Genomic DNA, 57671 nt, shown 5'->3' on the forward strand with positions numbered 1-57671 from the left:
AAGGCGTAGAAGACCCCGGACAGGGCGTAAATCATCAGCAGGTTCAGAGCCACGTTGACCCCGGACACTTTCGCCGCTTCAGGGTTACCGCCGATAGCAAAGATGTTTTTACCGAAGCGGGTTTTGTTCCACAGGATCCAGACGAACGCCACCGCAATCAGCGCATAGAAGGTGATGTAGGAGAGACGGAAGCTGCCCAACGCAACAAACCCCTGCGTGAAGGTCGAGAAGCCGCTGTCGAAGCCAGAGATTGGAGACGCGCCGACGAAATCGTAGTACAGGGAGTTGATACCATAAACGATGATCATCGTGCCCAGCGTGGTGATGAATGGCGTCACGTTCAGGTAAGCAATGATGATGCCGTTAATCAGGCCAATTACCGCGCCGATGGCGCACACGATCAGGATCACCACGAAAATCGGCATGGTCGCCATCTCCGGGAACACCTTGTTGGCGTTTTCCATCGACTGCAACAGGGTCGCCGCAATGACCGCCGCCAGACCCACCTGGCGCCCTGCCGAAAGGTCAGTCCCCTGGGTAACGATAAGTCCCGCCACGCCAAGCGCGATAATAATACGGACGGAAGACTGGGTCAGAATGTTACTCAAGTTCAGCAGACTTAAGAACGTAGGGTCCTGGAAAATAATAATCGCCAGCAAGACTAAAAGAACAACGTAAATACCGCCTTCTTTCAGATAAGTGAGAAAACTTTTTTTATTTAACGCACTCATGAGGAGCCCCTGATCTTAAAGGTGCAAAGACGCAAGACGCAAAATTTCGTTTTGCGTTGTCGTTTTGGTTTCAACAATACCGGCAACGAGACCATTGCTCATAACCAGAATACGGTCTGTGATCCCTAACAATTCCGGCATTTCGGAAGAAATAATAATGATCCCTTTATCTTTTTTCGCCAGCTCGGCGATCAGCTGGTAGATCTCAAATTTTGCACCCACGTCGATACCGCGCGTAGGTTCATCCAGCATCAAAATTTCAGGCTGGGTTAATAGCCAGCGACCAATAATGACTTTCTGCTGGTTCCCTCCCGAGAGTGAGCCAATTTGCGTGCGGTGGCCCGGCGTTTTCACGCGCATGGAGTCAATCACCCACTGGGTATCGCTCTTCATGCGGGAATTATCCAGCAGCCCGACTTTGTTTTTGTAATTGCGAATATTAGAAATTAACGAGTTAAAGTTAATATCCAGATAAGCGTAAATACCGGTAGAACGACGCTCTTCCGTCACCAGCGCAAAGCCATTATTAATGGCTTCGTTGGCGTTGTGGTTGTTGATCTTCTTACCGTGCAGCGTAATGGTGCCTTCGGCTTTCTCACGGATACCAAACAGGGTTTCCACGATATCGGTGCGCTTGGCGCCCACCAGCCCTGCGATGCCAAGGATCTCCCCCTTGTGCAGATCGAAAGAGACATCGCGGATAGACGGCTGACGCAGCGAGGTCAGGTTACGCACCTCCAGAATCACTTCGCCTGGCTTGTTTTCTTTATCCGGGAAACGCTGGTTCAGAGAACGGCCAACCATCATGGCGATGATCTTGTCCATATCCAGCCCTTCCAGCGGCTGGGTGGCGATCCACTGGCCGTCGCGCAGGATGGTGATTTCATCGCACAGCTGAAAGATCTCTTCCATTTTATGTGAGATATAGACAATGCCGCAGCCGCGATCTTTCAGCTTACGAATAATGGTAAAAAGGTGGTTAACCTCTTTTTCCGTTAATGACGATGTCGGTTCATCCATGATCACGATTTTCGCATCATAGGAGAACGCTTTGGCAATTTCGATCATCTGCATCTGGGAAACGGATAATGTCCCGACGCGGGCGCGCGGGTCGATATCAATATCCAGCTCATCAAAAATGGCTTTGGTGTCGCGATACATTTTATCCTGATCGACAAAGACACCTTTGGTTGGATAACGGCCCAACCACATATTATCCATAACTGAACGTTGCAGAACCAGGTTTAATTCCTGGTGTACCATTGAGATACCGTTCTCCAGCGCTTCTTTCGCTGAATGGAAGTCGATCTCTTTTCCCTGAAAAAGAATGCTGCCAGAATCTTTTTGATAGATCCCAAAAAGGCATTTTAATAATGTTGATTTACCCGCCCCGTTTTCACCCATTAACGCATGAATAGAGTGAGGACGAACTTTTAAATTAACATTATCGAGCGCCTTAACACCGGGGAATGACTTGTTGACACCGGTCATTTCCAACAAATATTCACCGGACGACTGAGTAGTTGTGCTGACCATAATTATACCTTGTTGGCCTCGCATATCGCGTTATAAAAGGGCGCAACGAATTGCGCCCAGTGAAGACAATGCAGATAACTTATTTACCGATAAACTCAGCCAGGTTGGACTGGTCTACGCCCACGTAAGGAACGCGAACGATTTTGTTGTCAATTTTCCAGTTAGTCCCGTCAGCGGCGCCTTTACCGTCGGCCAGGTTTTTCGCCAGATCGAAGGTGGCTTTCGCCTGGTTGTTGGCATCGTTCAGCACGGTACCGGCCATTGCGCCAGATTTCACCAGCGCCAGCGCTTCTGGCAGGGCATCCACACCGAATACAGGAATGGCGGACTTGTTGTGTGCTTTCAGCGCTTCTACCGCACCCATTGCCATTGCATCGTTGTTGGCGATGACCACTTCAATTTTGTTGGCGTTAGGGCCGGACAGCCACGCGTCCATCTTATCTTTCGCCTGAGCGGTGTCCCACATTGCGGTGTCTAACGCCAGCTGCTGGGTTTTCAGGCCCTTGTCGTTCAGCTCTTTAATAACGTAGGTGGTACGTGCTTCAGCATCCGGATGGCCCGGTTCGCCTTTCAGCAGAACGAACTGAATCTGACCATCTTTGTTCAGATCCCAGTTCGGGTTCGCCGCCCAGTGTTTCGCAATCAGATCGCCCTGGATAATCCCGGACTCTTTGGAGTCGGTACCCACGTAATACGCTTTGTCGTAGCTGTCCAGCGCCTTACGGGAAGGTTCTTTGTTGAAGAAGACAATTGGCACGTTCTGGCCGCGCGCTTTCTCGATCACCGTGCCTGCCGCCGCCGGGTCAACCAGGTTAATAGCCAGCGCTTTCACGCCTTTTGCCAGAAGAACGTCAATCTGATCGTTCTGTTTGGACTGGTCATTCTGGGAGTCATTCATCAGCAGCTGCACGTCTGGCGCTGATTTAGCATCTTTTTCAATTGCTTTACGCACAACGGACATGAAGTTGTCGTCGTATTTATAGATAGTCACGCCAATACGGGTATCCGCTGCGTGCGCTGCTGCGCCAAAAAGCATGCTTGCCATGACAGCAGACAGAGTCAACACCTTCTTATTCATGGTATCTCCGGTTTTTTTTATGCAGGGTAGTTCTTGTGAAAAACGGTCGGCGGGCAGAAGTTAATAAAACGTTACTGATCGCCGAAGTTCACTTATAAAATGTCCAGCTTCCGTGTTCGGTAACGCTCCAGAAATGCGTTTTATTCGTTGTTTGAGGCATGCTGGTAACGGTAAAAGTGAATAATCACCGTTACATTGTGTTTCAGCCCCTAAAACGCTGACATCATAGACAGCGGCTTGTTAAGATACTGTGAATTTACTCACAGATTGAAAACGGTTACATCACGTGATGTTATCAGTTAGTGATCGGAGCCACAGTTTGTCGGATAGCGACCGAATGGCGGCGTACTAAAGTCGGCATAAAACAATGCGTTGCGTCAGGATCTAACAGCCCTGCCGCCCCCTGTAACGCCAGCTCTGTCGCCAGTTTCGCCATCGACGCAATGGGGTAACGCACCGTTGTCAGCTGCGGATCGGTGTAACGGGCAATCGGGATATCGTCAAAGCCGATCAGCGATAAATGCTGTGGCACCGCAATGCCGTTGTCTTTCAGCGCGGTAAGCGCACCTGCCGCCATGCTGTCGTTATAGGCAAACACGGCCGTCAGCTGAAGATTACGCCCCAGCAGTTCCACCATTGCCGCTTCACCGCCCTGCATGTCCGGCGAACCGGTACCTACCCAGCTTTCCAGCGGCGCAATGCCCTGCTCTTTCAGGGCGTTTTGCCAGCCCTCGCGGCGCATCATGTCGTCTTCAATACCGTGGCTGGAGGCCAGATAACCAATGCGCTGATGGCCGTTGCTGATGAGCATCCGCGTCGCCATCATCGCGCCGCTGATGTTATCCAGACCGACGCAGCGGTGCGCGTAGCCGGGGACGATACGGTTGATCAGTACCATGCCGGGGATCTGCTCCATAAACCCGGCCAGCTCTTCATCGCTCAGGGCTTTAGAGTGCACAATCAGGGCGTTACAGCGCTGGCGGATCAGTACCTCAATGGCATAACGCTCTTTTTCAGCCTCGTGATAGCTGTTGCCAATCAGCACATATTTCTGGTGCTGCTGGGCAACGACGTCCACCGCTTTGACCAGCGCGCCGAAGAAGGCGTCAGACACGTCCATCACCACTACGCCAATGGTATCGCTGACCTGCGTCGCCAGCGCCTGGGCATTAGCGTTTGGCCGGTACCCCAGCTGGGTCACGGCTTTCATTACGGTTTCACGCGTTTCAGGGCTGACCAGCGCACTGTTGTTCAGCACGCGGGAGACAGTAGCAACAGAAACACCCGCCTGGCGGGCGACGTCACGAATGGTGATCATATTCACCACCCTTTAAAGGATTGCAGCAACTCACAGACACCCCCTGTGTTTAGCAAGGTGGCTATTCTGGCAGCGAGAGAGAGGAGACTACGTGAAGAAGCTCACACAGATGAAAACGCTTACATCCGTTTTGTTAATGATTGTGATCCAGATCGTTATCTGGATGTATTACGCAATGACACGCCCGAAGCACGGACGGTTAACCGTCGCCATGCCCATTCCAGCGGCCCCTGGCGGAAAAAACGCAGCCAGATAACCGAAAACACCACGTTAACAATCCAGACCGGAATAACAAACGCCAGCAGCGTCAGGCGGTCGAATTTCATAAACAGGCCGAATCGGTAGAAAAGCGTGGTGCATATCAGCGTTTGCAGGATGTAATTGCTTAACGCCATCCGCCCAACGCAGGCCACCGCACTGACGATCCACAGGCGGGAAAGCTGGGGCCAGAAGCCGTAGATCAGCGCCGCATAGCCAATAGTCTGGAACGGCGCGCTCAGTTCGCGCGGCACCTGCAACAGGAATGCACACCAGCGGTAATCCCACTGAAGATGCCACTGCATCATCACCGCCGGGAGGTTGATGATCACGCCGAGCAGCACCAGCCCTGCTCCCGTACGACGATAGTGTCGCAGGCTAAATTCCCCTTTCAGCCAGCCGGTGCGCATCAGGGCTGCGCCCATCAGCATCATCCCCGCCAGTTGCCAGCCGTATTGCGCGCCCAGCGCCAGCAGATTATCGCCGAGCATATCGGCCCGGTTGCCTATCGCTTCCATGCCGCCTTTCAGCTTCCAGAACTGCTCATATTGCAGGTTGGCCGCATCCGGGATCCATGAACGACTGGTGGAAGCATCGGCAATCATGCCAAGCAGCAATAACACGGTCAGTCCCATGACATAGAGCATCACGCCGGTATTAAACAGGCTTTTCACACCGGGCGCGTCGCGGATCAGCCGCCAGCAAATCAGCCCCACCAGACCATACGCGAGCAGAATATCGCCGTCCCAGAACAGCAGCCCGTGAATAAAACCGAGGATAACCAGCAGCGTTAAACGCGACTGGATCCAGCGCGTACCGCGTTTAAGGAGAAGCTGAAGTCCCGCGCCAAACAGAAGCGCAAAGAGGGTCAGGAATTTAACCTGTGCAAAGAGATCGAGGATTGCCCACGTCCAGGCGTCGCTGCGCGTGATGTCGCCATACCACGCAGGATTCAGATAAGCGGCCTTCGGCAGACCGAAGGCGCTGATATTCAGCAGCAGGATACCGAGAATGGCGACGCCGCGAACAAAATCGAGCGTGACGTTTCGCTCCATGGTCCCTGCCCTGTCTGATTAGTTGTGGTGACGCACGGCGCGCAGGAACTCCTGGCGGGTGTTCTGGCTCGATTTGAACAGGCCACCCAGCGAAGTGGTGGTGGTTGCGCTGGTTGCATCACGCACGCCGCGCGCTTTCACGCAGTAGTGCACCGCGTCGATAGACACTGCCACGTTGTTAGTACCCAACAGAGTTTGCAGTGCGGTCAGGATCTGCTGCGTCAGACGCTCCTGCACCTGCGGACGCTGGGCAAAGAACTGCACGATGCGGTTGATCTTGGACAGGCCAATGACCGTATCTTTTGGAATATAGGCCACCGTCGCTTTACCATCGATGGTCACAAAGTGATGCTCGCAGGTGCTGGTCAGCGTGATATCGCGTACCGTCACCATCTCATCGACCTTCATCTTATTTTCAATGACGGTGATTTTCGGGAAGTTCGCGTAATCCAGGCCGGAGAAAATTTCGTCGACGTACATCTTCGCGATGCGGTGCGGCGTCTCCATCAGGCTGTCGTCGCTCAGATCGAGATTCAGCAGTTGCATGATCTCCGTCATATGGCCGGCGATCAGACTCTTGCGGGTATCATTGTCCAGCTCCTGCACGGGCGGGCGCAGTGGCGTTTCAAGACCGCGCGCAACCAGCGCTTCATGGACAAGGGCTGCTTCTTTACTGAGTGATGACATTCTTTTCTCCTGCAGGTGTGGCGTCTTTTGCCCTCGTTGTGGCAAAAGTGTGCGCTCATTGTGCGTGAGGCGACGCACATAATCCAGTATTCACGACGATAATTATTGCAATTGCTGTTGCCTTTCAGCCTGACGGTTCCAGACTAACGCTCCGCCAACGAACAGCGCGATCCCCGCCAGCCCCAGCGCAGGTTCCAGCCGATGCGTGAGCCAGGTCGACAGTGCCGACGTGACCGGACCCACCAGCTGACCAATGGCATACCCGGTGGTGAGCAGTCCCGCCATATAACGCGTGTGGTCTGGCGCCAGCTCGCGACCGTACAAAAGAGAGAGCTGCACGGCGCAGAGGAACCCGCCGCCCACCAGCAGCCCACCCGTCAGCAAGCCGCCTATGCCCGGCAGCAGCCAGGCCGCCAGCACGCCAATCCCCTGTAACCACAGAACAATCGCCAGCCTGCGGTTAGCGCTTGATGTATGCCGCAGGGCAATGCTGAGCGCAATTCCCACCACCGAGGCGGCGCCAAATATCGGCCAGACAAACTGGGCAAACAGGCTGCCGGGAAAACGCACCGCCGCCATTTGCGATAAAAAGGTCGCCGGGAGGATATAGCCGAACCCTGCCAGGCTGTAGCTCCAGACCAGACGCTTGAGATCTGCGGTCAGCAGCAGCGGTTCAGGCGCGGTACCGGGCCGATGGAGCTGCCCGGACCGCGGCAGGTAGCGCGCCACCAGCACAATCAGCACCAGCGCCAGTACGCCGTAGATTTGCCATGCCGCCCCGGCGGACAAGGATTTCGCCTGAATATAGACCGCCAGCAGGCCGCTCAGGGCGATGCCGGCCCCGGGTCCGGCAAAGACGGCCGCACTGAGTCCCGGTTTGCCCAGCTGCCCCAGCCGCTCGTTGGTCCAGGCGGCAATCAGCACCATCGACCAGCCGCTCATGCAGCCGATCACAAAGCGCAGCAGACCGTGAACAACGGCATTATCTGCCGCCGCGGAGAGCAGCGTTAGCGCCACCGCACCGGTGATGCCAAGCCAGAGACGCGTTTCAACGAAGCGATGGGCGCGCATGGCATCCCATGCCCCCACCAGATAGCCCAGATAGTTCATTGCCGCCACCAGCCCCGCGCTGGTAAGCGTGAGTTGCCCGGCGGCTATCATCAGCGGCACCTGAGGCGTGAAGGCGAAGCGCCCTATCCCCATCGCCACGACCAGAACCACAAATCCGCTGAGCGCGATACGCAGCGCCATGATCGCTCCAATTGTTAAAGAAAAGTAAATTTATGATGCAACATCTCGCCGTCCTGCGAAAGTGAAAGTTGCTCACAGGTCAATGAAAACTCTGTATTATGCGTTTTATGAATCGTCTTACCTTTAAGGAGCCCTGCATGGAACTGCTCGAAGAGCATCGTTGTTTTAAAGGTCGACAGCAGCGCTGGCGGCACGACTCCACCACGCTGAATTGTGCTATGACGTTCAGCATTTTCCTGCCCCCTGCGGACAATCCACCGGTGCTGTACTGGCTTTCAGGCCTGACCTGCAACGACGAAAACTTCACCACCAAAGCGGGTGCCCAGCGTATTGCCGCCGAACTGGGCATTGCGCTGGTGATGCCAGATACCAGCCCGCGTGGCGATGACGTGGCCGACGATGCCGGATACGATTTGGGTAAAGGCGCCGGGTTCTATCTCAACGCCACGGAACAACCGTGGGCGAGCCATTACCGCATGTATGACTACATTCGCGATGAACTGCCTGCCCTGGTGCACTCTCAGTTCGCGGTCAGCGAGCGCTGCGCGATAAGCGGACATTCGATGGGGGGCCACGGGGCGCTGATAATGGCGCTGAAAAATCCGGGGAAATACACCAGCGTGTCCGCATTTGCGCCGATTGTGAACCCAACGCAGGTGCCGTGGGGGCAAAAAGCCTTTACGCACTATCTGGGTGAAGATGCAGAAAAATGGCAGGAATGGGACAGCTGCGCGTTGATGCTGGCGAGCGATTCGGTGAATGCGATCCCAATGCTTATCGATCAGGGCGATGCGGATCAGTTCCTCGCCGGACAACTACAGCCTGCGGTGCTGGCGGAAGCCGCGCGCCAGAAGGACTGGCCGCTAACGCTGCGCATTCAGCCGGGATACGACCACAGCTATTACTTCATGGCGTCCTTTATTGAGGATCATCTCCGCTTCCATGCGGAGCATCTGTTCAGATAAGTTCCGCCTTTTGCCCGGTAGCGCCTCCTGCCTACCGGGTCTTCCCCTCCCCCTCTTTACATACTTCTATCCGCTTGAATCCAGCCTGATTTCTGTCGCCGACACCCAAACACAAATGATTTCAATTATCATTTGTGTTTACAATTCTACATTCTTTTGTACAATTCCAGGCTCTTCTCCATCTCAAAGAGTTCTTACAAGACAAAAACATACAGTTCTCAGGGTTATCCCGATGGAGTTTTATTCATTTTTATACGGAATGTACAAATGACAATACCGCGCATTAAGCTCCTGGCCGTCGCCATTGGCGCTGCCACATGTTCCCCCTTCGTTCACGCAGCCGATCAGGACACCGTTGTCGTCACCGCGACGGGTTTTGAACAAAAAATCCAGAATGCCCCCGCCTCCATCTCTGTGATTTCAAAACAGCAGATTGAAGATAAAGCCTACCGTGATGTTACCGATGCCCTGAGAGACGTCCCGGGCGTTGTCGTCACTGGCGGCGGGAGCAGCAGTGATATCAGTATTCGCGGCATGGCCTCTCAGTACACCCTGTTCCTGGTGAACGGCAAACGCGTCAGTACGCGAAGCACCCGCCCCAACAGCGACAACTCGGGTATTGAACAAGGCTGGCTGCCGCCGCTGGAGTCCATTGAGCGCATCGAGGTCATCCGCGGCCCGATGTCCTCGCTTTACGGCTCCGATGCTATGGGTGGCGTAATTAACGTCATTACCAAAAAAGTCTCGAACACTAAAGCCTGGACCGGTTCGTTGCATGGCGATGCGACCTTCCAGGAAAACAATGATTCCGGCGATATCTTCCAGACCAACGCCTACGCTTCTGGTCCCCTGATCGACGGACTGCTGGGCGCAAAAGTGACGGGGCTGTTGTCACGCCGCGCAGAAGATAAAATCGTGAACGGCTATAACGAGCAGAAAATGCGTAACGGTGGCATTACGCTGAACTTCACGCCGGACGAGAAGAACGATTTCGACCTCGACTTTGCTCGCGAGCTTCAGGACAGAAACAGCACCCCGGGGATGTCGAAAGCGGCTGAAACCTGCCGGGGAACAACCTGTACGCCAAATACCAAAAGCGACTCGCGCTATGAGCACACGACCTACTCCTTAACGCACAGCGGGTATTACGACGACTTCAATACCACCAGCTATATCCAGCAGGAAGAGACCAATAATCCAGGTCGCAAAATGCGCTCCTATAACACCACCTTCAACAACCAGAACCAGATTTTCCTCGGCGATCATACGTTGACCCTCGGCGGGCAGTATCGTTATGAGAAACTGCGCGACAAGGGTAATCAGCTGGAAGCTGCTGACGGCCTGAACAAACTGACGCGCTGGAGCTGGGCCCTGTTTGCCGAAGATGAATGGGCAATGACGGAAAGCTTTACGTTGACCGGCGGCCTGCGTATGGACAAAGACCAAAACTACGGTACTAACTGGACGCCGCGCGGTTACGGCGTATGGCACCTGGCCGATCAGTGGACGTTAAAAGGCGGGGTTTCGGCTGGCTATCGTGCGCCGGATCTGCGTCAGTCGTCTGCCAGCTGGGGCCAGGTAACGGGTGGCGGCCGTCTTGACGGTATCATCGTTGGCAACCCGGATCTGAAACCAGAGAAGAGCCTGAGCGAAGAGCTCGCCCTGCTCTGGGATAACAACGATAACCTGAATGCCGGCGTAACGCTGTTTAATACCGACTTCAAGGACAAGATTACGGAAGTTCGCCGCTGTAACAGCAGCGCCGATCCCGCCTGTACGATTGGCGATCACAGCTATGATTTCGTCAGCGATCGCGTCAACGTGGACAAAGCCAACATGCGCGGTGTGGAGTCCTCCTTCGGGTGGAAAATCACGCGCGATGTGAACTGGACTGCAAACTACACCTATACGGAGTCTGAGCAGAAGAGCGGCCAGTTCTCCGGCAAGCCACTGAACAAAATGCCGAAACACATGTTCAACACCACCCTGGACTGGCAGGCGACGCCAGATGTCGGATTCTGGAGCCGTCTGAACCTGCGCGGTAAAACGTCTGAGTACCTGAGCCGCACGTCAATGTCCCAGGGTACGCCGTCCTACACTCAGGTTGATGTCGGTATGCGCTACAACGCCAACAAAAACCTGCTGGTTACTGCCGGTGTGTATAACGTGCTCGATAAGCAGATTGATTACGATACGTATGACACCGTGCTGGATGGCCGTCGCTATACCGTCGGCATGACCTACAGCTTCTGATCTGCCCATAAAAAAGCCCGCTCAACTGAGCGGGCTAAAAGAGAGGAAGTGCGGTTATTGTTTAAATCGTTCCGGGAAATCCATTTCACTGTAGCGAACGAAGCGTGTTCCTTTCGTCAGTTTGTAGCCAAACCAGATGATCAGGAACAGCGGAATGCCAATATAGGTGGCCGTGACGGCGCCCCAGTCAATGGTGTCCGCAAGGAAGGCCTCATAGTTCTGACCCAGGGTAATAATCAGGCACAGAACGAAGGCGAAGATCGGCCCCAGCGGGAAGAACCCTGACCGGTACGGCAGATTATTCAGATCATGACCCTGCTTGACGTACCCGCGACGGAAACGGTAGTGGCTGATGGCAATGCCCAGCCAGGCAATGAAGCCCGTCATACCAGAGGTGTTAAGCAGCCACAGGTAGACCGTCTGATTGCCGAACATGGAGGTCAGGAAACAGAGACCCGCAATCACCGTGGTCGCATACAGCGCGTTGCGCGGCACGCCACCGCGAGACAGTTTCGAGAAAATACGCGGCGCTTTACCGTCGCAGGCCAGGGTGTAGAGCATGCGGGTGGAGGCGTACATCCCGGAGTTACCCGCAGACAGTACCGCCGTCAGGATCACCGCGTTCATCACCGCCGCGGCAGAGAGCAGACCCGCGTGCTGGAAGACTAGCGTGAACGGGCTGACGCTGATGTCTTTCACATCATTACGCAGCAGGCTTGGGTCGGTATACGGAATGATCAGGCTGATAATCAGGATCGCGAACACATAGAACAGCAGGATACGCCAGAACACCTGACGCACCGCGCGCGGAATGTTCTTCTCCGGGTTTTCGGATTCACCGGCCGCGATACCAATCAGCTCGGTACCCTGGAAGGAGAAGCCGACAATCATCGCCACGCCAATCATCGCCGAGAAGCCCCCGGCAAACGGCGCATCGCCTATAGTCCAGTTACTCCAGCCCGCCGGTTCAGCCCCTTTGAAAATACCAACGATCATCGCCACACCGACGACGATAAAGATGATGACGGTTGCCACTTTAATCAAAGAGAACCAGTATTCCGCTTCGCCAAAGCCGCGCACGGAGATGTAGTTCAGCAGGAAGATGACCGCCAGGAACAGGGCGCTCCAGATCCAGCCTGGCGTGTCCGGGAACCACCAGGTCATCACCAGCTGTGCGGCGACGAGGTCAACGGCGATGGTCACCGCCCAGTTGTACCAGTAGTTCCAGCCCAGCGCGAAGCCGAAGCCTTCCTCAACGTATTTTTGTCCGTAGGTCGAAAAGGAACCAGACACCGGCATGTATGCCGCCAGTTCACCCAGGCTGGTCATCAGGAAGTAGACCATCAGGCCAATCAGAATATAAGAGAATAATGCCCCACCCGGGCCGGCTGCCGAAATTGTTGCGCCAGAGGCAACGAAAAGACCCGTACCGATGGAGCCGCCAATGGCGATCATCGTCAGGTGACGCGCCTTAAGTGCGCGACGTAGCGCGGGCGCTTCTGTGGTTTTAGTTTCTGAAACCATGTGAAAATGCTGTCCATTCAATAAATGAGGCGCGATTGTAGCAGACGATCTGCGTTGCTTCCGGCAGAAATGCTCAGTTATAAGAGAGCTTCATGACTCGGCCAGGATTATAAGTAAAGCATAAAAATGTGGGGTGATAAGCGCACATAGCCCCGGTAAGCGAAGCGCCACCGGGGAACGTTAAATGGCGCAGTAGCGCAGAAAACGCTGGAGCGAGCTGGAAAGGTGTTTCTGACGATGATGGATGCACCACAGCGTGCGCACCAGCTTCGGCAGCGGAACGGGGATCTCAACCAGAGAGCCGGTTTCCAGCTGTTCGGCAATCACCCGTCGGGAAAGACAGCTAATGCCCAGGCCATGACGCACCGCATGCTTAATCGCCTCGGAGTTACCTAACTCCATCCCTAACTGGAACTGCGGCAGATGGGACAGCAGCAGATAATCGACAATCTCACGCGTGCCAGAGCCCTGCTCTCGCAGGATCCACTGCGCCTGCGCCAGACGCTCCAGCGTCACCTCGCCCTGGAGTAAAGAAGAGGCCGGGGAGGCAAACACCACCAGCTCATCCTCCAGCCAGGGTTCCGCAATGATATCCACGTTGTGGCACGGCCCTTCGATAAGCCCGATGTCCACGCGGAAATCGATCACCGCGTTGATCACGTCCTGGCTGTTGCCGACGCTCATTTCCAGCGGCAGGGTCGGAAAATCCCGGCGGTAGCGGGCAATCACTTCCGGCAGGATGTAGTTACCGATCGTGCTGCTGGCGTAGACGCGAATAGCGCCGTTGTCCTCGCGGAACAGTTGTTCGATCTCCGTTGCCTGTTCCAGCAAGGCCAGGGCACGCGGGTACAGCAGGCGGCCATGTTCGTTCACCACCAGCCGCTTTCCTACCCTGTCGAAAAGCTGAACGCCCAGTTGCCCTTCAAGATCGGTCAAGGCCGCGCTAACGGCGGACTGCGAGAGCGCCAGCATTTGTGACGCCTGGGTTGTCGAGCCGCTTTTCAGCACCTCGGCAAAAACTTCCAGCTGACGCAATGTAATGTGCATGGTTGCTTACCACTTATAAAGATTGATTATAAATATATAATCAATTTTATTTTTAAGCCAGAGCGCCGTAACCTTTAGCCAGACAAAGGAGAAGGTTATGTCAGAAATCACCTTACAACATCATCGTACAGTGTGGCACTTCGTGCCGGGTCTCGCGCTCAGCGCCGTGGTGACCGGCGTGGCTTTATGGGGCGGGAGTATACCGGCGGTTGCCGGCGCAGGGTTCAGCGCCCTGACGCTGGCCATTCTGCTTGGCATGGTGGTCGGGAATACCGTTTACCCGCACATCTGGAAATCCTGCGACGGCGGGGTAATCTTTGCTAAACAGCATTTGCTGCGCCTCGGGATTATTCTTTACGGTTTCCGCCTCACCTTTTCGCAGATTGCGGACGTTGGCGTCAGCGGGATTGCCATTGACGTCCTGACCCTTTCGAGCACTTTTTTACTGGCGTGCTTTATCGGCCAGAAGATCTTTGGGCTGGACAAACAGACCAGCTGGCTGATCGGTGCGGGTAGCAGCATCTGCGGCGCGGCGGCGGTACTGGCAACAGAACCCGTCGTTAAAGCCGAAGCCAGTAAAGTCACGGTTGCCGTCGCGACGGTAGTTATCTTCGGTACGCTGGCGATCTTCCTGTATCCGGCCATGTATCCGCTGGTGGCGCACTGGTTTAGTCCGGAAACCTACGGCATTTATATCGGCTCAACCATGCACGAAGTGGCGCAGGTGGTGGCGGCAGGTCACGCCATTAACCCGGAAGCGGAAAACGCGGCGGTCATCGCCAAAATGCTGCGCGTGATGATGCTGGCCCCGTTCCTGATTTTCCTCGCGGCGCGGGTTAAACAGCTTGCTCCGGCAGGCGGCAGCGAGAAAAGCAAAATCACCATTCCGTGGTTTGCGATCCTGTTCATCGTGGTCGCTGTCTTCAACTCTTTCCACCTGCTGCCAAAAGCAATGGTGGATATGCTGGTGACGCTGGATACGGTCCTGCTGGCGATGGCGATGGCGGCGCTGGGCGTCACCACACACGTCAGCGCGCTGAAAAAAGCCGGCGCGAAACCGCTGCTGATGGCGCTGGTGCTGTTCATCTGGCTAATCGTTGGCGGTGGTGCGATTAACCTTGCGGTACACAGCCTGTTGGCATAAACCATCTCGTCCTTCTCCTGTTAACCCGCTATCATAGGCATTTCGGGTTAACAGGAGTCTTTTTATGAAATATGTTGGAGCGCACGTCAGCGCTGCCGGTGGCCTTGCGAATGCCGCCATTCGCGCCGCCGAAATCGAGGCGACCGCTTTCGCCCTGTTCACCAAAAACCAGCGCCAGTGGCGCGCCGCAGCGCTCACCGCTGAAGTGATTGATGATTTCAAAGCCGCCTGTGAGAAATACCACTACGGGCCTGGCCAAATCCTTCCCCACGACAGCTACCTCATTAACCTCGGTCACCCGGTTGCCGAGGCGCTGGAAAAATCCCGCGAAGCGTTCCTGGATGAGGTTCAGCGCTGTGAACAGCTGGGGCTGACGCTGCTGAACTTCCATCCCGGCAGCCATCTGATGCAGATTGACGAAGACGCCTGTCTGGCGCGCATCGCCGAGTCCATCAACATGACGCTGGATAAAACCCAGGGCGTGACGGCGGTGATTGAGAATACCGCCGGTCAGGGCAGCAACCTCGGCTTTAAGTTTGAGCATCTGGCGGCGATCATCGACGGCGTGGAAGATAAATCCCGCGTGGGGGTGTGCATCGATACCTGTCACGCCTTTGCCGCCGGCTATGACCTGCGCACAACCGAGGCCACGAAAAATACCTTCGAGGAGTTCGAGCGTATTGTCGGTTTTAAATACCTTCGCGGTATGCACTTAAACGATGCGAAAAGCGCGTTCGGCAGCCGCGTTGACCGCCACCACAGCCTGGGCGAAGGCAACATCGGCCATGATGCGTTCCGCTTTATCATGCAGGACGCCCGCTTCGACGGTATTCCGATGGTGCTCGAAACCATTAACCCGGATATCTGGGCGGAAGAGATTGCCTGGCTGAAGGCGCAGCAAACCGCTGAACAGGCGGCATAAAAAAAGCCGGGCTGCTTACGCACCCGGCTTTTTTTGTAGGTCGGGTAAGGCGAAGCCGCCACCCGACACCTCTTTTAGGCTGCTTTTGCGACCACTTCCGCTTCCGGGCGCTTCAGCACCGCGTAAGACAGGCCTGCCACCAGCGTACCGGCAACAATCGCCAGCAGATAACCCAGCACCGGCGTGATGGCGCCAGGGATGAGCAGGACGAACAGACCGCCGTGCGGCGCCATCAGTTTCGCACCTACTGCCATGGAGATAGCCCCCGTCACCGCACCACCCACGATACAGCACGGCAGAACACGCATTGGATCGCGTGCCGCAAACGGGATTGCGCCTTCGGTGATGAAGCACAGGCCCAGCACCAGCGCCGCTTTACCGCCTTCCTGCTGCGCTTTATCGAACTTACGGCGGGCAATAATCGTCGCCAGACCGAGCGCCAGCGGAGGCACCATACCGGCCGCCATGATCGCCGCCATCGGCGCGTAGGTCTGGGTACTCAGCAGGCCAACGCCAAACGCATATGCCGCTTTGTTCACCGGACCCCCCATGTCGGTACACATCATACCGCCGAGGATTGCGCCCAGCAGCACCGCGTTCGCCGTCCCCATGGTTTGCAGCCAGTGGGTCAGACCTTCCAGAATGCCCGCGACCGGCTTACCAATCAGGTAAATCATCGCCAGACCGACCACCAGGCTGGAAATCAGCGGGATGATCAGGATAGGTTTCAGCGCCTCCATACTCTGCGGTAGCTTCAGCTTCGAGCTGATCACCTTCGCCACATAACCGGCGAGGAAACCGGCAATGATACCGCCGATAAAGCCAGAACCGGTGCTCACGGCGAGCATACCGCCGATAAGACCCGGCGTCAGACCCGGACGGTCAGCAATGGAGAAGGCGATAAAGCCCGCCAGCACCGGCACCATCAACGCAAACGCGGAGCCGCCGCCAATCTGCATCAACGCGGCCGCCAGTGTGCCCGGCTCTTTAAACGCCTCGATACCAAAGGCGAAGGAGAGCGCAATACACAGGCCGCCCGCCACCACCATCGGCAGCATGTAGGACACGCCGGTCAGCAGGTGACGATACGCGCCCGCAGACTCTTTTTTCCCTTCGGTCGCAGTTTTAGCCGCACCGGTTGCCTGATACGGTTTGGCTTCTGCCAGCGCCTTATCAAACTCCTGCGCGGTCTTCTTCAGCGCCAGGCCGGTAGAGGTACGGTACATCGGCTTGCCGGCAAACTTCGCCAGATCCACTTCGATATCCGCCGCCACAATCACCAGATCGGCTTCCGCCACCTCTTCCGGCGTGATGGCATTGCCCGCACCAACAGAGCCGCGGGTTTCAACCTTCACCCACCAGCCACGTTTTTTCGCTTCGGTTTCAATGGCTTCAGCCGCCATAAAGGTGTGCGCCACACCTGTCGGGCAGGCCGTTACCGCAACAATGCGTTTCGGCCCAGCGGCGGCAACCGGCGCCGCCTCAACAGGTGCGCTGTAAACCGTCGCATGACCTTTTGCTTCGCTCAGAAACAGTTCAGGGTGTGCCACCGCGCGATTAATATCACCCAGCCACACTTTTTTGCCGTTCAGGGCGCTGTCAGCGGGGATTTTGTCGCCCAGAACAATCGCCATTTCAGCATCACCCGGGTTATCAATGATATCCAGATGCGCTTTTTGTGCCGCCGCGCCCAGCAGGGTCTTCGCCATATAGGCACGAGCCTGTCCGAGACCGGAGTCAATGATCAGCAGCGTTTTCATTATTCCTCTCCTGCTGTTAGTTAAAAGGTTTTAAGTCAACGCGCGCCATCATCGCGGCTAACTGGGTACGATCGGTAATACCGACATTGCTCTGGCTCACGGCCAGGGCCGCAACGGCGGTAGCAAGACGTAAGGTATGTTCACTGGATTCGCGCATCAGCAGACCGTAGATCAGGCCGCCAACCATCGAATCCCCGGCACCCACGGTGCTGACCACCTCCATTGAAGGCGGTTTGGCAATCCATTCCCCGGAGGCGTTAACCCACAGGGCACCTTCTGCACCCAACGAAATCACCACGTGAGCGATACCCTGCTCGCGCAGCGCATGGGCAGCGTCAATCACATCCTTTAATTCTGGCAGCTTACGGCCCGCCCAGATCTCCAGTTCGCGGCGGTTAGGCTTAACCAGCCATGGCGAGGCTTTCAGACCGGCGACCAGCGCGTCGCGGCTGCTGTCGAAAATAATGCACGGGCACTGGCTGCGCAGGCGCGTCATCCAGTCGGTGAACGCTTCCGGGCTGACGCCGGACGGCAGACTGCCGCTGACGCACACCATGTCAAACTGGCCCAGCCAGCTCAGGGAATCGGCAACAAAGCGCTCCCAGTCAGCCGGGGTCACTTCGAAGCCGGAGAAGTTCAGATCGGTCACTTCACCGTCTTTCTCGGTCAGCTTAACGTTGATGCGGGTACGGCCCTGCACAACCTGAAAACGGTTAGCGATGCCCAGTTCACTGAACAACTGCTGAAAACCATCCTGGTTGTCTTTACCGAGGAAGCCGCCTACGGTGACGTCGATGCCGAGATCTTTCAGCACCTTCGCCACGTTAATCCCTTTTCCTGCGGCATGCAGGCCGGTCGTCCGCACCAGGTTGACTTCGCCACGCTCAATTTCCGGGCAGAAGCCCACCAGATCGTAAGCCGGGTTCAGCGTAATGGTCGCAACACGTCTGCTCATTATGCGCCCTCCCCCAGACCGGCCGCGATGGCGTCGCCAATCGCTTTCAGCGCTTGTTCAGCATCCGCACCCTGCGCGGTAAAGCGCAGACGATGGCCTTTCTTCACGCCCAGCGCGACAACTTTCATCAGACTGCGCCCGTTGGCTGGTTTACCCGAACCGTCCAGATTGGTCACGGTGATCTCACTTGCAAATTGTTTAATGGTATTCACCAGCATGGTGCCCGGACGGGCATGCAGGCCGTGTTCGTTACGCACCACGTACTCTGCGCTCAGCAGGTCATCCGTCAGCGCATCGTCGCTGGTCAGCAGGGCCAGCACCGTCGCCGCGTCTGCGTTCAGCAGTTTTTCAGCTTTATTGTTCAGCAGCAGATCGCCCAGACGCTTCAGCACGGATACCGGCTGATCGTCCGCCATGGCGACCGTTACCAGCATCGCGGCGCGTTCGCCGTCTGTCTCAAAGGCAACCGCAGCACGGCTGACCGCGATAGCGCTACGCAGGTTGCCTTCCGCACTGTCGTTCAGCCAGATGCCCTGACCCAGGTTTAATGGCTTATCATTGATGGCGCGCGTCACAAAAGTGGTATCTGCCGCTCCCACTTCTTTCAGGCGGGCCGCGTTCAGCGCCTGGAGCGTCAGCAAATCGGACGCAACGACGTCCAGCGTCAGGGTTTCATTATCCAGCTTCAGCGCTTCGCTCTGTTTTTCGCCCATCAGCAGGGCACGCAGCTCTTCAGCAGTGGTGGTGGATTTAAGCTGTTCCGCGACGGCATCATCACTCAGCACGTGCGTCAGCTGACGCAGCAGGCCCAGGTGTTCATCACCGCTGGCCGCGATGCCGATCGCCACATAAGCCACCTGCCCCTCGCCCCACAGCACGCCCTGCGGGAACTGGAAGACCTGCACGCCGGTTTTCAGCACCTGATCGCGGGTGTCCGTGGTGCCGTGCGGAATTGCAATACCGTTACCGAGAAAGGTGGAGGTCTGCTGTTCACGCGCCAGCATGCCGTTGACGTAGCCGTCAGCCACGTTGCCAGCCTGCACGAGCGCAGCGGCGACCTGGCGAATAGCCTCTTCTTTATTCCCGGCCTGTTCGCCCGGGTGAATATCCTGAACAGATAACTGGAACATGATTCTCCTCTCCTGCTGAAATTGAATCGTTTCAGCTTAACTGAGAAACCAGGCGCTAACCTGCTTCGTCAGGACAGGCAAGATAGCGCTGAAACGTTTCAAGAAGTCTTGTCTTTTCTACAAAAGGTTGCAAGAAAAGTTACATTTCTTGTTGCAGAATTTAGAAGTGCAGCACATTTCTTCTTCAGTCGGGAGGTTTTTGCTGATGTTCAGCAAACAGGTTCAGCACGCTTCAGCGAAACGGCGATAAACTGAAATGCTATTTTGATTTATTGTGGCAATCTTGATTTTGCCCTCTGTTTATTTAATGACAGGCGGCGTAAACTCCGCCTCTCTCTGTTACTCGCAAAGACTGAACATGCATAACACCCCCGCTGCCGCCTCACCAAAGCCTTTTGATTTGACGTCAACGGCGTTTTTGATCGTTGCTTTTCTCACCGGTATTGCCGGTGCGTTACAAACGCCTACGCTGAGCCTGTTTCTGACCAACGAAGTTCACGCCCGCCCGGCGATGGTTGGCTTCTTCTTCACCGGGAGCGCCATCATCGGCATTTTCGTCAGCCAGTTTCTAGCCGGGCGTTCAGACCGCAAAGGCGATCGCAAAAGCCTGATCGTTTTTTGCTGCCTGCTCGGGGTGTTTGCCTGCCTGCTGTTTGCCTGGAACCGTAACTACTTCATTCTGCTGTTCGTGGGCGTCTTCCTGAGCAGTTTCGGCTCGACCGCCAACCCACAGATGTTCGCCCTTGCCCGCGAGCATGCCGACCGCACCGGGCGAGAAGCGGTGATGTTCAGTTCGATACTGCGCGCGCAGGTGTCGCTGGCCTGGGTGATTGGCCCCCCGCTCGCCTACGCGCTGGCGATGGGTTTTGGCTTTACGGTGATGTACCTCAGCGCAGCCGTGGCCTTCGTGGTATGCGGCGCAATGGTCTGGTTCTTTCTGCCCTCCATGCGCAAAGAGCCGAAAGTGGCGACCGGTACGCTGGAAGCTCCGCGACGTAACCGGCGCGACGCGCTGCTGTTATTCATTATCTGTACGCTAATGTGGGGAACCAACAGCCTCTATATCATTAATATGCCGCTGTTTATTATTGATGAGTTGCATCTGCCGGAGAAGCTGGCCGGGATCATGATGGGAACCGCCGCGGGGCTTGAGATCCCCACCATGCTGATTGCGGGCTATTACGCGAAGCGCTTCGGCAAGCGCTTTTTGATGCGCGTCGCCGCCGTAGCCGGGCTGCTGTTTTATGTCGGTATGCTGACGGTTCATACGCCAGCCCTGCTTCTTGCTTTACAGCTGCTGAACGCCATTTACATCGGTATCCTGGCCGGTATCGGCATGCTCTACTTCCAGGATCTGATGCCGGGTCAGGCAGGCTCTGCCACCACCCTTTATACTAATACCACCCGCGTGGGCTGGATTATTGCAGGCTCACTGGCGGGCGTTGTGGCTGAAATCTGGAACTATCATACGGTGTTCTGGATTGCGCTGGTGATGTGCGTCCTGACGCTGAGCTGCCTGACGCGAATCAAAGATGTTTAAGGCGCGGTGAGCGCTTCCAGCTCAAGCAGATAAGTGATGGCCTGCTGGCGCGTACTGCCGCACATTTCGGCGGTTGGCTGGAGCCCGGAGCACACCTTCGGGCGCAGGGGCGAGCCAAAGATCATGCACAGGTTAGTGTCAGAGAGCTGAACGCAGCGGGTATTGGCAGGCTTGCCCTCCGGCATGCCTGGAATGGGGCTTGAGATGGACGGTGCGGTACAGCACGCGCCACAGTCGGAACGACAATCCATACATGCTCTCTGTTGGTGGCAGATGCCCGCGCAGTCGGGCATTGCGCGCACAGTAACACCTTTTATGTATTGATAGCAAAACCCACGAATTCCGCTTGCCTGAAAGGCCGCGCGCGAGTAATTTGGCGCGATATTTTTTACCTCCCGTAAACAGGATTACTGCAATGCCAAGAGCGAACGAAATTAAGAAAGGTATGGTACTGAATTACAACGGCAAACTGCTGATTGTGAAAGATATCGACATTCAGGCACCCAGCGCCCGCGGCGCAGCAACGCTGTACAAAATGCGTTTCTCCGATGTACGCACCGGCCTGAAAGTGGAAGAACGTTTTAAAGGCGACGATATCGTCGATACCGTGACCCTCACCCGTCGCTACGTTGATTTCTCCTACATCGACGGCAACGAATACGTGTTCATGGATAAAGAAGATTACACCCCGTATATCTTCACTAAAGATCAGATCGAAGAAGAGCTGCTGTTTATTCCAGAAGGTGGGATGCCGGACATGCAGGTGCTGACCTGGGATGGCGTGCTGCTGGCGCTGGAGCTGCCGCAGACCGTTGATCTGGAAATTGTTGAAACGGCGCCGGGCATCAAAGGCGCGTCTGCAAGTGCGCGTAACAAACCGGCTACCCTGACTACCGGTCTGGTCGTACAGGTGCCAGAGTACCTGTCAGCGGGCGAGAAAATCCGTATCCATATCGAAGAAAAACGCTATATGGGTCGTGCTGACTGATTGCGGCGTTTGTCGGGTGGCGGCTGCGCCTTACCCGGCCTACAAAAACACAAAAACCGGCCTCAGAGCCGGTTTTTCGTAGGCCCGGTAAGCGTAGCGCCACCGGGCGATCAGGCTTAAAGAAGTTCAGGATACTTCGTCATTTTCAGCGCCAGCTCGATACCGCGCACTTCCGCCATCCCTTTCAGACGGCCAATCGCCGAATACCCTGGATTCGTTTTCTTGCGCAGATCGTCCAGCATCTGGTGCCCGTGATCCGGACGGAACGGGATAGGACGTACATCCCCCGCCTGCTTACGACGTACCTCTTCAGAGAGAATGGCATCCACCACCGCAACCATGTTCACATCGCCGCCAAGATGGGCTGCTTCGTGGAAGGTTTTCGGGTTCTCTTCACGGCAGGTTGCACGCAGGTGGGTGAAATGAATGCGATCGCCGAAGGTTTCGATCATCCGCACCAGATCGTTATCCGCCCGCACGCCATACGAGCCCGTACACATGGTAAAGCCGTTGTAGATGCTGTCCACCGTCTCTTTCAGCCACTGCATATCTTCAATCGTAGACACGATACGCGGCAGGCCAAGAATAGGACGCGGTGGATCGTCCGGATGAACCGCCAGCCGCACGCCGACTTCTTCTGCCACCGGCACGATAGCGCGCAGGAAGTGCGCCATGTTTTCACGCAGCTGGTTTTTATCGATATCACCATATTCCGCCAGGCGCGCGCGGAACTGATCGAGGGTATAACCCTCTTCCGCCCCCGGCAGACCCGCGATGATATTGCGAACCAGCTTTTCAATGTCCGCTTCACTGGCGGCATTGAACCACGCCAGCGCCTGCTGCTGCTCTTCGACGGTGTAGTCTGCTTCCGCCCCCGGACGCTTCAGAATGTGCAGTTCGAAAGCCGCAAAAGCGATTTGATCGAAACGCAGCGCCTTCGAACCATCGGCCATTTCATATTCCAGGTCGGTACGCGTCCAGTCCAGGATCGGCATAAAGTTGTAGCAGACGGTATCAATACCACAGGCTGCCAGGTTACGAATGCTCTGCTGATAATTCGCAATCCAGGTATCACACTCACCGGAGTGGGTTTTAATATCTTCGTGAACCGGAATACTTTCCACAACAGACCAGGTTAATCCCTTCTCTGCCAGCTGAGCCTGACGCTTTTGGATTTCCTCCACCGGCCACACCTGACCGTTCGGAATATGATGCAGCGCCGTGACCACACCCGTTGCGCCAGCCTGACGCACATCATCAAGAGAAACCGGATCGTTCGGCCCGTACCAACGCCAGGTTTGTTCCATTGCCCCACCCTCTCAAGTTGTTATACCAATATGTGTTACTTCAATGACGACTACCATACATGTTTAATCGAAGTGGTCAATACAGCACGCGGCATTGATTGATCAAACTCACATAACAGGGATATTTACGGCTTACCAATTTAATTTGTTGTCATATAACTTTACACTGGCATTGTTAATTAATGGTTAATCAGGTGTATTACATGAAGACTATTGCCTCCACCGCGCTTCCTGCTCATGTCCAGCAGCCCCGCTACGATCGCGAGCAGTTACGCTCCCGCATCGTCCATTTCGGTTTTGGCGCGTTCCACCGGGCGCATCAGGCGTTGTTAACAAACCGGGTACTGAATGCCAAAGGAGGCGACTGGGGAATTTGTGAGATTAGCCTCTTTAGCGGCGATGTCCTTATGGGCCAGCTCCGGGCGCAGGATCATCTGTTTACCGTGCTGGAGAAAGGTGCCGAAGGCAATCAGCCCATTATTATCGGTGCGGTAAAAGAGTGCCTGAACGCCAAACTCGACTCGCTGGCAGCCATTATTGAGAAATTCTGCGAACCGCAGGTGGCAATTGTCTCCCTCACCATTACCGAAAAAGGCTACTGTATCGATCCGGCGACGGGAAAACTGGATATGCGCAACAGCCGCATCCTGCACGATCTCGAGCACCCGTCTGAGCCGCATTCCGCGCCGGGTATTCTGGTTGAAGCGCTTCATCGCCGCCGCGAGCGGGGCCTGCCGGCGTTTACCGTGCTCTCCTGCGACAATATTCCCGACAACGGCCACGTGGTGAAAAATGCCGTTCTCGGCATGGCCGGAAAGCGTTCCGCAGCGCTGGCCGGATGGATCGAGGCGCACGTGAGCTTCCCTGGCACCATGGTCGACCGAATCGTGCCCGCCGCCACCGACGCCTCACTCGCGGAAATCACCCAGGAACTTGGCGTTGAAGATCCCTGCGCCATCAGCTGTGAACCGTTCATTCAGTGGGTAGTGGAAGATAACTTTGTCGCCGGGCGTCCGGAGTGGGAGGTCGCAGGCGTACAGATGGTTGAGGATGTCCTGCCTTGGGAGCAGATGAAGCTGCGGATGCTGAACGGCAGCCACTCCTTCCTCGCGTATCTGGGCTACCTTGCCGGCTACGCGCACATAAATGAATGTATGCAGGACGACAGTTTCCGCGAGGCGGCCCGCAGGCTGATGCTGAATGAGCAGGCCCCTACGCTGCGCATCACCAACGTTGATCTGACAGCCTATGCTGACAGCCTGCTTGACCGCTTCGCCAACCCGGCCCTACAGCATCGTACATGGCAAATCGCCATGGACGGCAGCCAGAAGCTGCCTCAGCGCATGCTGGATGGGATCCGCATGCATCTTGAGCGTAACACCGCCTGGCCATTACTGGCGCTGGGGGTGGCGGGCTGGATGCGCTACGTCAGCGGTACGGACGAACAGGGCAACGCCATTGACGTACGCGATCCGCTGAGCGACAAGTTTCAGGCCATTGTCGCTACCAGCAGCGACGCAGAACGCGTTAGCGCCCTGCTGACGCTAAATGAAATCTTTGGCGACGACCTGCCGCAAAACCCTGTCTTTGTCGAGGCAATCACCAGCGCGTACCAGCGCCTCGTCCGGCTCGGCGCGCGCCAGGCCGTTATCGAAACGTTAAAAATTTAGCGATTATTGCGTTTAAGGCGAACGGTTTTGTGCTCCGTTCGCCCTCCCTCTTCTCAATGCCCGATTTTTTCGTCAGGATGATAGATAGTTGTTACTACATCACAATTATTTATCGGAGCGCACGTGACCAAAACCAACCTGATCACCGGTTTTCTCGGCAGCGGTAAAACTACGTCCATTCTGCATTTGCTGGCCAATAAAGACCCGGCGGAAAAGTGGGCCGTGCTGGTCAACGAATTTGGCGAAGTGGGGATCGACGGCGCGTTGCTCGCCGACAGCGGCGCGATGGTGAAAGAGATCCCGGGCGGGTGTATGTGCTGCGTGAATGGTCTGCCGATGCAGGTCGGGCTGAATACGCTGCTGCGTCAGGGCAAGCCGGACCGTCTGCTGATTGAGCCTACCGGGCTGGGTCATCCTAAGCAAATCCTTGATTTACTGACCGCCCCGGTATACGAGCCGTGGCTTGAGCTGCGTGCGACGCTTTGCCTGCTCGACCCCCGCCAGCTGCTGGATGAAAAAGCAATCAATAACGACAATTTCCGCGACCAGCTCGCCTCGGCAGATATTATCGTGGCGAATAAATCCGATCGCGCGACGGCTGAGAGTCAGGCCGCGTTCCAGTCCTGGTGGCAGCAGGCTGGCGGTGGACGTCAGTATGTGCAGACGACCCAGGGCAACATTGATGGCGCCCTGCTCGACCTTCCCCGCCTAAACCAGACGCAACTGCCTGCCAGCGCTGAGCATTCGCATAGCCACGGCGCGAAGCAAGGCCTGGCTGCACTGAGCCTGCCGGAGCATCAGCGCTGGCGTCGCAACCTGAATAGCGGCCAGGGGCACCAGGCCTGCGGGTGGATCTTCGATGCCGATACGGTTTTCGACACCATTGGTATACTGGAATGGGCGAGACTCGCGCCGGTTGAGCGGGTAAAAGGGATCATGCGCACTCCGGATGGTCTGGTGCGCATTAACCGTCAGGGCGAGGATTTCTTTATTGAAACCCAGAACGTCGCGCCACCCGACAGCCGGATAGAGTTAATTAGTGCGGTTAATACCGACTGGAATGCCCTCCAGTCAAGCCTGTTGAAGCTTCGTTTAAGTTTGGGCGGCTAACGTTGCCCCTGATTTCACACATTGCTGAAGACTATGACGACTCGACTTCCTGCTATTTTATTGCTCAACGCTGCCGGCCTGGCGATCTTTTTCTCCTGGTATATCCCGGCGGATCACGGTTTCTGGTTCCCGCTGGATTCCGGGCTGTTCCACTTCTTTAACCAGGCGCTGGCGAAGAGTGAAGCCTTCCTGTGGCTGGTGGCGATCACCAACAACCGCGCGTTTGACGGCTGTTCGCTGCTGGCAATGGGCTGTCTGATGCTCTCCTTCTGGCTGAAGGAAGACAAAACGGGTCGTCGCCGTATTCTGATTATCGGCCTGGTGATGCTGCTGACGGCCGTGATTATCAACCAGCTGGCGCAGCATCTGATGCCGGTTAAACGCGCCAGTCCTTCGCTCTTTTTCCCGAATATTAACCGCGTCAGCGAGCTGCTTCATATTCCAACCAAAGATGCCTCGAAGGACAGTTTCCCGGGCGACCACGGTATGATGCTGCTGATTTTTGCAGGCTTCATGCTGCGCTATTTTGGTAAAAAAGCCTTCGCCATCGCCCTGGTTATTGTGGTGGTATTTGCATTCCCGCGGGTGATGATTGGCGCTCACTGGCTGACAGATATCGCCGTAGGCTCCCTCACGGCGGTGTTAATTGGTTTACCGTGGGTGCTGATGACCCCACTCAGCGATCGCATAATAGGCATTTTTGATCGCTATCTTCCTGGCAAATTTAAACAAGCTGGAAACAAATAAATAACGAAAATTAACACCATTCATCAGGGATCGTTTTCGATCCCTGCGTCACTTCTTTTCGGCGTCATTCAACGCTGTCATCACCCCGTCATACAATTCGTGATAAAAATGAAGCAATTGCTGGGATTACCGATATGAATGGCGGCATTTTGAGCAATTCCGCGCTGTAACTTTGTGTATCACATTTTCTTATAAAAAAACGGACTTTTTTGCTCGCAATACCCCATGCAATCGGTTAACCTCGAACTCGTTTTGCCCCACTGAGATAATTATTATCATGGTGAATAATTTTGTGCGTTGAGCCACAGTTTTCACCATAAAGAATTGTCTCATTGTGAACAGATTATTAGTCTCGTCACGGTTGGCATTTTTATAACGATATTTTCGTTAAGGACTTCAAGGGAAAACAAACAAAATGGTCAAATCTCAACCAATCTTGAGATATATCTTGCGGGGGATCCCGGCGATTGCAGTGGCGGTTCTGCTTTCGGCATGTAGTACGACGAACACCGCGAAGAATATGCATCCTGAGACGCGTGTTGTGGGAATGGAAGATTCCTCTTCACTGCAAGCCTCTCAGGATGAATTTGAAAATATGGTACGTAATCTCGACGTTAAGTCGCGTATTATGGATCAGTATGCTGACTGGAAAGGCGTGCGTTACCGTCTGGGCGGCAGCACCAAGAAAGGCATCGATTGTTCCGCGTTCGTACAGCGTACGTTCCGTGAGCAGTTTGGGTTAGACCTTCCGCGTTCTACTTATGAACAGCAGGAAATGGGCAAATCCATTTCGCGCACTAAACTGCGCACGGGCGATTTAGTCCTGTTCAGAGCGGGTTCAACCGGTCGACACGTTGGCATCTATATCGGTAACGATCAGTTTGTCCATGCTTCCACCAGCAGTGGTGTGACGATTTCCAGCATGAACGAACCTTACTGGAAGAAGCGCTACAACGAAGCTCGCCGCGTTCTGAGCCGTAGTTAATATTGCTGTCGTATCGTTGGTTATCCCTTGGCTGGCGATACGATAAAAAAAGCACTGCTCCGGCAGTGTTTTTTTTTGCCCGTTACACTGATAACTATCCAGCGGCATTTCAGGAATCACGACATCTATGTTTACCCGCTACTTCTCCAGCAACCGCAAGATTCTGTTTCTCAGTTTCCTTACGGGGTTATTCACTGCCCTGCTCCTGGGAGCATTACAGTTTTACTGGAGTTACCACAAGCGAGACGTCAGATTCGATACCCTTATTACCGATTTAAGCGTCTACATGGAGAGCTATTTCGATGAGCTCAAAATGTCGATTGATACACTCCAGCCACTCACGCTAAACAGCTGCGAGGAAGTGAGTGCCGCCCTGACCTCCCGGGCGGCCTTTAGCATCAACGTGCGCGCCTTTTTGCTGGTCAGGGATAAAAACGCCTACTGCTCTTCCGCCACCGGCCCGATGAATGTCCCTCTGGAAGCGCTTATTCCTGAACTGCACATCAATAAACAGGTTGATATGGCGCTCCTGCCGGGCACCCCCATGATGCCGGACAAGCCCGCGATTGCCATCTGGTATCGCAACCCACTGGTGAAGGACGGCGGTGTATTTACCTCCGTTAATCTTAACCTGACTCCTTATCTCCTCTACACCTCAAGACAGGATGAGTTTGCCGGTATTTCCATCATTATTGGCGATTATGCGTTATCAACCCATTCCGGAACGCTGGTCTCTGCGCGTGATTTGCCTGATATCCCGGTCCGTACCGCCACGCTGAAAAATGTGCCTCTGACCATCCATGTTTATGCGGAAGCCTGGACGACCGATGAAGTGCTGTACGCCCTGTTTTTCGGCCTGGTCTGCGGTATCGCGGCGGGCCTGTTGAATTTCTATATTCTTACTATCCGTCTTAATCCGGGGAAAGAGATCCTAACGGCCATCAAACGCGACCAGTTTTACGTGGTCTATCAACCCGTCGTGGATGCGCAGTCGCTCAAAATGACCGGGCTGGAAGTCCTGATGCGCTGGAAGCATCCGGTGATGGGAGAAATTCCACCGGATGCCTTTATTAATTTCGCTGAAGCGCAGAAGCTGATTGTCCCACTGACGCTGCATCTTTTTGACCTGATTATCCGCGATGCCCCTGTCCTGCAAACGGTGCTCCCGCCTGGGGCCAAGTTTGGGATCAACATCGCGCCCGGGCATCTGCATGCGGAAAGCTTTAAAGAGGATATGCGCGCGTTTGCCGCCGCCCTTCCGCCCGATCACTTCCAGATTGTGCTGGAAATAACCGAGCGCGATATGATCAACCACCGCGAGGCTAATCAGCTGTTCGAATGGCTGCACGAAGAAGGTTTTGAAATTGCCATCGATGATTTTGGCACCGGCCACAGCGCGCTGATCTATCTGGAACGCTTTACGATGGATTACCTGAAAATTGACCGTGGCTTCGTGAATGCCATCGGGACTGAAACCGTCACCTCGCCAGTGCTTGACGCGGTGCTGACGCTGGCAGAACGCCTGAATATGTTAACCGTTGCCGAGGGTGTTGAAACGCCGGAGCAGGCGGCGTGGCTGCGCGAGCATGGCGTGAACTATCTTCAGGGCTACTGGATCGGCCGCCCGATGCCGCTGGAGCAGTTCAGGACGTGGCAACCCGACATCACGCTCGGGGAATAATTTCACAATCACGGCGCTGTCCCTTATTATTCTGTTCAACCGAGCCTGCCTGTGAACAAAGGGATCCGCCGCACTATGATTATGCGCGTTGTGTTGACGCTATTGGCGCTGGTGAGCCTGTCGAGCCAGGCGCAGACCATCAAAGAGAGCACGGCCTTTGCCGTCATTGGCGAGCCGAAGTACGCGGTTAACTTTAACCACTACGATTACGTTAACCCCGCCGCCCCGAAAGGCGGAAACGTGACGCTTTCCGCCACGGGAACGTTTGACAACTTTAACCGCTTTGCCCTGCGCGGCGTGGCGGCAGCGCGTACCGAATCCCTCTATGACACGCTGTTCGTCACCTCCGACGACGAGCCCGGCAGCTATTATCCCCTGGTTGCTGAGAACGTGCGTTACGCCGATGATTTCAGCTGGGCAGAAATCGCGATTAATCCGCGGGCGCGTTTTCACGACGGTACGCCGGTTAGCGCCCGTGACGTGGCATTCACCTTTCATAAATTTATGACCGAAGGCGTGCCGCAGTTTCGTCTGGTGTACAAGGGCACCACGGTGAAAGCCATCGCCCCGCTGACCGTGCGAATCGAACTCCCTGAGCCGAACAAAGAGAATATGCTGAGCCTGTTCTCCCTGCCCGTCATGCCCGAATCCTTCTGGAAAAATCATAAGCTGAGCGATCCCCTCTCTACCCCGCCGCTGGCCGGAGGGCCGTATCGCATTACCGACTGGCGAATGGGCCAGTACGTGATCTATTCCCGGGTGAAAGATTACTGGGCAGCCACGCTGCCGGTAAACCGGGGCCGCTGGAACTTCGATACAATCCGCTACGACTACTACCTGGATGATAACGTGGCCTTCGAGGCATTTAAGGCGGGCGCGTTTGATTTACGTGTCGAGAACAGCGCCAAAAATTGGGCGACCCGCTATATCGGAAAAAATTTCGCGAAAGGCTATATCGTTAAAGACGAACACAAAAACGAATCCGCGCAGGACACGCGCTGGCTGGCGTTTAATATTCAGCGCCCGGTTTTTTCCGATCGTCGGGTGCGTGAAGCCATTACCCTGGCGTTTGATTTCGAATGGATGAACAAAGCGCTGTTTTACGGAGCCTACAGCCGGGCGAACAGCTATTTCCAGAATACTGAATATGCCGCCCGTGATTATCCCCACGCGGACGAGCTGGTTTTGCTGGCGTCAATGAAAGCGGAGCTCCCGCCGGAGGTGTTCACCCGCGTATTTGAACCGCCCAAATCCGACGGAAACGGGTTCGACCGGGACAACCTGCTGAAAGCCAGCAACCTGCTGGATGATGCTGGCTGGGTGCTGAAAAATCGGCAACGGGTTAATGTGCAAACCGGTAAACCGCTCAGCTTCGAACTGCTGATTGCCTCCGGCGCAAACGATCAGTGGGTGCTGCCATTTAAGAAGAACCTTGCCCGGCTTGGCGTCACCATGAATATCCGCCAGGTCGATATGGCCCAGTTAACCAACCGCAAGCGCAGTCGCGATTACGACATGATGCAGACCCTGTGGGCCGCGCAGCCGTGGCCGAGTTCAGATCTGCAAATCTCCTGGGCATCGGGTTATATCGACTCCTCCTACAACGCCCCGGGCGTAAAGAGCCCGGTGATAGATGCGCTGATTGCAAAAATTGTCGCCGCTCAGGGCGATAAGAACAAGCTTCTGCCGCTTGGCCGCGCGCTCGATCGGGTCTTAACCTGGAACTATTACATGCTGCCGATGTGGTATATGGGCGAAGATCGCGTGGCCCGCTGGGATAAATTCTCCCTGCCTGCCGTTCGCCCGGTCTACACCCTCGGCTTTGACACCTGGTGGTATGACGTGAATAAAGCCGCAAAACTGCCCGCAGAGCGGCGTTAAGGAGTGACGATGGGCGCTTATCTTATCCGCCGGCTGCTGTTAGTGATCCCGACGCTGTGGGCCATCATTACCATTAACTTTTTTATCGTCCAGATCGCCCCCGGCGGTCCGGTGGACCAGGCAATTGCGGCAATAGAATTTGGTCACGCTGGCGGCATGCCGGGCGGCGGCGGTGAAGGAATGGGGGCCAGCCATGCCCGGACGGGCGTGGGCAACATCAGCGAAAGCCACTACCGGGGCGGTCGCGGACTGGATCCGGAGGTGATCGCCGAGATCACCCATCGCTATGGTTTTGACAAGCCGCTGCACGAGCGTTATTTCAGGATGCTCTGGGATTATGTCCGTTTCGATTTTGGCGACAGCCTGTTTCGCAGCGCATCGGTGTTAACCCTGATCAAACAAAGCCTGCCGGTTTCCATCACGCTCGGACTGTGGGGGACGCTGATTATTTATCTGGTCTCCATTCCGCTGGGGATCCGAAAAGCGGTCTACAACGGTAGCCGTTTTGATATCTGGAGCAGCACATTCATTATCATCGGCTACGCTATCCCGGCGTTTCTGTTTGCCGTGCTGCTGATTGTCTTTTTCGCCGGCGGCAGTTATTTCGACCTCTTCCCGCTGCGCGGGCTGGTCTCTGCGGATTTCAGCACCCTGCCGTGGTATCAGAAAATCACCGATTACTTCTGGCACATCACGCTTCCGGTGCTGGCGACGGTCATCGGCGGTTTTGCGGCGCTTACGATGCTGACCAAAAACGCCTTTCTTGATGAGATCCGCAAACAGTACGTCGTCACCGCGCGCGCCAAGGGTGTCGGTGAAAAGCAGATCATGTGGAAGCACGTTTTTCGTAACGCCATGCTGCTGGTGATTGCCGGTTTCCCCGCCACGTTCATCAGTATGTTTTTTACCGGCTCGCTGCTGATAGAGGTGATGTTCTCGCTCAACGGATTAGGGCTGCTGGGCTATGAGGCCACCGTCTCCCGTGATTATCCGGTGATGTTTGGCACGCTCTACATTTTCACCCTGATCGGCCTGCTGCTGAACATCATCAGCGATATCAGCTATACGCTGGTCGATCCCCGTATCGATTTTGAGGGCCGCTGATGTCGCGTTTAAGCCCCGTCAATCAGGCCCGCTGGGCGCGTTTTCGCCACAACCGTCGCGGCTACTGGTCGCTGTGGATCTTCGCCGTCCTGTTCGCCTTAAGTATGTGTTCGGAACTGATTGCCAACGATAAACCCCTGCTGGTGCATTTCAAAGACCGCTGGTATGTGCCGGTGCTGGCCACCTACAGCGAAAGCGATTTTGGCGGCCCGTTTGCGACGCCAGCCGAGTACCAGGATCCCTGGTTACGTGAACAGATAGCGCAGCACGGCTGGGCTATCTGGGCGCCGATTCGTTTTGGCGCGAACAGTATTAACTTCGCCACGTCCACCCCCTTCCCTTCGCCGCCTTCCGCGCAAAACTGGCTGGGAACGGACGCCAACGGCGGCGATGTGCTGGCGCGCATTCTCTATGGCACCCGCATCTCGCTCCTGTTTGGGCTGCTGCTGACGCTCTTTAGCAGCGTAATGGGCGTTGTGGCGGGCGCCGTGCAGGGCTATTACGGGGGTAAAATAGATTTATGGGGACAGCGCGTGATTGAAGTCTGGTCCGGTATGCCGACGCTGTTTCTGATTATCCTGCTGTCCAGCGTGGTACAGCCTGGCTTCTGGTGGCTGCTCGGGATCACCGTCCTGTTCGGCTGGATGGCGCTGGTCGGCGTGGTGCGCGCGGAGTTTCTGCGTACGCGGAATTACGACTATATTCGCGCTGCGCAGGCGTTAGGCGTGAGCGATGGCGCAATCATCTTCCGCCACATGCTTCCCAATGCTGTGGTGGCGACCCTCACCTTCCTGCCGTTTATTTTGTGCAGCTCCATTACCACCCTGACGTCGCTTGATTTTCTTGGTTTCGGTTTGCCGCTGGGCTCACCGTCCCTTGGCGAACTGCTGTTGCAGGGCAAAAACAATCTCCAGGCCCCCTGGCTGGGCATCGCCGCATTCCTCTCCGTGGCGGTGCTCCTTTCCCTGCTGATTTTTATTGGCGAAGCCGTGCGCGATGCCTTCGATCCCAACAAGGCGGTATGACATGACCCGGCCTCTTCTGAGTATAGAGAACCTGTCGATTGCGTTTTCAAAACAGGGCGAATCACGCACGGTGGTGACGGATTTATCGTTGCAGATCCAGCGCGGAGAGACGCTGGCGCTGGTCGGGGAATCCGGCTCCGGTAAGAGCGTTTCGGCGCTGTCGGTGTTGCGCCTGCTCCCTTCCCCGCCGGTCAGCTATCCGCAGGGGGATATTCTGTTCCATGGACAATCGCTGCTGAACGCTGACGAGCAAACCCTGCGCGGCATTCGTGGCAACAACATCGCCATGATTTTTCAGGAGCCGATGGTGTCGCTCAACCCACTGCATACCCTGGAAAAACAGCTCTATGAAGTGCTGTCACTTCATCGGGGAATGCGTAAAGAGGCAGCGCGGGGTGAAATTCTGGACTGCCTTGAACGCACCGGTATCCGTAATGCGGCGAAACGGCTGAACGATTTCCCGCACCAGCTTTCCGGCGGCGAGCGCCAGCGCGTGATGATTGCAATGGCCCTGCTCACGCGCCCCGAACTGCTGATTGCCGATGAACCTACTACCGCGCTGGACGTCACGGTACAGGCACAAATTCTGCAACTGCTGCGCGAACTGCGCGACGAGCTGAACATGAGCCTGCTGTTTATTACGCACAACCTGAGCATCGTGAAAAAGCTCGCTGACGCGGTGGCCGTGATGCAAAACGGCCGCTGCGTGGAACAGAACCGGGCATCCGCCCTGCTGAGCGCGCCTCAGCACCCGTATACACAGCGCCTGCTCGATAGCGAACCCGCTGGCGACCCGGTTCCGCTTAACGCTGACAGCGCGCCGTTGCTGAGGGTTGAGGGGCTGTCGGTGTCATTCCCGATCCGCAAAGGCATTTTGCGTCGCGTGGTCGATCACAATCATGTTCTGAAAGACATGAGCTTCGCTCTGCGTCCGGGCGAATCGCTTGGGCTTGTGGGCGAGTCCGGTTCAGGCAAAAGCACCACCGGCCTGGCGCTGCTGCGCCTGATCGCCTCTCAGGGAAGCATTGTTTTTGACGGCATGCCGCTGCAAAACCTGAATCGCCGGATGATGCTTCCCGTGCGTCCGCGGATGCAGGTGGTATTTCAGGATCCAAACTCTTCGCTTAACCCGCGCCTGAGCGTATTACAGATTATTGAAGAGGGCCTGCGCGTCCACCAGCCGACAATGACGGCGCAACAGCGTGAAATCGACGTGATGCGGGTGATGGCGGAAGTGGGTTTAGATCCCGAGACCCGGCACCGGTATCCGGCTGAGTTTTCCGGCGGACAGCGCCAGCGTATAGCGATTGCCCGCGCGCTGATCCTGAAACCGGAGCTGATCGTGCTGGACGAGCCAACCTCTTCCCTGGACCGCACCGTGCAGGCGCAAATTCTGGCGCTGCTGAAGGGGCTACAGGAAAAGCATCGGCTGGCCTATATCTTTATCAGCCACGATTTACAGGTGGTGCGTGCGCTTTGCCATCAGGTGGTGGTATTGCGGCAGGGAGAAGTCGTTGAGCAGGGAGAGTGCCAGCGCGTATTCACCGCGCCGACGCAGGATTACACACGCCAGCTATTGTCCGCTGACTAGCACTCAGAAAGGATATTGACCGGAGAACGGCTCGGCAATGGCCACGCCGAAGTTTTTCAGACGACAGGTGGCGGCAAACTCATCCTGGCTGTTAACAAACAGGCACGGCTCACCTTCGCATTCCAGCACGGAGCTGTCCACTTCGATGTCCGTCAGCGCCTGGCTGAGACGTTCCATGACCGGCCACGCATTTTCATCGCTCGGGCTGAGCAGTTTGAGGGCCACCAGACAATTATCCTCCCCGGCAACGCTTTGCGGAATCGGTTCAACTTTCGAACCTGCAAAACCCGTCGACCAGCGATAGCTCTGGGGCAAGCGATGGACAATGGAGAGTTGTAATGTATTCACGTTCAGATCCCCGGAAGCAAATTTACTTCACAATTTATTTACATTTATAGTAACACATCATCGCCAACCTGCACTGTTTAGCGGATTTTATAGGCGTTGCAGGCTCGCGTCGGCGCTATATGTACCCGTTTCTGCGATCTAACTCAACCTTTTTAAATACAATGATGTGACTTTTTACATAAATAGATTTTACATAAAAGAAACAAACACAGGGTAAACGAACGGAGGGTTGGTTGATATGGGTCAACAAAAAGGCCCGTCACGGGCCTTAAGTGGTCATTTATGCGCCGTCTTTCGCGGCCGGCTGGCGTAAAGATAGAAGAGAATGGAGCAGGTCGCGCAGAGGGCAATCGCCCACAGCATCGGCCAGGCAGTATTAAACGTCGCCGTCGAGAGCAGCGCCCCGACTATCGCGCCAATTCCGAAACGGAACGTTCCTGCCAGCGACGAGGCGGTGCCTGCCATATGCGGAAATTCGTCGAGGATCACCGCCATCGCGTTGGATGAAACCATCGACACGCAGCCGACAAACGCCGCCACGCCCACCACCAGCGCCCAGAAACCGACGCCCAGCAACGCGCTCAATACCAGCCAGATAGCCATCACGAACTGGATCCACAGCCCGGCGCGGAACATATTCAGCGCCCCAACCCGCCGGACAAAGCGGCTGTTGATAATGGTCATCACAAACAGGAACACAATATTCAGCGCGAAGTAGTAACCAAAATGCTGGGGTGACACATGGTTCAGTTCGATGTACACAAACGGCCCCGCGCTCAGGAACGAAAACATTCCGGCAAAGCTGAAGCCGCTGGCCAGCATATAGCTCAGCACACGTTTATGGCGAAACAGCGAGGCAAAGTTGCCAAGCGTGGTGCGAACGTGGAACTTCTGACGTCGCTCGACCGGCAGCGTTTCATCGATAAAGACGAAGATCATCACCGAGGCCAGCAGCGCGGCAATCGCCAGGATCCAGAAAATCGCATGCCAGCTGAACCACACCAGGACCGCCCCGCCCACCATGGGGGCGACCAGCGGCGCAATGGTCGTGACCAGCATGACGAACGACATCATGCGTGAAAACTCTTCCTTCGGGTAGACGTCGCGCATCAGCGCGTTAATCACCACGCTTGCCGCAGCCGCCGCCAGGCCATGGAAGAAGCGCATCACAATCAGCTGATCGATACTCTGCGCCAGCGCGCAGGCCACCGCCGCCGCGGCAAATATCAATGTCCCGCCCAGGATAACCGGTTTACGCCCCAGGCTGTCGGCCATTGGGCCATAAAAGAGCTGACCGAGGGCAAAACCAAGAATGTAGGTGCTGAGCGTCATCTGCGCGCTGCCTGCCGGTACGCCAAACTGCGCGGAAATCACCGGCAGCGCGGGCAGATACATATCGATAGACAGCGGCATCAGCATGGCCAGCAGGCCAAGGATAAATACAATTTTAAACGACGAGTGTGGCCTGGTGGTCACAGGGTTCTCCTGAATTTAGCGTGAAGGCAGCCCGACGCTGGCAATCTCTTCTTCCGTCAGCGGGCGATATTCCCCTGGGGCCAGGTCTGGATCGAGTTCAATCGCGCCGATACGTTCACGATGCAGCCCCACAACGTGGTTGCCCACGGCGGCAAACATCCGCTTCACCTGATGGTAGCGGCCTTCACTGATGGTCAGACGGACGTCCGTGGGGGTGAGGATTTCCAGCACCGCCGGTTTGGTCAGATCCTTCTCATTATGCAGCTGAACGCCTTTCGCGAATTGCTCTGCCGTGTCATCCGAGACCGGAGACTCAAGCATCACCCGATAGGTTTTCTCACAGTGATGGCGCGGGGAGGTGATGCGGTGCGACCACTGGCCGTCATCGGTCATCAGCACCAGGCCGGTGGTATCGATATCCAGTCGCCCTGCCGCATGCAGCTTGTGCGCCACAGGTTCGTCGAGGAAATAGAGCACCGTCGGGTGATCCGGATCGTCCGTTGAACAGACGTAACCTTCCGGTTTGTTGAGCATGAAGTAGCGCGGGCCATTCTGCTGGGTCAGCGGGTTGCCGTCATACTCCACCTGGTGCTCAGGCTGGAGTTTAAAAGCGCTGTCTTTCACAATGTCGCCGTCCACGGTTACGCGGCTGGCGCGAATTTCACGCCCGGCAATAGCGCGGCTTACGCCGAGTTGCTGAGCGATAAACTTATCAAGTCGCATGAAATCTTTTTAGCCTTAATGGTGCTGGAAGTCGGACTACGCGTCCGAAAAAGAAGCAGTCAGAAACAGTTCAGTATAATGGTCTGGTTGCGCCACTCAAGGGAAAAAGTTTCGTGGCATACTATATGCGAGTTAACTGAATAGAGAAGCCATGACGTTCACATTACGCCCCTATCAGCAGGAAGCCGTTGATGCCACCCTCGCCTGGTTTCGCAAGCATCGGGAGCCCGCCGCCATCGTTCTCCCGACCGGAGCCGGTAAAAGCCTGGTGATTGCCGAACTGGCGCGCCTGGCCCGCGGACGCGTGCTGGTGCTGGCGCACGTCAAAGAGCTGGTGGCGCAAAACCACGCCAAATATTGCGCGCTCGGCCTGGAGGCCGACATTTTTGCCGCCGGACTGAAGCGCAAAGAGAGCCACGGAAAAGTGGTGTTTGGCAGCGTACAATCCGTTGCGCGCAACCTGGAACTGTTTCGCAGCGAGTTTTCCCTGCTGATTGTCGATGAGTGTCACCGCATCAGCGATGACGACGACAGCCAGTATCAGCAAATCCTCACTCATCTGAAAAAGGTGAATCCTCACCTCCGTCTGCTTGGCCTCACCGCCACGCCGTTTCGTCTGGGCAAGGGCTGGATTTATCAGTTTCATTATCACGGCATGGTGCGTGGCGATGAAAAGGCCCTGTTCCGCGACTGTATCTATGAGCTTCCGCTGCGCTACATGATCAAGCACGGCTACCTGACGCCGCCGGAGCGGCTGGATATGCCCGTCGTGCAGTACGATTTCAGCCGTTTACAGGCGCAGAGCAACGGGCTGTTCAGCGAGGCAGATCTTAACCATGAGCTGAAAAAACAGAAGCGGATCACGCCGCATATCATCAGCCAGATTGAAGAGTTCGCGCAAACGCGCAAAGGGGTGATGATTTTTGCTGCCACTGTCGAACACGCGCGCGAAATTACGGGGCTGCTGCCCGCCGACGACGCGGCGTTAATTACCGGTGAAACCCCCGGCCTGGAGCGCGACAGCCTGATTGAGGACTTCAAAGCTCAGCGGTTCCGCTATCTGGTGAATGTCTCCGTACTAACCACCGGCTTTGACGCCCCGCACGTCGACCTGATTGCGATTCTTCGCCCGACGGAATCCGTCAGCCTGTATCAGCAGATTGTTGGCCGCGGGCTGCGTCTGGCGCCGGGCAAAACCGACTGTCTGATCCTTGATTACGCCGGTAACCCGCACGATCTCTATTCGCCGGAAGTCGGCACGCCAAAAGGCAAGAGCGACAACGTGCCCGTTCAGGTTTTTTGCCCTGCCTGCGGGTTTGCCAACACCTTCTGGGGGAAAACCACCGCCGACGGCACGCTGATCGAACATTTTGGCCGCCGCTGTCAGGGCTGGTTTGAAGACGATGAAGGCCATCGCGAACAGTGTGACTTCCGCTTCCGCTTCAAAAACTGCCCGCAGTGCAATGCCGAAAACGACATTGCCGCCCGCCGCTGTCGGGAGTGCGACACGGTCCTGGTCGACCCGGACGACATGCTGAAAGCGGCGCTGAAGCTGAAAGATGCGCTGGTGCTGCGCTGTTCCGGCATGGCCTTACAGCCCGGCGCGGATGAAAAAGGCGAGTGGCTAAAAATTACCTACTACGACGAGGATGGCGCAGACGTCAGCGAGCGGTTCCGGGTCCAGACGCCCGCCCAGCGCACCGCGTTCGAGCAGCTCTTTATCCGCCCGCATACCCGCACGCCTGGCGTGCCGCTGCGCTGGATAACCGTGGCCGATATCGTGCGCCAGCAGGCGTTACTGCGCCATCCTGATTTTGTTGTCGCCCGTAAAAAAGGGCAGTTCTGGCAGGTGCGTGAGAAGGTCTTTGACTATGAAGGACGCTTTCGCCGGGCAAACGAATTGCGCGGTTAACGGGACTTTTCGTTGATGCGCGAGCCATTTGAGTATAAAATGCCGCCCGCTTCACATCCGTGAGGCAGAACACTCACCTGCTGCTGGGTCGCCTGTAGTAGGGTTTTAAATACAGAGAGAAATCAATGTTCACTATCGAAGCAGAAGTACGTAACGTGCAGGGTAAGGGTGCGAGCCGCCGCCTGCGTACCGCAAACAAGTTCCCGGCTATCGTTTACGGTGGCGAAGCTGCTCCAGTTGCTATTGAACTGGATCACGACAAAGTATGGAACATGCAGAACAAAGCTGAATTCTACAGCGAAGTTCTGACCATCGTTGTTGACGGTAAAGAAGAAAAAGTGAAAGTTCAGGCTGTTCAGCGTCACGCATTCAAGCCAAAACTGACTCACATCGACTTCGTTCGCGCGTAATCGCAAACCTGTCGAGAAAAACCCCGCGTTAGCGGGGTTTTTTTATGGCTGTTACTTACCGCCAGAGGTGCGACGCTGAAGCTGGTCGCGCAGATTCGGCGGCGTGCCTTTAATGGTCAGCGTGTCGGTGGCCGGGTCCCAAAAGATACGTTCCCCGAGCAGCATGGCATCAAAGTTAATGGTTAACCCACCGCCGCTACCGGCAAATTTCGTCAGCTGACGCAGCGTACTGCGATCCGCCGGAAAGCTCTCTTCCAGCTCATAGCCTTTTTCCGCAGTAAATTCCTGGAAGCTGACTTCGCTGACGCCTGCCAGCTCTTTGGACAGCGACTCCAGCTCAATCTCTTCCCCGGCCTGTAACTGCTCGTTGCAGTAGCTGTAAACCTGCTGACGCACGGTCTGACGCTCAGATTTATCAAGCTGCGCCTCAGCCGTAAAGTCATCCACCGCCTGGAGTAGACCTTTGTTCTGCGCTTTGGCATTCAGCCCTTCGCTGGCGCCGAGGAAGTCCATAAAGAAATCCGCCACTTTGCGGCCCACGCGGCCTTTAAGGAAGGTCAGATAGCGCGTTGATTCCGGGTTGGTTTCCCATTCGGTTAAATCGATACGCGCCACAATATCCGCATGGTTGATATCCAGGTAGTGCGTTGAGCTGATATCCAGCTGCTCGTTCACGCGCATACTGCTTAAGTTATTCAGCACGGTGACCAGCAGATACTCTACCGCCAGATAGCGGTAGTGGCAGAACAGGACGATACCGCCATCGGCGAAGGGATATTTCGCCAGCTCGTCACGCAGACGGCCAGTAGCAGCGCGGCTGAATGCCAGGAAATCCTCTTCGCCCTGACGTTGCAGGCGCAGGCTATCCGCCAGTTCGCTCTCTTCGCTGAACAAGCCATAGGCTTTATTTTTCGCGCTGTAGACGCGATGCAACTCCGCCATCATCTCGACAACGGTAGGCGTTGGTTCCAGTAACGAATCGCGCAGCACCACTTCAAGGGTTTGCTCATCACGCTTGATAAGCTGGTGCAAGGCAATCTGGTTGATTTCCAGACTCATGATAAAATCTCCTTTTAGACCGGGCGGTATTCAACCACCACCAACGCATGTGTGCAACAGAAGATAAAAAAGGGGAAAAAAAGCTGTTGCTACGGTAATATGTCGCCCTTCTCTCAACAAACTGATTTTGATTTATGCCACAACATTCCCGCTACAGTGACGAACACGTTGAACAATTGCTCAGTGAGCTGGTCAACGTACTGGAAAAACATAAAACGCCAACCGATCTCTCCCTGATGGTTTTGGGAAATATGGTTACCAACCTGATCAATACCAGCGTTGCTCCGGCTCAGCGTCAGGCGATCGCCAAATCTTTCGCCCAGGCTTTGCAGTCCTCCGTTAGCGACGACCAGGCACACTAAGGGAAACGAACAACAGTTTATGGTGACGAATCGTCAGCGCTACCGTGAAAAAGTCTCCCAGATGGTCAGCTGGGGGCACTGGTTTGCCCTGTTCAACATTCTGTTGGCGATGGTGCTCGGCTGCCGTTATCTGTTTGTGGCGGACTGGCCAACCACGTTAACCGGGCGCATCTACTCGTGGATGAGCCTTGTTGGTCACTTTAGCTTTCTGGTCTTCGCCACCTATCTGCTGATCCTGTTCCCACTGACGTTTATCGTCATGTCGCAGCGGCTGATGCGCTTCCTGTCCGCCATTCTTGCGACGGCGGGCATGACGCTGTTGCTGATCGACAGCGAAGTCTTTACCCGCTTCCACCTGCACCTGAATCCTGTCGTCTGGGAGCTGGTAATTAACCCGGATCAGAACGAGACCGCGCGCGACTGGCAGCTGATGTTTATCAGCGTGCCGATCATCCTGCTGATCGAAATGCTGTTCGCCACGTGGAGCTGGCAAAAACTCCGCAGTCTGACCCGACGCCGCCATTATGCGAAGCCCGTCGCGGCGCTCTTTTTCGCCTCATTTATCGGTTCGCACCTGATGTATATCTGGGCAGATGCGAACTTCTACCGCCCGATTACCATGCAGCGCGCGAACCTGCCGCTCTCCTATCCGATGACGGCGCGTCGTTTCCTCGAAAAACACGGCCTGCTGGACGCGCAGGAGTATCAGCGTCGTCTGGTCGAACAGGGTAATCCGGAAGCGGTCAGCGTGCAGTATCCCCTGAGCGATCTGAAATATCGCGACATGGGCCGCGGTCAGAACGTGCTGCTGATTACCGTCGATGGCCTGAACTATTCCCGCTATGAGAAGCAGATGCCAGCGCTGGCTGAATTCGCTGAGAACAACATCGTATTCACTCAGCATATGAGCTCCGGTAATTCGACCGACGCGGGTATTTTCGGCCTGTTCTACGGCATTTCACCGAGCTATATGGACGGCGTGCTGTCGGCCCGTATTCCGGCGGCATTGATTACCGGGCTTAATCAGCAGGGCTACCAGCTGGGGCTGTTCGCCTCTGATGGTTTCAACAGCTCGCTGTACCGCCAGGCGCTGCTGTCTGATTTCTCACTGCCCGCCGCGCAGAGCCAGTCTGACGATCGGACCGCTGACCAGTGGATAGACTGGCTGAAGCGCTATGCGCAGGAAGATAACCGCTGGTTCTCCTGGGTTGCGTTTAACGGCACAACGCTTGATGACAGCAATCAGAAAGGCTTCGCGCGCCGCTATAGCCGTGCGGCGGGCGATGTCGATGCGCAGATCGGCCGCGTGCTGACCGCCCTGCGCGACGCGGGCAAGCTGGATAATACGGTCGTGATTATCACGGCGGGGCATGGCGTGCCGCTCGGCGACGAGGCGAAGGGCATGGAGTGGTCGCGTCCGAACCTGCATGTTCCCCTGGTGATCCACTGGCCGGGCACTCCCGCGCAGCGCATCAACATGCTCACCGACCATAAAGACGTCATGACCACGTTAATGCAACGGCTGCTGCACGTCAGCACACCGGCAATTGAGTACTCGCAGGGACAAGACCTCTTTAGCGCCACGCGGCGTCATAACTGGGTCACGGCTGCTGGCGGAAACACGCTGGTGGTGACCACGCCAACGTTGTCCCTGGTGCTGAACAGCAATGGCAATTACCAGACGTATAACCTCGAAGGTGAGAAGCTGAATGACCAGAAGCCGCAGCTCAGTTTGCTGTTGCAGGTGCTGACAGACGAGAAGCGCTTTATCGCTAACTGATTATTTATGAATCAGTTAGCGTTGCTTGCCCCTTGCATTCAAAAAGGAATCGAGTAGTATTCCTTTTATGCGTCGGCACGTAGCGCAGCCTGGTAGCGCACCGTCATGGGGTGTCGGGGGTCGGAGGTTCAAATCCTCTCGTGCCGACCAAAACTACACAAAAAAACCAGCCGCTTATGGCTGGTTTTTTATTGCCTGTCTCCGCATGCGCAATGCTTAGTGTTTTTCACGCCCACCGAGAAAGAAAATCCCCAGCGGAATCGCCAGCAGGACGGTAAACACCAGGCTGTAAACAAAGATCATCGCCGATTGCAGGACAAACATGCTGGTTGTCCAGGCAGAGAGCGGGATGTTGTACTGCTCAATCACACCGACAATGGTTGCTCGCCCCACGCATGCGGCAGCAATCATAAATACAACCAGTAACGCCAGCAGGAACTTGCGGCCTTCAGGTGTCTTCAGTTTTTCCCGTACCATCTCCCCTCCCTTTACAGATGAATAACAATAATTAACGCGTAAAATAACACGATTGCCGCCCCGACTCCAACGCAGCATTAAACACCACAAAAAGAACACCAAAGCAGTGTATTACTCCATTTAAATTGAAAACATGAGTAAATTGCGCCAACCATTCACGTACGTTATGTTAGTCTTTACCGGATCGTTTTGACAAAAAAGGAATGACAGTGAAAAACGCACCTAAATTTGCCATCGCCCTCATCGCCGCTGCGTGCGCCAGCAGCAGTGCTTTCGCCAGCGAAACCCGGAAAGAGCAGCCGCTGGAAAAAGTTGCTCCGTATCCGCAAGCGGACAAAGGGATGAAGCGCCAGGTTATTCAGCTCCCGGCTCAGCAGGATGAAGCAAATTTCAAAGTTGAGCTGTTAATCGGCCAGACGCTGGAAGTGGACTGCAACCAGCATCGCCTGGGCGGCCAGCTGGAAAGCAAAACGCTGGAAGGCTGGGGCTATGACTACTATGTCTTCGACAAAGTAACCTCGCCAGTCTCCACCATGATGGCGTGCCCGGACGGCAAGAAAGAGAAGAAATTTATTACCGCGTATCTGGGTGATAACAGTCTGCTGCGCTATAACAGCAAGCTGCCGATCGTCGTATACACGCCGGAAAACGTGGATGTGAAATATCGCGTATGGAAGGCGGATGAGACGGTAGGACAAGCGGTAGTTCGTTAATAATAAGTCGGGTGGCGCTCTCGCTTACCCGACCAGGAAAGGGTGCGTTCTGGTGCCCTCACCCCAACCCTCTCCCACCGGGAGAGGGAGAAAACACTAAAAACGGTAACGGATGTTACCGTTTTGCGTTTACCTTACAGCGCGATATCCGCTACCGGCTTGCTTTCCGCCTGAGGCTTCAGCTCTGCCTTTGGCGCAGCATCCGCAGCCTGCGGTTTGACGTATTGCAGTTGCAGAACGCGGCTGGTGTATTCCAGCTCTTGTTCCGTGGCTTCAACGTTACCGTTCAGCTTCGTACCGTAGGATGGAATAATGGTTTTCAGCTTCGCCTGCCATTCCGGACTGGATACTTTGTCCTTAAACACTTTTTCCATCAGGTGCAGCATGATTGGCGCAGCGGTAGACGCCCCCGGAGATGCCCCCAGCAGCGCGGCAATGGTGCCATCCTTATCGCTTACCACTTCGGTACCCAGACGCAGCACGCCGCCCTCTTTCGGATCGCGTTTGATAATCTGCACGCGCTGACCCGCCTGCCACAGACGCCAGTCTTCTTTCTTCGCCTGCGGATAGTACTCTTTCAGCGCCTCGAAGCGTTCTTCATCAGAGAGCATCACCTGGCTAATCAGGTATTTCACCAGATCGAAGTTATCCAGCCCCACGTCCATCATTGGCTTAACGTTTGACGTCGTGGTCGCGCTCAGCAGATCCCACAGGGAACCGTTTTTCAGGAATTTGGTGGAGAATGTGGCGAACGGCCCGAACAGCACTACGCGCTTACCGTCCAGCATGCGGGTGTCGATATGCGGAACGGACATCGGTGGTGCGCCCACAGAGGCCTGACCGTACACTTTAGCCAGATGACGGTTAACCACTTCCGGGTTTTCCGACACCAGGAACTGGCCGCCGACCGGGAAGCCCGCGTAGTCGTCCGCTTCCGGAATACCGGACTCCTGCAACAGTTTCAGCGCCGCGCCGCCCGCACCGATAAACACGAACTTCGCCTTAATCACATGCTCGGCTTCGTTGTTTTTCAGATCGGCAACGGTCACGCTCCAGCTGTTATCCGCGTTGCGCTTGAAACCACGCACTTCGGAGCTGAGTTGCAGGTTAAAGTTCTCTTTTTTCTTCAGAGAGGACACCAGCTGACGGGTGATTTCACCGTAGTTAACGTCAGTACCAATTTCAGTGCGGGTCGCCGCTACTTTCTGGTTCGGATCGCGGCCTTCCATGACCAGCGGCGCCCACTCTTTGATTTGAGCGTGATCTTCAGAGTATTTCATCCCGCGGAAAAGCGTGCTCTGTTGCAGGGCAGCGTAGCGCGCGCGCAGGAAGTTGACGTTTTGATCGCCCCACACAAAGCTCATGTGCGGTACGGTGTTGATGAAGGAGTGCGGATTGTGCAACACACCGCTGTTCACCTGGTGAGACCAGAACTGACGTGAGATCTGGAACGCTTCGTTGATCTCTACCGCCTTCTCGATACTAATGGAACCGTCCTTTTTCTGCGGCGTATAGTTCAGTTCCATGAGTGCCGAGTGCCCCGTCCCGGCGTTGTTCCAGCCGTTAGAGCTTTCCTGTGCCACGCCATCGAGGCGCTCGACCATGGTCATGGACCAGTTCGGCTCCAATTCCTGAAGATACGTTCCCAGCGTGGCGCTCATGATGCCGCCACCAATTAAAAGGACATCCGTTTCCTGCTCTTTTGGTGCGTCAGCCTTCGCCGCCATCGAGACGGCGTTCAGCCCCACGGCCAGAGAAAAGAGCACGGCAGTCATTTTTTTCATCATTTATGCCTTAGTTGAATAGTGCTTGATGCGTGGAAATTACAGGTGAAACACGCTGCGGTGGCACGGTAGCAACTTTTAAATATTGTTTAAAGGTTACGAAATTATTGTAATTGTGAAATTTAATGATGGATTGTTTGTAGGGATTTGGCAGACAGGCTGGCACCCGACGATTTTCCTGGCTATCATGCTGCACTTTGTGATCGCGCGCACGGAAGCCTGCCCCTACCAGCGAATTGTTATGTCATTACCCCACTCGTCTGTACCTCAAGAAGGCCATGTCGCCACTGTTTTACGTTCGCCTCACCGTCTGATGCGCGAAACCCTGGCCGGTGTGATTACCGCGCTGGCGCTGATCCCGGAAGTGATTTCGTTTTCCGTGGTCGCGGGCGTGGATCCGAAAGTGAGCCTTATCGCCTCCGTGGTGCTCTGTTTCGCCCTTTCCCTGCTCGGCGGGCGTCCGGCCATGGTGACGGCGGCGGCAGGTTCCGTCGCGCTGGTGATTGGGCCGATGGTCCATCAACACGGCGTACAGTACATTCTGCCCGCGGTGGTGATGGCAGGCGTGATTCAGATCCTGTTCGGCGCGCTGGGTATGGCGCGGTTGATGCGCTTTATTCCCCAGTCGGTGATGACCGGGTTTGTTAACGCCCTTGGCATTTTGATTTTCTTTGCCCAGGTGCCCCATTTCTGGAGCCGAAGCCCGCTGATTGTGGGCCTGTTCGTGCTGACGCTGCTGATTGTGCTCTGGGTGCCACGCTATATCAAAAACGTGCCCTCCCCGCTGATTGCCATTGTGCTGCTGACTTTGTTCACCGTCACCAGCGGGCAAATCCTGCCGACGGTAGGGGATGAAGGTTCCATGGGCGGCGGTTTGCCGGGCTTTACGCAACTGCTGGTGCCGCTCAATCTGGAAACCCTGAGCATCATCTGGCCGTGCGCGCTAAGTATCGCTTTCGTTGGCCTGCTGGAATCCTTGTTGACGGCAAAACTGGTGGACGAGCTGACCGCTACCCCCTCCAGTAAGCGCCGCGAGAGCATCGGGCTGGGCGTGGGCAATATTATGGCCGGGTTCTACGGCGGCATTGCGGGCTGCGCGATGATTGGGCAGACCATCGTTAACGTGGAGATGGGGAAAGGCAGAAGCCGTATCTCCACCCTTGCGGCGGGCATCGTACTGCTGGTGCTGGTTACGGCGCTCAGCGAGGTGATGGCCAAAATTCCGATGGCGGTACTGGCGGGAATTATGGCCATTGTGGCCGTCAAGACCTTTAGCTGGCATAGCGTTCAGCCCGGAACGCTGAAAAACGCGCCGGTGGCTGAAACCGTCGTGATGCTGGTGACGGTTGTGGCAACGGTTTTCACCGGCAACCTGGCGATTGGCGTGCTGGGCGGGATTGTGATGATGTTCATCCTCCCTGCCCGACTTAAGCAAAAAGCGCTGGCTACAGAAGAAAAATCGTCGCCAGTCCAAGAAAAATAAAGAAACCGCCGGTATCGGTAATGGCGGTGATCATCACGCTCGACCCCACCGCGGGGTCGCGCCCCAGCCGGGTCATGGTCAACGGGATAATCACGCCCATCATCGCCGCCACCAGCAGGTTCAGCACCATCGCCAGCATCATGACCCCGCCCAGCGCCATATCATCATACAGCCACCAGGTAATGCCGCCCATGATGCCGCCCCAGACCAGGCCGTTAATCAGCGCGACGCCCATCTCCCTGAAAATCAGCCACGAGAAATTACCCGGCTGTATGTTTTCCAGCGCCAGGGCGCGAACGATCATGGTGATAGTCTGGTTGCCGGTGTTCCCGCCGATCCCCGCCACAATCGGCATCAGCGACGCCAGGGCCACCAGCTGGGAAATGGTATGTTCGAAGCCGTCAATAACGCGGGACGCCACGAACGCGGTGCATAAATTGATGGCGAGCCACGCCCAGCGCGTTTTGACGGCCTTGCCGACGGAGGCATGAACGTCATCTTCGGCACTGATCCCGCCAAGGGCACGCAGGTCGTTATCGGTCTCTTCATAGACCACGTCAACGATCTCATCGATGGTCAGACGCCCCATCAGCTTGCCCACCGAATCCACCACCGCCGCGCTCACCAGGTCATCACGTTCGAAGGTACGCGCCGCTTTTTCGGCATCGTCTTCCGGCGAGAAGACCATCGGCTCGGTTTCCATGACCTCACTCACCCGCTGCTGGGTGCTGTTCAGCAGGATCGTTTTCAGCTCCAGCTCCCCGAGCAGAGTTTTATCCCGCGAGGTGACGAACAGTTTATCGGTGTTGTCCGGCATACTGCCCAGGCGACGAAGATAGCGCTGCACCGTACCCAGGGTGACGTCCGGGCGCACGGTGATGACGCCAAACTCCATGATCGCGCCGACGCTGTTTTTCTCGTAGTGCATCACCTGACGCACGCGCGCCCGCTCTTCAGCAGGCAGGGAAGCCAGCAGGCGTCCGGTCAGGTTGCGCGGAAGATGCTGAACGAGGTAAATCTGCTCATCGATATCCAGCGTTTGCAGGGCGTCAAGAATGTCCCGGTCGCTCATCTCATCGATAAGGTCATCCCAGACGTTTTCCGAGGCTTCAAGCAATACCTGACCGCGCTCGTGATCCTGCACCAGCCGCCACAGGGCGTGGCGCTCTTCGGAAGGCAATGCCTCCAGGGTGTCCGCCAGGTCCGGGGGCGGTAAATGTGCAACCAGCGCACCTACCTCAGCAATATCGTCGGCCAGCGTGCCGACATCATATTGCTCAGCCAGGGTTAGCTTACCCAATAACGTTGACGTGACCGCTTTATCGGTCGTCAGGAGCCAGATGAGCCGCGCACGCTCCTGGTCACGCTGCCTGGCGCTGTTTTTCTTTAATACCGACATCAATCATAAATCCATTAAATGAGTTGGCGTTAAGCATAGCGCGGGGATATGTAAATAAGAATAAACGGCGGGTCGGGATGGAGAAAAAAACGGCATATATGAAAAATTAGTGTGCCGGGCGCCACCCGGCACAATTGCAATCAGGCCGTACGCGCCACCGCGTCCCGTGACGCCGCATCGCGCTCATCGCCGGTCAGCTCGCTCAGCTTGCCGTCGCGCATCTCCAGCAGACGGTCGGCGTGAATGAAGTAGTGATCGTCATGGCTGATGGCAAAAATGGTTTTTCCCATCGCCTGCATCAGCGGCAGCAGGACCTGATAAAACTCGCGACGGAAGTGCGGGTCCTGATCGGCGGCCCACTCATCCAGCAGGATGATGTCACGCTCCTCGGCCAGGGCCAGCAGCAACGCCACGCGCTTCTTCTGCCCTTTCGACAGCTTCAGATTCAGGATTTTGCCATCCTGGAGCTCCAGCTTGTGCGACATTTGCAGGTGCGCAAGCCACTTCTCCACCAGCGCCGGATCCGCCTGCTGCCCTTCCGGTCCCAGCAGCCGGTCGAACAGCCAGACGTCGGTAAATACCGCCGAGAAGAGCTTGCGGTAGTCCTCCGGTTTCTCCGCGCTCAGCGCTTTACCATCCAGCAAAATTTCACCCGCCTGCGGCTGGTAGAGGCCCGTCAGCAGCATCGCCAGCGTAGATTTGCCGCTGCCGTTGCCGCCGATAAGGAACAGCAGTTCGCCGCGGTGAATGGTCAGGTTTATCGGCCCTACGGAGAAGGCGTTATCCTGATAGCGGAAGGTAACGTTACGCAGCTCCAGCGTTTGCCAGTTCGGGAAGGCCTGCGGGCGCGGGAACTCAGCCTTAAACAGCGCAAGGTCGAATTTCTTCAGCTTGTTGAAGGCCACCTGAGCGCTCAGCAGCGTCGGCAGTGCGCCAACGGCCGACAGCAGCGGCGTGCGTAAAAACAGCAGCGTCAGGGAGTAGGTTGCCGCCACGTTGGTATCGGCCCACCCCAGGCTGTTCGCCATCCAGAACACCAGGCCAATCGCGCCCAGCATCATGATATTGGACCAGTTCACGGCGCTCAGGTGGAACGTATCGGCGCGGATAATGTGATGACGATATTCGTGCGCATCCGGGATATAGAGATGGTTGAAGATATGCTCGGCACGCTCGCGGTTCAGTGTCAGCTCTTTGCGCCCTTCCAGCACCGTCTGATAATCGTTATAGAGCTTGTCTTCCGTTTCGCGCAGCACCGCCATGTGCTTATAGACGCGTGATACCAGCAGGAACCCGCCCCAGATGGTAATAACAATCCACAGCGCCGTAACCGCCAGCATTTTGCTGGAGAGCCAGGCGAGATAGGCTGCCGAGCCAAATGTCAGGATGATCCCCTGCACCAGCTCCGGCAGGCGCACAAAGGCGATGGTAATGGCGCGCACATCGCTGGTCAGCCCCGCCAGCAGAGAGGCACTTCCCAGCTGCTCGATGCGTTCCACCTGAGTATCAAGGATCCGTTTGATGAACTCACTGCGCAGACGGAAAACGAAATGGTGGCCGAGGGCGGTCAGCGCCAGCTGTGACCCGAGCGTGACTGCCATCAGCAGCAGCAGTAAACCCAGAAATTCCGGCAGGACGGAGAGTGACGTGTCGACCATTTCGATCAAACGCACGTTAATGAAGGCAATCAGGCCGATCCCCAGCGCCGCGCTGGCAAGGCTTAACGCCATCACCGCGATAAAAGGCCAGCGATACTGCCGCCAGACAAGAAGAAGTAGTTGCATGCAGAGCAATCCGGACAAGAAAAATCAGCCAGCAGTGTAAACTGCCTTTCACACACATCAAGAATAATTCTTATTTTTATTCTCTGTATGCCGCCTGACGGAACGTGAGGTTGTAGCGAAATGCCCCCGCCACCGGGTGATCGCCAGGTTTAAGCGGCTGAATACCGTGGTAAAAAAGCCGTGATTCACCGCCCCAGACCACCACATCACCATGCTCCAGCATCAGCCGTTTGAGCGGGTCGTTGCGCCGCAGGCCGCCAAACTGAAAGACAGCGGGCAGCCCAAGGGATACCGAGACGATCGGCGCGCGCAGGTCCGGCTCGTCCTTATCCTGATGCAAGGAGAGCTTTGCCCCAACGGCATAGCGGTTGATAAGACAGGCATCGGGTCGAAAATCAGGATAGCCGGCCGCCACGGCGGCGTCATGACACAGCGCCTGAAACGCCTCCGGCATCGGCGGCCACGGCTGATCCGTCAGCGGATCGTTCGCGGCATATACATAGCCCCGCTCATTCGTTGCCCATCCCAGTTCGCCGCAGTTGCTCATCGCCACGGACATGGTATACCCGCCCGGCGTAACCATATGGCGAAACGGCGAACAAGCGGTAACGGCATCAATACCGTCGAACAGCGCCGCCGCGCGGGAAAGCGCGAAGCGTCTCAGGATCGTCGCCCCCGGCGCGAGCGGCTCGTGCCAGGGTTCAGCATCAGCAAAAAGATCGAGCATTATCCCTCCGGTTTGTTCGCCTCACGTTTCAACAATAGCATCTTACGCGCTGCTCCCCAGCGATAACCCGACAGCGCACCGTCGTTACGCACCACGCGGTGACAGGGGATGACTATCGCCAGTTTGTTGGCACCGCAGGCCCCCGCCACGGCACGTACGGCATTGGGTTTACCAATGGCCTTCGCCACCTGCTGATAGCTTGCCGTTTCACCGCAGGGGATATCCCGCAGCGCCTGCCAGACCTGCTGCTGGAAGGAGGTACCACGGATATCCAGCGGCAGCGTCAGCGGCGTCGCGCGGCTGTCGACAGAGGCAATAACCTGCCGAACACGCCCGGCAAACGCGCCTTCCATCGGTTCACGGACGGCAAGCGGAAACAGTGACAGCAGCTCAGCCGTCAGCCCGGCGTCGTCATCACCCAGCAGTATTGCGCAGATCCCGCGCTCGCTTTCCGCCACCAGACAGCGGCCCAGCGAGCAGTCACTGATGGCATAGCGGACCGCAGCCTCTCCGTTGCGGTACTGTTTTGCCGTCATGCCCAGCGCGCCGTTGGCTTTACGGTAGTAGCTGCTGCCGTCCGGAAAGCCAGCGGCCAGTACGGCGTCGGTGATTTTACCGCCCTGTGCAAGCAGGGTGCGCAGGCGTTGTTCACGCGCGGCCTGCTGCCATGCTTTCGGCGTCATGCCGGTGACGGATTTAAACAAGCGGTGGAAATGGAACGGACTCATGGCAACCTGCTGCGCCAGTGCCTCCAGGTTCAGCGCGGCATCCTGTTCAAGCAGTCGACAGGCCAGCGCAATGTTGGCCTTTTTCTGCGCCATAGGGTCGACCTGGTCCGGCCTACAGCGCTTACAGGGGCGGAAACCCGCCTGCGCGGCCTGGTGAGCATCAGGATAAAAGCAGACATTTTTACGCAGCGCGTGGCGGGCGCGGCAGGACGGGCGACAATAAATGCCGGTCGTCTGCACGGCAAAGACAAACTGGTTATCCGCACGCGGATCGCGGGCCAGTACGGCCTGCCAGCGATCCTCATCGGTAAGATAGGTTGTGTTTTTCATTATCGGCTCCTCTTACAAGCATACGCTCAGCTTGCCTGAACGCCACCGAACAAAAACCCGCAACCTTGCTTTTTAATTTTTTTCGCTCACCAGGAAGCTATTGAACTGCGGCGAACTCCAGGTTTTAAATCCGTCAGCCTCTTTGGTGATCATATAGACGGCCAGCCCTTCCTGACGCACCACCTCTTTGGCCTTCTCCGTGCCGAGCACCATCAATCCGGTATCCCAGGCATCCGCTTCCAGCGCGGTTGGGGCTATCACCGTCACGGACACCAGGTTGTGGGTAATCGGGCGTCCGGTTTGCGGATCAATCACGTGCGAGATACGTTTGCCATCCAGCTCGTAATAGTTGCGGTAGCTTCCGGAGGTGCTTATACCGTGCCCGTTGATGTCGACAATCGCCTGCACCGCGTTCTGCTGATCGGTTGGTTTTTGGATGGCCACTCGCCACGGCCTGCCGCTGGCGTTCATGCCCCGGCTGACGAGCGCGCCCCCGACGGAAACCAGATAACGCGGAATGCCTTCCTGCGCCATCAGGGCCGCGAGATGATCCGCAGCATACCCCTCGCCTACCGTGGAGAGATCGACAAACAGGTCGGGAATATCTTTTTGCAGGTATTGCTGACCGTACTGGGAGATCACCGCCAGATGCTGTAACCCTGTACGGGCGCGGGCGTCGTCGATGGCGGCTTGATCGGGTGTAGTCACCGGCTGCTTGTTGGGGCCAAATCCCCACAGGTTCACCAGCGGCCCCACGGTCACATCCATTGCGCCATTGGTTTTGTAGCCCACGCGCATGGATTCCGTGACGATATCGGCCATCGCTTCGCTCACCGGCCACAGCGAGGTGCTGCTGGAGCGATTGAAACGCATCAGCGCTGAGTCATTTTTATAGGTAGAGAGTAGCTGATCGTCGGCATCCAGCTGCGCCTGAATTTTACCGCGTAATTCTTCAGCGCGGGATTTATCAATATCCATCACGCTGACGCGCCAGAAGGTCCCCATGGTTTTCCCTTCCAGCACCGTCGCGGCGGGTGCGTCGATTTTTGCGGGCTGTGTGGAAGAGTCACACGCGGTCAGGAGTAAAAAAGTCGCCAGAACGCTGGCGCGTAAAAAAGTCATATCCATTGGTTATTATCCTCATGCCAGGGCGGCAAGAGTACACTAAAACAGCGTATTTGTAAGACCCTAAAAAAGCATGAAAAAAGGGGCCTGATGGCCCCTTTGTCGCTGTATGAGCAATTAGAACTGGTAAACCAGACCCAGCGCGACGATATCGTCAGTACCGATACCTGCTGCGCGAGTGAAGTCGTTCTCATCAACCAGGTTGATTTTGTAATCAACGTAGGTGGACATGTTTTTGTTGAAGTAGTAAGTCGCGCCAACATCAACATATTTCAGCAGATCCTGGTCGCCGTAGCCGTTTTCCAGGTCCTTACCTTTAGATTGCAGGTACGCCACGGATGGACGCAGACCGAAGTCGAACTGATACTGCGCAACCACTTCGAAGTTCTGCGCTTTGTTAGCCCAGCCCAGGTCGCCCGCACGGGTCGCGTTGTAAGTCTGAGTATACTGTGCAGCCAGGTAGATGTTGTTCGCGTCGTATTTCAGACCACCGGTATAGGTCTCTGCGCGATCGCCTTCACCGTAGAAGCCCGCAGCGTTCTGGTCAGCAGTACGTTTAGAACTGGTAACTGCCGTACCGATAGCGAAGCCTTCGCCCAGATCGTAGGTCAGAGAGCCGCCGTAGCCATCACCGTTCTGACGCAGCGCGTCACGACCGTTGTTGGTCTGGCCTTCGCCGCTTGCGCTGCCGTTTTTACCCTGGTACTGCAACGCGAAGTTCAGACCATCAACCAGACCGAAGAAGTCCTGGTTACGGTAGGTCGCGAAGCCGTTACCACGCTGCTGCATGAAGTTGTCAGAACCGTAGGTATCGCCGCCGAATTCCGGCAGAACGTCGGTCCATGAAGTCACATCGTAAACAACGCCGTAGTTACGACCGTAGTCGAATGAACCCGCATCAGCGAATTTCAGACCTGCGAACGCCACACGCGTCCATGAGTTGTTTTCGTTCTCACCAGAGTTACCCTGGATCTGGTATTCCCACTGGCCGTAACCGGTCAGCTGGTCGTTAACCTGAGTTTCGCCTTTGAAGCCCAGACGCATGTAGGTCTGGTCGCCGTCTGCACTGTCGTCATCAGAGAAATAGTGCAGACCATCCACTTTACCGTACAGATCTAATTTGTTGCCGTCTTTGTTATAAATTTCAGCCGCATTTGCTGCGCCTGCCACCAGCAGAGCTGGTACCAGGAGGGACAGTACTTTAACTTTCATTTTATTAACCCTCTGTTATATGCCTTATTATTTACCACTGCTTACTGGTCAACCCTCTTAACCAGTCGGCAAGTTCATTCTCCTCAAAAATGCAGAATAATCCAACAGGAATATGATACGAAAACTTTGAAGATGTTTCACTTTACCATCAACATGTTTCAATTTGTAAATTTGAAGGAACTTTTACAGAGCATAAATAGTTTAAAAATATAGCACGGATAATCAAAACAAAAATATATTCTATTTAATACAAGTGATTAGCTTAAAAAACAGTACAGCACTGAATGACAAAAAAATTCCCTTCAACACCACTAAAATAACTCTCGCTATCATCATTAACTTTATTTATTACCGTCATTCAGTTCTGAATGTCTGTTTATCCCTAATTGAACCGGATGCTTCGCATTCGGTTTTTTTTTTACCTTTCTTTACGTCAGCCTACATTTTATGTGCTACCCCTCAGAAATGATAACGACTATTAACTAAATCCAGCATCCGGCTTTCGCTGAATTCTTTTTTATGCTATTGAAATTAATTTCTTGTTTATTCGTGCTATTTTCCTGCCGGTGCGATCGCGTATTTATACATTTCACGGGGTTTTGTACACCTTTCATCCGGGGACGTTGAAGCCGCTTACCCGGATAAAAAGTCAAGGTCATACCGTTAACGACGCTGGAAATTCAGTTATTACCCTTTATACTGCCCTATCCCATTACCGCGCGGCCATTACGGGTTAAACACATCAATGAGTCAGACTGAAACTACCGCCCCGAGCAAATTCTCCCTTCTACCGGGCAGCATCACCCGTTTCTTTCTTCTGTTGATCGTTGTGCTGTTAGTCACAATGGGGGTGATGGTTCAGAGCGCCGTTAATACCTGGCTTAAAGATAAAAGCTATCAAATCGTCGATATCACCCATGCGGTGCATAAGCGCATTGATACGTGGCGCTATGCGACCTGGCAAATCTACGACAATATCGCTGCCGCGCCTGCCACCTCGTCAGGCGAAGGGTTGCAGGAAACGCGCCTTAAGCAGGATGTGTATTACCTTGAAAAACCGCAGCGCAAGACGGAAGCCCTGATTTTCGGCTCGCACGACAGCGCAACGCTTGAGATGACGCAGCGGATCTCCTCCTATCTGGACACCCTGTGGGGCGCCGAGACCGTACCGTGGTCAATGTATTACCTGAACGGTCAGGACAACAGCATGATCCTGATCTCGACCCTGCCGCTTAAGGATCTTTCGTCCGGCTTTAAAGAGACCACCGTTGGCAGTATTGTGGATTCCCGTCGGGCAGAAATGCTGCAACAGGCCAACGCGCTGGACGAGCGAGAAAGTTTCTCGTCATTACGCCGTCTTGCCTGGCAGAATGGCCACTACTTTACGCTGCGAACCACCTTTAACCAGCCGGGCCATCTGGCGACCGTGGTTGCCTTCGACCTGCCGATTAACGATCTCATCCCACCGGATATGCCGCTGGACAGTTTCCGTCTGGAGCCAGACAACAGCACCCAAAATATGCGCACGCCGTCGGATAAAGAAGGCGCGGACAGCGTAGCGATCTCCTTTAATGGCTCAAAGATTGAGATTGCCTCATCGCTCAACTCAACCGGTATGCGTCTGGTGTGGCAGGTGCCTTTTGGCACCCTGATGCTTGATACTCTGCAAAACATTCTGCTGCCGCTGTTGCTGAATATTGGCCTGCTGGCGCTGGCGCTGTTTGGCTACAGCACCTTCCGTTTCCAGTCGGGCCGCCAGAGCGACTCGACGTCGGTATCAGCCGGGACCAGCAACGAGTTGCGCATTCTTCGTGCCCTGAATGAAGAGATTATTTCCGTGCTGCCGCTTGGGGTGCTCGTTCACGACCAGGAGGCTAACCGCACGGTAATGAGCAATAAAATTGCCGATCACCTTCTGCCGCATCTTAACCTGCAAAATATTACGGCCATGGCGGACCAGCACCAGGGCGTTATTCAGGCCACCGTTAATAATGAACTGTATGAGATCCGTCAGTTCCGCAGTCAGGTCGCCTCGCGCACGCAAATCTTCATCATTCGCGATCAGGATCGCGAAGTGCTGGTGAATAAAAAGCTCAAGCAGGCGCAAAGGCTGTACGAGAAAAACCAACATGGCCGCGCGGCGTTTATGCAAAATATTGGCGATGCCTTTAAACAACCGTTGAAGTCACTCGCCACGCAGATTGCTGATCTGAGCACGCCGGAAAGCCGACAGCTCAGCAGCCAGGCCGACTCCCTGGTTCGTCTGGTGGACGAAATCCAGCTTGCGAACATGCTGGAGAATGACATCTGGAAGGGCACCCCTACGCTCTTCTCCATCCAGGACCTGATTGATGAGGTGGTGCCGGAAGTCCTGCCGGTGATCAAGCGCAAGGGACTCCAGCTGCTGATCAACAACCATTTACCGGCCAACGACGAACGTCACGGCGATCGCGATGCCCTGCGTCGCATCCTGATGATGTTGATACAGTATGCCGTCACCACGACGCAGATCGGCAAGATCACCCTTGAAGTCAGCACCGATGAGTCCACCGACGATCGTCTGACGTTCCGCATTCTGGATACGGGCGAAGGCGTC

The 57671-nt window shown here is 55.7% G+C and carries 48 protein-coding genes and 1 tRNA gene (2 of these 49 only partly in view); 23 read left to right on the forward strand and 26 right to left on the reverse strand.

What is annotated here, in order from left to right; genetic code table 11:
* The 7 genes from mglC to LOC22_RS03060 all read right to left on the reverse strand — a co-directional run.
* Positions 1–731, reverse strand: the 5' portion of a protein-coding gene (mglC, locus tag LOC22_RS03030; RefSeq protein ID WP_003859318.1) for a galactose/methyl galactoside ABC transporter permease MglC. The gene continues 280 nt to the left of window position 1, outside the view; the window shows 731 of its 1011 coding nt (coding positions 1–731); it begins with the start codon at positions 729–731; the stop codon falls past the left edge of the window.
* 15 nt (positions 732–746) lie between these two features.
* Positions 747–2267 carry a galactose/methyl galactoside ABC transporter ATP-binding protein MglA gene (gene mglA, locus LOC22_RS03035; RefSeq protein WP_003859320.1) on the reverse strand — a complete coding sequence of 507 codons (1521 nt, stop codon included), beginning with the start codon at positions 2265–2267 and terminating at the stop codon, positions 747–749.
* 79 nt (positions 2268–2346) lie between these two features.
* Positions 2347–3345, reverse strand: coding sequence for a galactose/glucose ABC transporter substrate-binding protein MglB (gene mglB / locus LOC22_RS03040; protein ID WP_017383382.1), 999 nt, complete (start codon positions 3343–3345; stop codon positions 2347–2349).
* A gap of 295 nt (positions 3346–3640) precedes the next feature.
* Positions 3641–4663 (reverse strand): HTH-type transcriptional regulator GalS, encoded by a 1023-nt coding sequence (gene galS / locus LOC22_RS03045; RefSeq protein WP_003859324.1) that lies wholly within the window; start codon positions 4661–4663, stop codon positions 3641–3643.
* A gap of 155 nt (positions 4664–4818) precedes the next feature.
* The gene (yeiB, locus tag LOC22_RS03050) at positions 4819–5976 is read right to left on the reverse strand and encodes a DUF418 domain-containing protein YeiB (protein WP_048247085.1); all 1158 of its coding nucleotides are present in this window, start codon (positions 5974–5976) and stop codon (positions 4819–4821) included.
* An 18-nt stretch (positions 5977–5994) separates the two neighbouring features.
* Positions 5995–6663 (reverse strand): GTP cyclohydrolase I FolE, encoded by a 669-nt coding sequence (gene folE / locus LOC22_RS03055; RefSeq protein ID WP_015572317.1) that lies wholly within the window; start codon positions 6661–6663, stop codon positions 5995–5997.
* A 102-nt stretch (positions 6664–6765) separates the two neighbouring features.
* Positions 6766–7914: a YbfB/YjiJ family MFS transporter gene (locus LOC22_RS03060; protein ID WP_017383385.1), complete on the reverse strand. Its 1149-nt coding sequence runs from the start codon at positions 7912–7914 to the stop codon at positions 6766–6768.
* A gap of 137 nt (positions 7915–8051) precedes the next feature.
* Here LOC22_RS03060 and fghA point away from each other — a divergent pair, with 137 nt between their 5' ends.
* Both fghA and LOC22_RS03070 read left to right on the forward strand, forming a co-directional pair.
* A complete protein-coding gene (fghA, locus tag LOC22_RS03065; RefSeq protein WP_048247084.1) occupies positions 8052–8879 on the forward strand; it encodes an S-formylglutathione hydrolase in 828 nt (275 codons plus the stop codon).
* Positions 8880–9146: 267 nt separating this feature from the next.
* Complete coding sequence (locus tag LOC22_RS03070) at positions 9147–11132, forward strand: ligand-gated channel protein (protein WP_015572315.1); 1986 nt, start codon at positions 9147–9149, stop codon at positions 11130–11132.
* Positions 11133–11186: 54 nt separating this feature from the next.
* Here the strand turns inward: LOC22_RS03070 and LOC22_RS03075 are convergent, their stop codons facing one another.
* Both LOC22_RS03075 and yieE read right to left on the reverse strand, forming a co-directional pair.
* Positions 11187–12656 carry an amino acid permease gene (locus LOC22_RS03075; protein ID WP_006811308.1) on the reverse strand — a complete coding sequence of 490 codons (1470 nt, stop codon included), beginning with the start codon at positions 12654–12656 and terminating at the stop codon, positions 11187–11189.
* 180 nt (positions 12657–12836) lie between these two features.
* Positions 12837–13703 (reverse strand): DNA-binding transcriptional regulator YeiE, encoded by an 867-nt coding sequence (yieE, locus tag LOC22_RS03080; protein ID WP_017383387.1) that lies wholly within the window; start codon positions 13701–13703, stop codon positions 12837–12839.
* Positions 13704–13800: 97 nt separating this feature from the next.
* Between yieE and LOC22_RS03085 the strand changes: the two genes are divergently transcribed.
* Positions 13801–14847, forward strand: a complete 1047-nt coding sequence (locus LOC22_RS03085; protein ID WP_017383388.1) for a YeiH family protein — start codon at positions 13801–13803, stop codon at positions 14845–14847.
* A 64-nt stretch (positions 14848–14911) separates the two neighbouring features.
* The gene (gene nfo / locus LOC22_RS03090; RefSeq protein WP_017693043.1) at positions 14912–15769 is read left to right on the forward strand and encodes a deoxyribonuclease IV; all 858 of its coding nucleotides are present in this window, start codon (positions 14912–14914) and stop codon (positions 15767–15769) included.
* 74 nt (positions 15770–15843) lie between these two features.
* On the opposite strand, the gene fruA is transcribed toward nfo, so the two are convergent.
* Genes fruA through fruB form a run of 3 tightly spaced genes read right to left on the reverse strand, consistent with a single transcriptional unit; the run spans position 15844 to position 19614 of the window.
* On the reverse strand, positions 15844–17529 hold the full coding sequence (gene fruA / locus LOC22_RS03095; RefSeq protein ID WP_045141695.1) for a PTS fructose transporter subunit IIBC: 1686 nt from the start codon (positions 17527–17529) through the stop codon (positions 15844–15846).
* A 16-nt stretch (positions 17530–17545) separates the two neighbouring features.
* Entirely contained in the window at positions 17546–18484 is a 939-nt protein-coding gene (gene fruK, locus LOC22_RS03100) for a 1-phosphofructokinase (protein ID WP_006811313.1), read from the reverse strand.
* Complete coding sequence (gene fruB / locus LOC22_RS03105) at positions 18484–19614, reverse strand: fused PTS fructose transporter subunit IIA/HPr protein (protein ID WP_230239347.1); 1131 nt, start codon at positions 19612–19614, stop codon at positions 18484–18486. Before fruB ends, fruK begins: the two co-directional genes overlap by 1 nt.
* Before the next feature lie 358 nt (positions 19615–19972).
* Here fruB and setB point away from each other — a divergent pair, with 358 nt between their 5' ends.
* Positions 19973–21154: a sugar efflux transporter SetB gene (gene setB / locus LOC22_RS03110; RefSeq protein ID WP_015572310.1), complete on the forward strand. Its 1182-nt coding sequence runs from the start codon at positions 19973–19975 to the stop codon at positions 21152–21154.
* On the opposite strand, the gene LOC22_RS03115 is transcribed toward setB, so the two are convergent.
* Positions 21151–21405 (reverse strand): YkgJ family cysteine cluster protein, encoded by a 255-nt coding sequence (locus LOC22_RS03115; RefSeq protein ID WP_003859353.1) that lies wholly within the window; start codon positions 21403–21405, stop codon positions 21151–21153. The genes setB and LOC22_RS03115 overlap by 4 nt on opposite strands.
* Positions 21406–21569: 164 nt before the next feature.
* Between LOC22_RS03115 and yeiP the strand changes: the two genes are divergently transcribed.
* The gene (yeiP, locus tag LOC22_RS03120) at positions 21570–22142 is read left to right on the forward strand and encodes an elongation factor P-like protein YeiP (RefSeq protein WP_003859355.1); all 573 of its coding nucleotides are present in this window, start codon (positions 21570–21572) and stop codon (positions 22140–22142) included.
* Positions 22143–22258: 116 nt separating this feature from the next.
* On the opposite strand, the gene uxuA is transcribed toward yeiP, so the two are convergent.
* Positions 22259–23449, reverse strand: coding sequence for a mannonate dehydratase (uxuA, locus tag LOC22_RS03125; protein WP_045910722.1), 1191 nt, complete (start codon positions 23447–23449; stop codon positions 22259–22261).
* Between the two features lie 203 nt (positions 23450–23652).
* Here uxuA and LOC22_RS03130 point away from each other — a divergent pair, with 203 nt between their 5' ends.
* The 9 genes from LOC22_RS03130 to yejF all read left to right on the forward strand — a co-directional run bounded on the left by LOC22_RS03130 (position 23653) and on the right by yejF (position 35243).
* Positions 23653–25119 carry a mannitol dehydrogenase family protein gene (locus LOC22_RS03130; RefSeq protein ID WP_230239348.1) on the forward strand — a complete coding sequence of 489 codons (1467 nt, stop codon included), beginning with the start codon at positions 23653–23655 and terminating at the stop codon, positions 25117–25119.
* 123 nt (positions 25120–25242) lie between these two features.
* Positions 25243–26229, forward strand: coding sequence for a CobW family GTP-binding protein (locus LOC22_RS03135; protein ID WP_017383393.1), 987 nt, complete (start codon positions 25243–25245; stop codon positions 26227–26229).
* Positions 26230–26262: 33 nt separating this feature from the next.
* A complete protein-coding gene (locus LOC22_RS03140) occupies positions 26263–26976 on the forward strand; it encodes a phosphatase PAP2 family protein (RefSeq protein ID WP_023295065.1) in 714 nt (237 codons plus the stop codon).
* A 415-nt stretch (positions 26977–27391) separates the two neighbouring features.
* The gene (mepS, locus tag LOC22_RS03145) at positions 27392–27961 is read left to right on the forward strand and encodes a bifunctional murein DD-endopeptidase/murein LD-carboxypeptidase (RefSeq protein WP_003859364.1); all 570 of its coding nucleotides are present in this window, start codon (positions 27392–27394) and stop codon (positions 27959–27961) included.
* Positions 27962–28088: 127 nt separating this feature from the next.
* Complete coding sequence (locus tag LOC22_RS03150) at positions 28089–29642, forward strand: cyclic di-GMP phosphodiesterase (protein ID WP_045327800.1); 1554 nt, start codon at positions 28089–28091, stop codon at positions 29640–29642.
* A 75-nt stretch (positions 29643–29717) separates the two neighbouring features.
* Positions 29718–31523, forward strand: coding sequence for an extracellular solute-binding protein (locus LOC22_RS03155; RefSeq protein WP_230239349.1), 1806 nt, complete (start codon positions 29718–29720; stop codon positions 31521–31523).
* A 9-nt stretch (positions 31524–31532) separates the two neighbouring features.
* Positions 31533–32627, forward strand: coding sequence for a microcin C ABC transporter permease YejB (locus LOC22_RS03160; RefSeq protein ID WP_003859369.1), 1095 nt, complete (start codon positions 31533–31535; stop codon positions 32625–32627).
* On the forward strand, positions 32627–33652 hold the full coding sequence (locus tag LOC22_RS03165) for a microcin C ABC transporter permease (protein ID WP_017693033.1): 1026 nt from the start codon (positions 32627–32629) through the stop codon (positions 33650–33652). Before LOC22_RS03160 ends, LOC22_RS03165 begins: the two co-directional genes overlap by 1 nt.
* 1 nt (position 33653) lies before the next feature.
* On the forward strand, positions 33654–35243 hold the full coding sequence (gene yejF, locus LOC22_RS03170; protein WP_032103234.1) for a microcin C ABC transporter ATP-binding protein YejF: 1590 nt from the start codon (positions 33654–33656) through the stop codon (positions 35241–35243).
* Positions 35244–35246: 3 nt separating this feature from the next.
* On the opposite strand, the gene LOC22_RS03175 is transcribed toward yejF, so the two are convergent.
* From LOC22_RS03175 to rsuA, 3 genes are all read right to left on the reverse strand, one after another.
* On the reverse strand, positions 35247–35591 hold the full coding sequence (locus LOC22_RS03175; protein ID WP_003859372.1) for a YejG family protein: 345 nt from the start codon (positions 35589–35591) through the stop codon (positions 35247–35249).
* Positions 35592–35867: 276 nt separating this feature from the next.
* The gene (locus tag LOC22_RS03180) at positions 35868–37067 is read right to left on the reverse strand and encodes a Bcr/CflA family multidrug efflux MFS transporter (RefSeq protein ID WP_003859373.1); all 1200 of its coding nucleotides are present in this window, start codon (positions 37065–37067) and stop codon (positions 35868–35870) included.
* Positions 37068–37082: 15 nt separating this feature from the next.
* Positions 37083–37790 carry a 16S rRNA pseudouridine(516) synthase RsuA gene (gene rsuA / locus LOC22_RS03185; RefSeq protein WP_017383401.1) on the reverse strand — a complete coding sequence of 236 codons (708 nt, stop codon included), beginning with the start codon at positions 37788–37790 and terminating at the stop codon, positions 37083–37085.
* A gap of 151 nt (positions 37791–37941) precedes the next feature.
* Here rsuA and LOC22_RS03190 point away from each other — a divergent pair, with 151 nt between their 5' ends.
* Positions 37942–39702 carry a DEAD/DEAH box helicase gene (locus LOC22_RS03190; protein WP_015572299.1) on the forward strand — a complete coding sequence of 587 codons (1761 nt, stop codon included), beginning with the start codon at positions 37942–37944 and terminating at the stop codon, positions 39700–39702.
* Between the two features lie 125 nt (positions 39703–39827).
* Entirely contained in the window at positions 39828–40112 is a 285-nt protein-coding gene (gene rplY, locus LOC22_RS03195; protein WP_015572298.1) for a 50S ribosomal protein L25, read from the forward strand.
* A gap of 51 nt (positions 40113–40163) precedes the next feature.
* On the opposite strand, the gene yejK is transcribed toward rplY, so the two are convergent.
* Positions 40164–41171, reverse strand: coding sequence for a nucleoid-associated protein YejK (gene yejK / locus LOC22_RS03200; protein WP_017693031.1), 1008 nt, complete (start codon positions 41169–41171; stop codon positions 40164–40166).
* 134 nt (positions 41172–41305) lie between these two features.
* On the opposite strand from yejK, the gene LOC22_RS03205 reads away from it, so the two are divergent.
* The 3 genes from LOC22_RS03205 (at position 41306) to LOC22_RS03215 (ending at position 43463) form a co-directional block, all read left to right on the forward strand.
* Entirely contained in the window at positions 41306–41533 is a 228-nt protein-coding gene (locus LOC22_RS03205; protein ID WP_001135586.1) for a YejL family protein, read from the forward strand.
* A 19-nt stretch (positions 41534–41552) separates the two neighbouring features.
* Positions 41553–43313, forward strand: a complete 1761-nt coding sequence (gene yejM, locus LOC22_RS03210) for an LPS biosynthesis-modulating metalloenzyme YejM (protein ID WP_230239350.1) — start codon at positions 41553–41555, stop codon at positions 43311–43313.
* 73 nt (positions 43314–43386) lie between these two features.
* Positions 43387–43463, forward strand: a tRNA-Pro gene (locus LOC22_RS03215).
* Between the two features lie 66 nt (positions 43464–43529).
* On the opposite strand, the gene LOC22_RS03220 is transcribed toward LOC22_RS03215, so the two are convergent.
* Positions 43530–43790: a DUF2534 family protein gene (locus tag LOC22_RS03220; RefSeq protein ID WP_006811332.1), complete on the reverse strand. Its 261-nt coding sequence runs from the start codon at positions 43788–43790 to the stop codon at positions 43530–43532.
* A 203-nt stretch (positions 43791–43993) separates the two neighbouring features.
* On the opposite strand from LOC22_RS03220, the gene eco reads away from it, so the two are divergent.
* The gene (gene eco / locus LOC22_RS03225) at positions 43994–44503 is read left to right on the forward strand and encodes a serine protease inhibitor ecotin (protein WP_032103230.1); all 510 of its coding nucleotides are present in this window, start codon (positions 43994–43996) and stop codon (positions 44501–44503) included.
* 134 nt (positions 44504–44637) lie between these two features.
* Here the strand turns inward: eco and mqo are convergent, their stop codons facing one another.
* The gene (gene mqo, locus LOC22_RS03230) at positions 44638–46287 is read right to left on the reverse strand and encodes a malate dehydrogenase (quinone) (protein ID WP_032103229.1); all 1650 of its coding nucleotides are present in this window, start codon (positions 46285–46287) and stop codon (positions 44638–44640) included.
* A gap of 187 nt (positions 46288–46474) precedes the next feature.
* Between mqo and LOC22_RS03235 the strand changes: the two genes are divergently transcribed.
* Entirely contained in the window at positions 46475–47770 is a 1296-nt protein-coding gene (locus LOC22_RS03235; RefSeq protein ID WP_032682255.1) for a SulP family inorganic anion transporter, read from the forward strand.
* Here LOC22_RS03235 and mgtE read toward each other — a convergent pair.
* The 6 genes from mgtE to LOC22_RS03265 form a co-directional block, all read right to left on the reverse strand.
* Complete coding sequence (gene mgtE, locus LOC22_RS03240) at positions 47733–49169, reverse strand: magnesium transporter (protein WP_006811337.1); 1437 nt, start codon at positions 49167–49169, stop codon at positions 47733–47735. The two genes, LOC22_RS03235 and mgtE, sit on opposite strands and share 38 nt — an antisense overlap.
* Before the next feature lie 140 nt (positions 49170–49309).
* Positions 49310–50953, reverse strand: a complete 1644-nt coding sequence (locus tag LOC22_RS03245) for a multidrug ABC transporter permease/ATP-binding protein (protein WP_230239351.1) — start codon at positions 50951–50953, stop codon at positions 49310–49312.
* Positions 50954–51029: 76 nt separating this feature from the next.
* Complete coding sequence (gene alkB / locus LOC22_RS03250) at positions 51030–51680, reverse strand: DNA oxidative demethylase AlkB (protein WP_230239352.1); 651 nt, start codon at positions 51678–51680, stop codon at positions 51030–51032.
* Entirely contained in the window at positions 51680–52738 is a 1059-nt protein-coding gene (gene ada / locus LOC22_RS03255; protein ID WP_230239353.1) for a bifunctional DNA-binding transcriptional regulator/O6-methylguanine-DNA methyltransferase Ada, read from the reverse strand. The genes alkB and ada overlap by 1 nt, the downstream gene beginning before the upstream one ends.
* A gap of 72 nt (positions 52739–52810) precedes the next feature.
* Positions 52811–53866: an FAD:protein FMN transferase ApbE gene (gene apbE / locus LOC22_RS03260; RefSeq protein ID WP_015572290.1), complete on the reverse strand. Its 1056-nt coding sequence runs from the start codon at positions 53864–53866 to the stop codon at positions 52811–52813.
* A 114-nt stretch (positions 53867–53980) separates the two neighbouring features.
* Positions 53981–55075 (reverse strand): porin OmpC, encoded by a 1095-nt coding sequence (locus LOC22_RS03265; protein ID WP_032648928.1) that lies wholly within the window; start codon positions 55073–55075, stop codon positions 53981–53983.
* A gap of 745 nt (positions 55076–55820) precedes the next feature.
* Here LOC22_RS03265 and rcsD point away from each other — a divergent pair.
* A protein-coding gene (rcsD, locus tag LOC22_RS03270; protein WP_017383411.1) for a phosphotransferase RcsD crosses the window boundary here: on the forward strand, positions 55821–57671 show its 5' portion. 822 nt of this gene lie beyond the right edge of the window; the window shows 1851 of its 2673 coding nt (coding positions 1–1851); its start codon is at positions 55821–55823; its stop codon lies off the right edge, out of view.

The sequence above is a fragment of the Enterobacter sp. AN-K1 genome (genome assembly GCF_020971765.1).
GTDB lineage: Bacteria > Pseudomonadota > Gammaproteobacteria > Enterobacterales > Enterobacteriaceae > Enterobacter > Enterobacter hormaechei_C.

Excerpts from the sequence above, each read along its gene's own strand:
- alkB (WP_230239352.1), bottom strand. The coding sequence starts at position 51,680 with ATGCTCGATCTTTTTGCTGATGCTGAACCCTGGCACGAGCCGCTCGCG.
- LOC22_RS03150 (WP_045327800.1), top strand. The coding sequence starts at position 28,089 with ATGTTTACCCGCTACTTCTCCAGCAACCGCAAGATTCTGTTTCTCAGT.
- fruA (WP_045141695.1), bottom strand. The coding sequence starts at position 17,529 with ATGAAAACGCTGCTGATCATTGACTCCGGTCTCGGACAGGCTCGTGCC.
- rsuA (WP_017383401.1), bottom strand. The coding sequence starts at position 37,790 with ATGCGACTTGATAAGTTTATCGCTCAGCAACTCGGCGTAAGCCGCGCT.
- fruB (WP_230239347.1), bottom strand. The coding sequence starts at position 19,614 with ATGTTCCAGTTATCTGTTCAGGATATTCACCCGGGCGAACAGGCCGGG.
- LOC22_RS03085 (WP_017383388.1), top strand. The coding sequence starts at position 13,801 with ATGTCAGAAATCACCTTACAACATCATCGTACAGTGTGGCACTTCGTG.
- LOC22_RS03155 (WP_230239349.1), top strand. The coding sequence starts at position 29,718 with ATGATTATGCGCGTTGTGTTGACGCTATTGGCGCTGGTGAGCCTGTCG.
- LOC22_RS03245 (WP_230239351.1), bottom strand. The coding sequence starts at position 50,953 with ATGCAACTACTTCTTCTTGTCTGGCGGCAGTATCGCTGGCCTTTTATC.
- fruK (WP_006811313.1), bottom strand. The coding sequence starts at position 18,484 with ATGAGCAGACGTGTTGCGACCATTACGCTGAACCCGGCTTACGATCTG.
- uxuA (WP_045910722.1), bottom strand. The coding sequence starts at position 23,449 with ATGGAACAAACCTGGCGTTGGTACGGGCCGAACGATCCGGTTTCTCTT.
- LOC22_RS03115 (WP_003859353.1), bottom strand. The coding sequence starts at position 21,405 with ATGGATTGTCGTTCCGACTGTGGCGCGTGCTGTACCGCACCGTCCATC.
- setB (WP_015572310.1), top strand. The coding sequence starts at position 19,973 with ATGCATAACACCCCCGCTGCCGCCTCACCAAAGCCTTTTGATTTGACG.
- mglA (WP_003859320.1), bottom strand. The coding sequence starts at position 2,267 with ATGGTCAGCACAACTACTCAGTCGTCCGGTGAATATTTGTTGGAAATG.
- yeiB (WP_048247085.1), bottom strand. The coding sequence starts at position 5,976 with ATGGAGCGAAACGTCACGCTCGATTTTGTTCGCGGCGTCGCCATTCTC.
- yejF (WP_032103234.1), top strand. The coding sequence starts at position 33,654 with ATGACCCGGCCTCTTCTGAGTATAGAGAACCTGTCGATTGCGTTTTCA.
- folE (WP_015572317.1), bottom strand. The coding sequence starts at position 6,663 with ATGTCATCACTCAGTAAAGAAGCAGCCCTTGTCCATGAAGCGCTGGTT.
- yeiP (WP_003859355.1), top strand. The coding sequence starts at position 21,570 with ATGCCAAGAGCGAACGAAATTAAGAAAGGTATGGTACTGAATTACAAC.
- eco (WP_032103230.1), top strand. The coding sequence starts at position 43,994 with ATGACAGTGAAAAACGCACCTAAATTTGCCATCGCCCTCATCGCCGCT.
- LOC22_RS03165 (WP_017693033.1), top strand. The coding sequence starts at position 32,627 with ATGTCGCGTTTAAGCCCCGTCAATCAGGCCCGCTGGGCGCGTTTTCGC.
- LOC22_RS03220 (WP_006811332.1), bottom strand. The coding sequence starts at position 43,790 with ATGGTACGGGAAAAACTGAAGACACCTGAAGGCCGCAAGTTCCTGCTG.
- LOC22_RS03235 (WP_032682255.1), top strand. The coding sequence starts at position 46,475 with ATGCTGCACTTTGTGATCGCGCGCACGGAAGCCTGCCCCTACCAGCGA.
- galS (WP_003859324.1), bottom strand. The coding sequence starts at position 4,663 with ATGATCACCATTCGTGACGTCGCCCGCCAGGCGGGTGTTTCTGTTGCT.
- LOC22_RS03075 (WP_006811308.1), bottom strand. The coding sequence starts at position 12,656 with ATGGTTTCAGAAACTAAAACCACAGAAGCGCCCGCGCTACGTCGCGCA.
- LOC22_RS03190 (WP_015572299.1), top strand. The coding sequence starts at position 37,942 with ATGACGTTCACATTACGCCCCTATCAGCAGGAAGCCGTTGATGCCACC.
- LOC22_RS03265 (WP_032648928.1), bottom strand. The coding sequence starts at position 55,075 with ATGAAAGTTAAAGTACTGTCCCTCCTGGTACCAGCTCTGCTGGTGGCA.
- yejM (WP_230239350.1), top strand. The coding sequence starts at position 41,553 with ATGGTGACGAATCGTCAGCGCTACCGTGAAAAAGTCTCCCAGATGGTC.
- ada (WP_230239353.1), bottom strand. The coding sequence starts at position 52,738 with ATGAAAAACACAACCTATCTTACCGATGAGGATCGCTGGCAGGCCGTA.
- yieE (WP_017383387.1), bottom strand. The coding sequence starts at position 13,703 with ATGCACATTACATTGCGTCAGCTGGAAGTTTTTGCCGAGGTGCTGAAA.
- LOC22_RS03130 (WP_230239348.1), top strand. The coding sequence starts at position 23,653 with ATGAAGACTATTGCCTCCACCGCGCTTCCTGCTCATGTCCAGCAGCCC.
- mgtE (WP_006811337.1), bottom strand. The coding sequence starts at position 49,169 with ATGTCGGTATTAAAGAAAAACAGCGCCAGGCAGCGTGACCAGGAGCGT.
- LOC22_RS03070 (WP_015572315.1), top strand. The coding sequence starts at position 9,147 with ATGACAATACCGCGCATTAAGCTCCTGGCCGTCGCCATTGGCGCTGCC.
- mqo (WP_032103229.1), bottom strand. The coding sequence starts at position 46,287 with ATGAAAAAAATGACTGCCGTGCTCTTTTCTCTGGCCGTGGGGCTGAAC.
- yejK (WP_017693031.1), bottom strand. The coding sequence starts at position 41,171 with ATGAGTCTGGAAATCAACCAGATTGCCTTGCACCAGCTTATCAAGCGT.
- LOC22_RS03060 (WP_017383385.1), bottom strand. The coding sequence starts at position 7,914 with ATGGCGCTGCGTATCGCGCTCAGCGGATTTGTGGTTCTGGTCGTGGCG.
- LOC22_RS03205 (WP_001135586.1), top strand. The coding sequence starts at position 41,306 with ATGCCACAACATTCCCGCTACAGTGACGAACACGTTGAACAATTGCTC.
- fghA (WP_048247084.1), top strand. The coding sequence starts at position 8,052 with ATGGAACTGCTCGAAGAGCATCGTTGTTTTAAAGGTCGACAGCAGCGC.
- nfo (WP_017693043.1), top strand. The coding sequence starts at position 14,912 with ATGAAATATGTTGGAGCGCACGTCAGCGCTGCCGGTGGCCTTGCGAAT.
- mglB (WP_017383382.1), bottom strand. The coding sequence starts at position 3,345 with ATGAATAAGAAGGTGTTGACTCTGTCTGCTGTCATGGCAAGCATGCTT.
- LOC22_RS03140 (WP_023295065.1), top strand. The coding sequence starts at position 26,263 with ATGACGACTCGACTTCCTGCTATTTTATTGCTCAACGCTGCCGGCCTG.
- mepS (WP_003859364.1), top strand. The coding sequence starts at position 27,392 with ATGGTCAAATCTCAACCAATCTTGAGATATATCTTGCGGGGGATCCCG.
- LOC22_RS03160 (WP_003859369.1), top strand. The coding sequence starts at position 31,533 with ATGGGCGCTTATCTTATCCGCCGGCTGCTGTTAGTGATCCCGACGCTG.
- apbE (WP_015572290.1), bottom strand. The coding sequence starts at position 53,866 with ATGGATATGACTTTTTTACGCGCCAGCGTTCTGGCGACTTTTTTACTC.
- rplY (WP_015572298.1), top strand. The coding sequence starts at position 39,828 with ATGTTCACTATCGAAGCAGAAGTACGTAACGTGCAGGGTAAGGGTGCG.